Below are 55,835 nucleotides of genomic sequence, written 5' to 3' on the forward strand. Positions count from 1 at the left end.
TCGAAGGCAGGGACACGGCCGCGGGCGCGGTGCGCGGCCCCCGTCTCCGGCGCATGAGGGGGTTCAGGCGCGGGCTTCCAGCAGGATGTCGGTCCACAGCTCGGCCGGATCCGGCTCGGGATCGTGCGTGGCGAACTCGGCGGATTCGTTCACGGTCTCGCGCACCTTGGCGTCGGTGGCCTTGAGCTCGGCCTCGGGCACGCCGTGCATCTCGATCAGGCGCTTGCGCACCATCTCGATCGGGTCGTGCTCCTCGCGCATCTTCGAGACCTCGTCCTTGGTCCGGTACTTGGCCGGGTCGGACATCGAGTGGCCGCGGTAGCGGTAGGTCTGCATCTCGAGGATGTAGGGGCCCTCGCCCGAGCGGGCATGGGCGATCGCCCGGGTCGCGGCCTCGCGCACGGTGCGGACGTCCATGCCGTCCACCTGCTCGCCGGGAATGCCGAAGGAGATGCCGCGCTTGGAGAAGTCGGTCTGGGCCGAGGCCCGGGCCACCGAGGTGCCCATGGCGTAGCGGTTGTTCTCGATCACGTAGACCACGGGCAGCTTCCACAGCTGCGCCATGTTGAAGCTCTCGTAGACCTGGCCCTGGTTGGCCGCGCCGTCGCCCATGTAGGTCAGGCTGACGTTCCCGTTCTTCCGGTAGGCGTCGGCGAAGGCGAGGCCGGTGCCCAGCGACACCTGCGCGCCGACGATGCCGTGGCCGCCGAAGAATTGCTTCTCGCGGGAGAACATGTGCATCGAGCCGCCCTTGCCGCGGCTGTAGCCGCCGCGCCGTCCGGTGAGCTCGGCCATCACGCCCTTGGGGTCCATGCCGCAGGCCAGCATGTGGCCGTGATCGCGGTACCCAGTGATGACCTGGTCGCCGTCGACCGAGGCCATCTGCATGCCGATGACGACGGCCTCCTGGCCGATGTAGAGGTGGCAGAAGCCGCCGATCAGGCCCATGCCGTAGAGCTGGCCGGCCTTCTCCTCGAAGCGCCGGATCAGCAGCATCTCGTGGTAGGCGTGGAGGTCTTCCTCGCGGGTGAACTGAGGGGCGTTCGGGGCCGGCGCGTGGATTTCGGTCGCGCCCGCGGACTTCCCGCCGCCGGATCGCTTCGCCCCTGCCCGGCTAGTGTCGGAAGCGGCTTGGCCTGCATCCTTCGCGGCATCCATCGGCAACTCCCCGGGAACATCTGTTCACCCGGGGTTCTAGGACACGCCTCGGGGGAAAGCGAGGCCGCCGGCCCGACAGAACGGGCAAGTTGTCAGCTACGAAGCGCTTGTACGAAGCGCTTGCGCCGACGAAGGGTTTTCGCCTTCGGGCCGCCTCAGGGATCGATGATCACCACGTCGTTGGCGTGGACGCGGCCGAGCATCACGCGGGCACGTTCCTCGAGGAGGTCCCGGTCGATCTGGTCGCTGCGCAGCAGGGCGACCCGATGCTCCCAGATCGCGCGGTCGGCCTTGGCGGCGGCGAGGTCTTGGTTGAGCGCCCGCGCCTGGACCTTGAGGGCGCGCTTGGCCTCGAGTCCGCGGTTGCCGCTCTCGGCCTGATGCACGAAGAAGCCCACGACGAGACCCGACACGGCGTAGAGGCCGAGGGGCATCAAGACAGCACGGACGCGACGACGGACCACCATGCCGGCACGATGCACGCACAGGGTTAAGGAAGTGCTGACGCCGAGGGTGCCGGCCGCCCTGCGGAGGGAGTCCGGCCGATGATGCGCTTCGACCTCGTCGATCTCTCGCTGTTCCGGCACGTGGTGGAGGCGGGATCGATCACGCACGGCGCCGCGCGCGCCAACCTCGCCCTGGCCGCCGCCTCCGTGCGCATCCGCGCCATGGAGGAGACCCTCGGGGCGGCGCTGCTGACGCGCGGGCGCCAGGGTGTGGTGGCGACGCCGGCCGGGCGGTCGCTCCTGGCCCATGCGCGCGGGCTCCTCGACCGGATCGACCGGATGCAGGAGGATCTCGCCGCCTTCTCGGGCGGCACGGTGGGGCAGATCCGCCTCGTCTCGAACACCAACGCCCTCACCGAGTTCCTGCCCGAGGTGCTGAGCGCCTTCCTCGCCCGCCAGACCGGCGTGAGCGTCGACATCGAGGAGCGGACCTCGGACGAGATCGTCGGGCTGGTGGCCGAGGGCTCGGCCGATCTCGGCATCGTCGCCGGCACGGTCGATACCGGCGCCCTGGAGACCTACCCCTTCCGGCAGGACCGCTTCGTGATGGTGGCGGCGACCGGGCACGCTCTGGCGGCGCGGGGGTCGGTGGCCTTCGCGGAGGTGATCGAGCACCCGCTCGTCGGCCTCGACCGGACCAGCGCCCTGACTCGCTTCCTCGCCGACAAGGCCGCGCGCACGGGCCGCCCGCCGATGCGGCTGCGGGTACAGCTGCGCAGCTTCGATGCGATCTGCCGGCTCGTGGCCTGCGACGTGGGCCTCGGCATCGTGCCCGAGACCACCGCGGCCCGGGCGGCCCGCACCATGCCGCTCGCCATCGTCCCGCTGGAGGATGCCTGGGCGTTGCGCGACCTCATGATCTGCCTGCGATCGCTCGCCGATCTGCCGCGGTTCACGCGGGATTTTGTGGCTCACCTGCGCGGCTGAACCCGCTTTCGCACCCCGGGGGCTCCCATCCGGGGCGCAGCTTCGGTACAAACCGGCTCGGGTCCCTGTTCGGGGCGCCATCGTTCGGGGGAGTTCGCCGGCCACATGCAGGATTCGACATCCTCCGCGCCCGACACCGCCCTGGTCGATCCCGACGTCCATGTGGAGAGCTTCCGGCAGGCCCGCGAGGCGCGCCGGCTCGAACTCGTCGAGGATTACGTCGAGCTCATCGCCGACCTAATCGGCGATGGCGGCGAGGCGCGCCAAGTGGACATCGCGGCCCGTCTCGGGGTGGCCCAGCCCACGGTGGCCAAGATGCTGAAGCGCCTGGCCGAGGACGGGCTGGTGCAGCAGCGGCCCTACCGTGGCGTGTTCCTGACCGAGGCTGGGCAGGCCCTGGCGGTGCAGAGTCGCGAGCGCCACCGCATCGTCGAGCAGTTCCTCTGCGCCCTCGGGGTCAGCCCCGAGATCGCCCGCCGCGACGCCGAGGGCATCGAGCACCACGTCAGCGCCGAGACCCTGGAGGCGTTCCGGCTGTTCACGGCTCGGTCCGCCTGACGCAGCGCCACGGCGAGCGGGCTCCGGTCAGGCGGAGGCCGTCTGGGGTGCCGCGGCGTGTTCCGGCATCGGCTCGCCGTCCGGCACCACGTCGACCTCGACCTTGAGCTTCTGCGGGCCGGAGGCCGAGACCATGCCGTCGATGGGCGAGACGTCTGTGTAGTCGCGCCCGCGCGCCACCACGATATGGTCGTCGCACATGCCGATCCCGTTGGTCGGGTCGAGGCCGATCCAGCTCTCGCCGCACCAGACCGAGACCCAGGCATGGCTCGCATCCGCGCCGCGCAGGCGCGGGCGCCCGGCGGGCGGGATCGTCCGCAGGTAGCCGCTGACATAGGCGGCCGGCACCCCCAGCCCCCGCAGGGCCGCGATCATGATGTGGGTGAAGTCCTGGCACACCCCGGCCCGGAGGGCGAAGGCCTCGGCGAGCGGCGTGTGCACCGTGGTCGCCTTCGAATCGAATCTGAAGTCCGAGCGGATGCGCTGCATCAGGTCGACGGCGCCGCCATAGGCGCTGCGCCCCGGCGGAAAGCTCGCCCGGGCATAGTCCGTCACCTCCGGCGCCAGGGGCACGCGCAGGCTCGGAAACTGGAAATGCACCGGCCGGTCCGGTCCGAGACCGCGTCCGTTCACGGCCTCGTCGCGCACCTGCTCCCAGGGGCGGCCGGATTCCGGTGCCGGCGGCGGATCGCGCTCGACGCGCACGCGCGACAGGGCTTCCACCCGCAATTCGGTATGAGGCGTGTCGATCGTCACCACGGTGGCGTCGAGGCCGAAATAGTCGCGTCGGACGATGCGGGTGCGCGGATCGGGCGAGATCGTGAGGCCACTCTCCAGCACCGTCTGGCCCTCGCCGTCGCGCGGATGCAGGCGCAGGGCGCAGCGGGCGAAGCGCACGGGGCGGGCGTAGCGGTAGGTGGTGAGGTGGCGCAGCGTATAGATCACGCGAGCCCCACGAGCTTTTCCGGGCGCAGGGCGTGCGGCCCGTTGGGGAAGTAGCGGGTGGCGATGGCGTCGGCGAGGCCCTCGACCTCGTTTTCCAGGCGCGTCAGGGCGGCCCCGTCGAACTCCGCCGCCTCGCCGATGGCGAATTCGGCCGAAAGCTTGGCGGCGACGCGCTGGTGCGGCTCGGGCAGTCCGTCGGCGCGCAGCACCGGGAGCTGGCCGAGATGCCGGGTGACCGCCTCCAGCTGGAAGGCCACCGAGCGCGGATTGAACGGATCGAGGAGCACCATGTCGCGCACGGGGTCGAGGGCCACGCCCTGAAGATAGCGCGCCCCGAACGAAACGTGCGAATCGCACAGGGACAGCATCACCCCGAGGTCCGCGGCGCTGGCGCCGTCGCCGGCGAAGCGGGTCGCGAAGGTCAGGGTGTTGATCGCGCGCTCGATCCGCCGGCCGAGATCGACGAAGTGCCAGCCGGCCGTGCGGTTCATGTTCTCCTGGGCAAGGCCCGACAGGGCCGCGATGTGGCTGAGGGCGCGCTCCGCGAGGCTCAGGAGCTGCGCTTCCGGCAATGCCTGTCCGGGATCGATCTCCAGGACCTCCTTGAGGTCGGCGAGCGCCCGCCAGGCCTCGCCCGAGAGGCGTTCGCGCAGGGTCGCGGCATTGATCCGCGCCGACAGGCTGTGGCGCAGGGCCGAGCCGTAGGCGTCGGGCCCGCCGAGGGCCTGCTGGGCCAGGGCGGCGGTGGGCAGGTCGGGGGCCTCGATGGCACCCCACTCGTCGAGGAGCGCGCGGATGCGCAGGGCCGTGGGGGCCTTGGCGTCGCCGGCCATGTCGGCCATCACAGCGGAGCCGACGCTGCCGAGATGCGCGACCACGAGGCGGATCACCGCCTCGGCCCGCTCCACGTATCGCCCGAACCAGAACAGGTTGTCGGCCGCCCGCGAGGGCAGATGCCCGGCGATGCGGCGCACCCGCGCCGGCCCGGTCTGGATCAGCGAGACCGCCTCGACGGGATCGCGCGACAGGATCCAGACATCGGCCGACTTGATGCCCGCGCGCATCTCCAGGGGCTCGACGTCGGGCCGCTCCGATATGCGGCAGAAGCCCCCCGGCATCACCCGCCAGCCGTCGGGCGTCGCCGCCGCGAAGACCCGCAGGACGAAGGGACGCGGCACGAGCCGCAGGGTGCCGCCGGTGCGGTCCCAGGCCGGCATGGTGGCGAGCGGCATCGCTTCCTGGGCGACGTAGTCGAAGGGGCGGTCGCGCAGGGCGGCGCGCAGGCGGTCGCGCTCGGCATCGAGGGCGTGGGGAGCCAGGATGGCGTCGCGCACCGCGCCCTTCGGGGGCGTCGCCACCGGGCGCAGGCTCAGGCCGTCGAGGCTGTCGCGGATCTCCGCCAGGGCCTCCGGATCGCCGCACCACCAGGTTTTCGGGCCGGCGAGCCGGAGGTCGCGCCCGAGGAAGCGCCGGGCGATCCCGGGCAGGTAGGCCGCGAGGGCGCCGGATTCGAGGATTCCCGAGCCCGGCATGTTGCCGACGACGAGGTTGCCGTTGCGCAGGGCCTCCACGAGGCCGGGGACGCCGAGGCGGGAGGCCGGGTTCAGTTCGAGGGGGTCGATGTAGTCGGAATCGATACGGCGCCAGAGCACGTCGGCCCGCTTCAGGCCGGACACCGTGCGGATGTGCAGGGCGCCGTCCTGCATCACGAGATCGTCGCCCTCCACCAGGAGCAGGCCGAGGTAGCGGGCGAGCGCGGCCTGCTCGACATAGGTCGAGCTGAAGACCCCCGACGTCAGCAGGCAGATGCGCGGGTCGCTGCGCTGGGCACCGACCGCGAGGCCATCCCGAAAGGCCTGGAAGAAGGCGGCCAGGCGCTCGACCTGAAGGTCGGCGTGGAGGTCCGGAAAGGCGCGGGTGAGGACGAGGCGGTTCTCGAGGGCGTAGCCCGGACCCGAGGGCGACTGCGTCCGGTCGGCCAGCACCCGCCAGCGCCCGTCGGGACCGCGGGTCACGTCGGCGGCGTAGAGCTTGAGGAAGCGGCCGCCGGGCGGCGTGACGCCCACGAGGGGCCGCATGAATTCCGGGCTGCCCGCCACGACGGCGGCCGGCAGCAGGCCCTCGGCCACGAGGCGGCCCGCGCCGTAGAGGTCGGCGAGGATCGTCTCCATCAATTCGGCGCGCTCGACGATGCCGGCGCTCAGCGTCTCCCAGTCGGCCTGTTCGAGGACGAGGGGCAGAGACCCCAGCGGCCAGGCATGCTCGCGCTTGTCGCCGTAGATCCGGTAGGAGATTCCGGTGTCGCGGATGCGGCGCACCGCCGAGACGAAGCGGGCGCCGATCTCGACCTCGTCCATCCCGCCGAGTTGGTCGAGGAAGCGGGGCCAGGCGCCCTTGGTCCGGCCGTCCGCGTCCATCAGCTCATCGGGCACGCCCCGCTGCGGCCGGTATGCGGAGGTCCAGCGCGCGAGGCGCTCGGCCCGTCCCTGAACGTCCGCTGCGGCCGCTTCGCTCATTGGGGCGTGGAGCCCGGGGGTGCGGGAGTGCGCAGGTCGAGCGTCATCGGGAACTCGCGGTTGGTCTCCTCGGGCGGCATCGCGATCCGGCCCGGGGTGTGGCCGTGGGCCTGGAAGCGGGCGAGGCGCCGTCCCTCCGCCTCGTAGGTATTGACCGGGAAGGTCTCGTAGTTGCGCCCGCCCGGATGGCTGACATGGTAGCGGCAGCCGCCCAGCGACCGGCCACTCCAGGCGTCCAGGATGTCGATGGTCAGCGGCGAGTGGGCCGGAATCGTCGGATGCATCGAGGAGGCGGGCTGCCACGCCTTGAAGCGCAGGCCCGCCACCGCCTCGCCGGAGGTTCCGGTGCCGGTCATGGGCAGGCGGCGCCCGTTGCAGGCGATGATGTGCCGGCCGGGGACGTAGCCCTCGACCTTCACCTGCAGCCGCTCGACCGACGAGTCCACGTACCGCACGGTTCCCCCGATGGCGCCCTCCTCGCCCAGCACGTGCCAGGGTTCGAGGGCCTGGCGGAGCTCCAGCGTCACGCCGCCCTGCTCCACCGTCCCGAAGACCGGGAAGCGGAACTCGCGCTGCGCCACGAAGGCCGCCGGGTCGAAGTCGTAGCCGGCGGCCCGAAGGTCTTCCAGCACGCCCAGGAAGTCGGCCCACAGGAAGTGGGGCAGCATGAACCGATCGTGCAGGCCCGTGCCCCAGCGGACACAGCCGCCCGACTGCGGCTCGCGCCAGAGCCAGGCGACGATGGCGCGCAGGAGGAGCTGCTGCGCGAGGCTCATGCGCGGGTCCGGCGGCATCTCGAACGAGCGGAACTCCAGCAGCCCGAGGCGGCCGGTGGGGCCGTCCGGCGAATAGAGCTTGTCGATGCAGATCTCGGAGCGGTGGGTGTTGCCGGTCACGTCCACGAGGATGTTGCGGAAGATGCGGTCCACGAGCCAGCGCGGGATGTTCGGCTCGTCGGGCTTGGGCACCTGCGCCATCGCGATCTCGAGCTCGTAGAGCCCGTCGTGGCGCGCCTCGTCCATGCGCGGGGCCTGGCTCGTCGGGCCGATATAGAGGCCCGAGAACAGGTAGGACATCGCCGGATGGCGCTGCCAGTACAGCACCAGGCTCTTCAGGAGGTCGGGCCGGCGCAGGAAGGGCGAATCGTTCGGGGTCGCGCCGCCGAGCACCACGTGGTTGCCGCCGCCGGTGCCGGTATGGCGGCCGTCGGTCATGAACTTCTGCGCGCCGAGGCGGATCTGCCGGGCATCCTCGTAGAGGTCGGATGTGATGCGGACCGCGTCGCGCCAGGTCGGGGCGGGATGCACGTTGACCTCGATCACGCCGGGATCGGGCGTGACCTTGATGACGTTGAGGCGCGGGTCGAAGGGCGGCTCGTAGCCCTCGATATGCAGCGTCTGCTTCAGCGCGGCGGCCGCTTCCTCGAGGTAGCCGAGGAGCTCGAGATACTCGTCCACCCGCTGCAGCGGTGGCATGAAGACGTGCAGGATGCCGTCGCGCGGCTCCACCGCGAAGGCGGTGCGCACGGCGACGCCGGTCACGCCGGAGCCGTTGACGGTCTTGGCGCCGGGATGGCCTTCGGGCAGCGCGCCGCGCTCCTCCAGGGTGTCCTGCGGCTGGTAGTAGGGGTAGTGCTCCGGCGGCACGAAGGGCAGCGAAGACAGGGGCAGGCGGTAGCCCACCGGCGAGTCCCCCGGCGTCAGGAAGGCGTGGCCGCGCCGGAACTCCCAGGGCTCCGAGATCCAGAGCCGCTCGGAATCGCCGTCCTTGCCGACCGGCAGGCTCGCCAGCGGCAGGGCATAGCCCGCAGCTTCCCCGAGGCCGCGGGCGAACACCCGCGCCATCCGCGCATTCGCCTCCGGGTTGGGGTAGCGCGGCTCGGACGTCGTGACGTTGACGGGCAGCTCGTCGCGCTTCTCGGTCCAGTAGACCGGATCCTCGAAGGCCGGGAACACGTAGGCCCCGAGGCCGATGCGCTGGGCGACGGCGTCGATCAGGTCCTTGGCCTTCTGGATGGTCGCGTCGCGCGGCCCGTCCTCGGCGGCGATCAGGTCGGCGTCCTTCCAGACCGGCACGCCGTCCCGGCGCCAGTACAGGGCGAAGGCCCAGCGCGGCAGGCTCTCGCCCGGGTACCACTTGCCCTGGCCGTAATGCAGCATGCCCCCGGGGGCGAAGCGGTCCCGCAGGCGCCGGATCAGCTTGTCGGCGAGTCCGCGCTTGGTCGGGCCGACGGCGGCGGCGTTCCACTCGGGCGATTCGAAGTCGTCGATGGAGACGAAGGTCGGCTCGCCGCCCATGGTCAGGCGGACGTCCTGCTCGGCGAGGTCGGCGTCGATGCGGTCGCCGAGGGCGTCCATCTCGGCCCAGACCTCCTCGGAGAACGGCTTGGTGATGCGGGGCGCCTCCGCCACGCGGGTCACCGTCATCTCGAAGCCGAACTCGACGCCGGCCGGTTCGGCGAGGCCCGAGATCGGCGCCGCCGAGGCGTAGTGCGGCGTCGCCGCCAGGGGGATGTGGCCCTCGCCGCAGAGGAGGCCGGAGGTGGCGTCGAGGCCGATCCAGCCCGCGCCGGGCAGGTAGACCTCGGCCCAGGCGTGCAGGTCGGTGAAGTCGGTGCTGGTTCCGGCCGGTCCGTCGACGGCGGTGGTGTCGGGGACGAGTTGGATCAGGTAGCCGGAGACGAAGCGGGCGGCCATGCCGAGCCGGCGCAGGATCTGCACCATGAGCCAGGCCGAGTCGCGGCAGGACCCGCTCTTCAGGGTCAGGGTCTCGGCCGCGCTCTGTACACCGGGTTCCATGCGGACGCCGTAGGTGATCTCGGCCGCTACCTGGGCGTTGAGCGCCACCAGGAACAGAACCGTGTTCTGCTCGGCCGGCAGCCGCTCCAGGAACGCGTCCACCTCCGGGGCCATGGCGTCGTCGAGGACGAGGTAGGGCTTCAGCTCGGCGGTGAGATCGTCCGCGTAGGCGAAGCCGCGCGCCTGGGCATAGTCCTCGACGAAGAAATCGAATGGATTGATCACCGACATGTCGGCGGTGAGGTCGACCTCGATCTTCAGCTCGGTGGTCTTTTCGGGAAAGACCAGCCGGGCGAGCCAGTTGCCGTTCGGATCCTGTTGCCAGTTGATGAAGTGGTTCTCGGGCAGAACCTTCAGCGAGTAGGCCGGCACGGCGGTGCGCGTATGCGGCGCGGGACGCAGGCGGATCACCTGCGGACCGAGCGTGATCGGCCGGTCGTAGGTGTAGTGCGTGACGTGGTGCAGGGCGGCTTTGATCGACACGGGGGCTCCCGCTGTAGCTGGACAGGGCGCCGGGCGTGCGGTCGGGCACGCGCCGGCGGCGGAGGGACGGGGCACCACCCTGCGGTGTCCCGGAGAAAGCTTCACCAGAGACATACGCCAACGGAGAGCCGCAAGCGATGCCCTTGCGCGCGGCGGCCCGGAAGGCCGTCCGCCCGGCGTCGCCCGCCCTTGCGCCGGAAGGCAGCCAGGACGTGTACGACGGGGTCGGGCCTGCAAGTTTCGTGCTCCGGTTCGGATGCCGGGCCTCCGATGCGGGCGATGCGGGCACCCGTCCCGTCTCCGTCGGCGGTTCCACGCCCGGAACTTCGTCGGCGTCCCGTGCTTTGCCACCTTATCGCGCGCGGATAGGCTATGACGGTTTCGTCACGGGCGGCATGCGACGCACGGCGGACAGACAGGAAAGGCGTCCCGCGACGGCTCCATGAAGATCTTCCAGTGCCAGGCCTGCGACCAGCCGATCAGCTTCGAGAGCATCCATTGCGAGAGCTGCGAGCGCCGGCTGGGCTATGTCTGCGACCTTCACGAGATGTCGGCCGTCGAGCCGGTGGGCGGGCTCTGGCATGCCTATGCCAATCCCGGGCGCAAGTACCGCTTCTGCGCCAATGCCGACCACGACGCCTGCAACTGGCTGGTGCCCGAGGATTCGCCGAACCGCTACTGCGTCACCTGTCGGCACAACCACGTGGTGCCCGACCTTTCGATTGCTTGGAACCTGACCCGCTGGCGCCAGATCGAGGCGGCCAAGCACCGGCTGTTCTACTCGCTGCTGCGCCTCGACCTGCCGCTGATGACCCGGGACGAGAACCCCGCCACGGGCCTCGCCTTCGATTTCCTGGTCGATCCGTCGGAGAGCTACCAGATCGGCCCGCCCGTGCTCACGGGCCACCGCAGCGGCCTGATCACCCTGAACATCGCCGAGGCGGACGACGTCGAGCGCGAGCGGCGCCGGATGCTGTTCGGCGAATATTACCGCACACTGCTCGGCCACTTCCGCCACGAGATCGGGCATTATTTCTGGAACGTTCTGGTGCGCTTCGACCAGAGCCTGTGGACCTTCCGGTCCCTGTTCGGCGACGAGCGGCTGAACTACTCGGGCGCCCTGCAGCGTCACTACGCGCAGGGCGCGCCGCCGGACTGGGAGGAGAGCTTCGTAAGCGCCTACGCCACCGCCCATCCCTGGGAGGATTTCGCGGAGACCTGGGCGCAGTATCTCCACATCGTCGACACGCTGGAGACCGCCAGCACCTTCGAGATGCATGTCCGCCCACGCCTGCGCCACGGCCCGGCGGAGCCCGTGGTGATCGATTTCGACCCCTACCGGATGACCGATTTCAGCCGGATCGTGGAGGCGTGGCTGCCGCTCACCTACGCGGTGAACTCGCTCAGCCGCAGCATGGGTCAGCCGGCCCTGTTCCCGTTCAAGCTGACCCCGGCGGTCATCGCCAAGCTATCCTTCGTGCATGAGCGGATCGAATCCGTCCGCTGCATGGCCAGCCCGGACGCCGATGCCGACATCCTCAAGGCGGTCATCACCGGCCTGCGCCAGAAGGTGGCGGCCCCAAACGCCTGAACCTCCCGGCCCTGCAGGGCGACGGGACGCTCAGATCGGCGCGATGGCGCGGGGTCGTCCCTCGTCGTCGATCGCCACGAAGGTGAAGGTCGCCTCGGTCACCTGCTCGCGCAACTGGGTGCGGAAGCGCCGGGCCCAGGCCTCGACCTCGATCTTCATCGAACTCCGCCCGACCCTGTCGATCCGGGTGTAGACGCAGAGCACGTCGCCGACGCGCACCGGCCGGATGAAGGTCATCGCATTGACCGCGACGGTGACCGCCCGCCCCTGCGAGCGTTCGACCGCCGCGATTCCCCCCGCCTGGTCCATCTGCGACATCACCCACCCGCCGAAGATGTCGCCGTTGGCATTGGTGTCGGCCGGCATCGCGATGGTGCGTACCGTCAGTTCGCCGCTCGGGCGCCGCGCCTCGTCCGTCTCCGCCATGATCCCGCTCATGTCCCGTACCCCACCGATTCCACTCTAGGACGATATCGGGCGCGTTGCCGAGGTATCGCCAAGCCGTCAGGGCATCAGGCCGACATAGCTGAGGACGCCGGCGAGGATCACCGCGAAGGCGGAGAGGAAGACTTCGAGGGGAATCGATTCCCAGAGCGCGGGCGATGGCGCGTGGCGGGCCGCGAGAGCCTTCATGACGTGTCCTCCGGAGCGGACCGATCTGGCGCCGGCCGTCTCGCTCCTTGCAACTTATCGCATGGCGCCGGAGCTTCCCAGCCACCGGACAGAAATTTAGTGCCAATAACGCGAACGGCCCGGCCCTCGTCGCGACGAGGACCGGGCCGGGAGCGAGGGCGCGTCCGCGGACGGACGCTGCCGCGATCTTAGTAGAAGAACCGGCGCGGGCCGTAATAGCGGCGGCCGTAGAAGGGGCGCGGGCCGTAGAAACGACGCGGGCCATAGTAGCGGCGACCGTAGAAGGGGCGCGGGCCGTAGAAACGACGTGGGCCGTAGTAGCGGCGGCGGTAGCCGTAATACTGGACCGTCTGCACGGCGGCCGGGGCGGCCTCGCTCTGAAGGGCGAGGGCGGGGCCGATGGGGGCGGCCGAAGCGCCCTGTGGCGCGGTGGCGGCGAAGCCTAGGGCCAGCAGCGCGGCCAGCACGAGTTTCCTCAGCACGTTCTCAACTCCCTGAATTCTGTCGAGTCTCGACACACCGGTATCCCTCGTCGCGAGGCCCGGATGCAGCAAACGCACGAGGGCCGAAAGCGTTTCCCCGATCGCGGCCAAGGTTCCGCTCATGGTCAACGAAGCCCTGCCCCGCCCTGTCAGGCGATCTTCAGGGTCATGTCGACGGTCGGCGCCGTGGCGCTGCCCTTCACGAGGCTGATGCCGTGCTCGCAATCCTCGCGGCGGACATAGGCCTCGGCGGAATCGGCGACGACGTTGCCGTTCTGGGACCGGAGGCGCCACCGCCAGCCGCCGGCGGAATCCCGGAAGAGTTCAAACCGCATCGCCCTCGCCTCCGAAGCTGCCGGACCAGCCGTCCGCGCCGCCTTGAGATGGCCCTGCGCGTCGCGTTGGCAATGCCCGGCGACGTCGAGGGAAGGCGGATACGAAAACGCCGCCCCGGAGATCCGGGACGGCGCGACGTTCAGCGGAAGCGAATGGGTTCAGGAGCGCGGGCCGCGATCGAGCCAGCCGATGGCGCGACCCTCGCCGCTGCCCTGCGGACGCGGACCGCGGGAACGCTGCTCGCTGCGGGGCTCGGCGCGGTTCTCGCCCTGGCCGCCGGCGGGACGGCGGTCTCCGCGACCCTCCTGGGGACGGGCGGCACCGTCGGGACGGCTCGGGCGACCGGAGCCGCGATTCTCACCGCCGCGACCCTCGAAGCCACGGCCCTGACCGGGACGGCCGCCGGGGCGGCTGCTCGGACGCTGGCCCTGGCGCTGGCCGGGACGCTGGCCGTTCGGTGCCGGACGGCGCTCCTCGGCCTGGGCGTTGTCCGCCGCCTCCTGGCGCGACGGCGGGCTGAAGCCCTCGGGGAAGCCCGCCACGGGGATTTTCTGGCGCGTGGTGCGCTCGATGTCCCGCAGGTAGGCCTTCTCCTCGTCATTGCAGAACGAGATCGCGAGTCCGTTCGCCCCGGCGCGCGCGGTGCGGCCGATGCGGTGGACATAGCTCTCCGGCACGTTCGGCAGGTCGTAGTTGATGACGTGGCTCACCGCCTCGACGTCGATACCGCGGGCGGCGATGTCGGTGGCGACGAGCACGCGGCAGGAGCCGTCCTTGAAGGCGGCCAGCGCCCGCTCGCGCTGCGGTTGGGACTTGTTGCCGTGGATGGCCGAGGCGTTGATCGAGACCTTCTCCAGGCCGCGGACGACGCGGTCGGCGCCGTGCTTGGTCCGGGTGAAGACGAGGACGCGCTCGATCGCCGGATCGCGCAGGATGTGGTTCAGGAGGGCCTGCTTCGCGCCGGTATGGGCGAAGATGACCTCCTGGGTCACGCGCTCGGCCGTGGTGGCCACGGGGGTCACGGCGACCTGAACGGGATCGCGCAGGTACTGGTCGGCGAGGCTGGCGATGTTCTTCGGCATGGTGGCCGAGAAGAACAGGCTCTGGCGCTCCTTCGGCAGCATCTTCACGATGCGCTTCAGGGCGTGGATGAAGCCGAGGTCGAGCATCTGGTCGGCCTCGTCGAGGACGAGGATCTCGACGGCCTCGAGGGTCAGCGAGCGGCGCTCGATGAGGTCCATCAGGCGGCCGGGGGTCGCGACCAGGATGTCGACGCCGTTGGCCAGCGCCTTCTCCTGGCGGGAGATGGTGACGCCGCCGAACACCACCGTGTTGGTGAAGGAGAGGTACTTTCCGTAATCCGAGAAGTTCTCGGCGATCTGGTTGGCGAGCTCGCGGGTGGGCGAGAGCACCAGAACGCGGCAGCCGCGGCGAATCGGCCGGCGCGGGGTCTCGGCGAGGCGGTGCAGGATCGGCAGCGCGAAGGCGGCCGTCTTGCCGGTGCCCGTCTGGGCGATGCCGCAGAGGTCGCGGCCCTGCATGGCGGGAGCGATGGCCTGGGCCTGGATCGGGGTCGGGCTCTTGTAGCCGGCCTCTTCCAGGGCGCGCAGCACGGGCTGGGCGAGGCCGAAATCGGTGAATTGGGTCAAGGAGTAACTTTCAGGCAGCGGGACCGCGCCGGACGCCCTCGTGGCGAGGGAAATCGTCGAGAAATTGGTCGGTCCGTTGAGCTGGAGCCGCCCGCGTGCCGGGGCAGTCCGGGTGCATGCACGTTGAAGAGAGGGGCTCAGGTCGCGCGGGGCCCGCAGAAGCGATCCGGCAATCCGTCACGCAGCCCTCTCAAGCGGAACCATGACGGCCGCTGACGCTGCACCTGCGATATGAGCTTTCGCGCCTGCGAAGTCAATGGCCGCGGTCGAGGACATGCGTGGAGCGCGGGTCGTCGCCGTCCGGTCACGGCGCGGACCCGGCGAATGGATTGACGCCGCGGCAACACTGGCGTGTTACGTCGTGCCGGGAGCCGGGCCGCCCGGCGCTTCACGGGTCCGGATGATCGCGCGCCACACCCTCACCTATGTCGGCTCGCGGGGCGTCGCCGCCGGCCTGAACATGGGCGCCCTCGCGGTGTTCACCCGGCTCGCGCCCACGGACGTGTTCGGGCTCTACCTGCTCATCCTGTCCTGGGCGCTGGTGCTCTACAGCGCCACCTGCCAGTGGCCGAAATTCTCGTTCTTCGCCCTCTACGCGGAGGACCGGGCGATCCTGCAGGTCGGCACCGTGGTGCGTCTCCTCGGCGCCATGGTGACGCTGGCGGCGGTGATCGCGGCCGGCGCGGCCGGCCTCGGGCTCCTCGATCCGCTCGCGGCGCTCGCCATCTTCATCGCCGTCTTCGGCATGATGGCCTTCGAGGGCGCCGCCGAGATCGCGCGGACGCGGCTCGAGGTCGGCGCGGTCGCCCTGTCGGTGGTGCTGCGTGCCAGCCTGGTCCTGGCTCTCGGAAGCACCGCCCTCCTCCTCGGCGGCGGCGCGATCCCGCTGCTCCTGGCCACCGCGGGCGCCAACATCGTCGCGGCCCTGCCCACGCTCTCCGTCATCCGCGGCCTGCTGCGGGGCGGTGGCAGCTGGGCGGAGGCGCGCGGCCTCCTCGCCTATGGCTGGCCCCTGGTGCTGTCCTTCGGGGCCGCCGCCCTGGCGCAGACCGCCGACCGCCTCGTCATCGGCGCCAGCATCGGCGTCTCGGAACTCGGCGCCTACGGCGCCTTTGCCGACTTCCTGCGCCAGAGCTTCGTCGTCTTCGGCGACAGCGTCGCCCTGGCGCTGATCTCCATCGCCAAGCGGGACGCCCGGGACGGCGGCATCGCGGCGGCCCGCCCGGTGCTGGAGGATGCCATCCGCCTCCTCACGGTGATCGCGGCCTTCGGCGCCGTGTTCTTCCTGGCCTTCGACGGCATCCTCGTCACCCTGCTGCTCGGGCCGGATTACCGCGAGACCGCCCTGCGGGTGGCGCCGCTGCTGGTGGCGGCCAGCATCCTGCAGATGTTCCGGTCGTACTATTTCGGACAGGTCATCTACTTCACCCAGAAGAGCCACCTCGACGCGGTCGCCTCGGTGACGCTCCTCGTGGCGATCGGCGGCCTCTCGGCCGTGCTCGTTCCCCGCTACGGCGTCGAGGGCGCGGCCATCGCCATGGCGACCGGCCAGGGCCTGGCCTGCCTGGTCTTCGTCCTCGGTTCCCGGGAGCGCTTCCGCATGCCGCTCCCCCTGCGCGACCTCGCCGTGATCTGCGGTCTGGCCCTGGCCTGCGCCGCCGTGATCGCCGGGCTCGACCGGCTTCCCCTCGCACCGGGCCTCAGCCTCGGCCTGCGCCTCGCCTGCCTCGCCGCGGTCTCGGCCGGCACGGCCTGGGCGTTCAACATCCTCGGTGTCGCCGACCTCGCGGCCCGCCGCTTCAAGCGAGCCGCCTCGTGACCAGGGCCGCCGCGCGCAGCGTCACGACGCCCGACGGCCTCGTCGTCGCCCTGCGCCCTCTGCAGGCCGATGCGCCCTGGATCGCGGCCTGGCACGACCTCGGCCGCCGGCCCCTCCTCGACAACCTGTTCTACGATCCCGACTACGCCCTGCCGGCCGCCGACGCCTTCGGCCGGGACGTGCAGGTCGCGCTGGTCGGCGACCGGCTCCCGGAGGAGCCGGGCCTGCGCCTGCTCGGCGTCTGGCCCGTCCAGGTCAGGCGTTGGCGCTGGGGCCTGCCCCTCCTCCTGGCGATGGGCTGGATGCACGATTTCGGCATCTTCGGCGCACCGCTCCTCGACGGAGCCGAGCCGGCGCGCGCCCTCGACGCGCTGGTCTTCGGCCTGCGCCGCCTCGTCGGCCCGCGCCTGATGCTGACCCATGTGCCGACCGCCGGCCCCTTCGCGGACCTGCTGTCGGACTGGCTCGACCGCCACGCCCTGCGCCATGCCCGCTTCTGGGCGCATGAGCGCGCCTTCCTCGACCTGACCGGCCGGGACGCGGACGGGCGCGCGACCTATCTCGGGCACCTGTCCTCCCGCAAGCAGCGTAAGCTGCGCCAGGCCTGGGACCGCCTGAGCGCGGACGGCCCGGTCACCTTCGAGACGATCCGCGATCCGGCCGCGCTGCCGGCGGCCATCGACGACTACATCGCCCTGGAAGGCGCCAGCTGGAAGGGCGCGCGCGGCACCGCCATCGCGGACGACGCGATCCAGACCCGGATGATGCGGGCCTTCACGGCCCGCTTCGGCGCGCGCGGCGCCGTCCGCATCGACCGTCTGCGCCGGGACGGCCGCACCCTGGCCGCCGTCGTCAGCTTCACCACGCGCGGGCAGCTCTGGAGCCTGAAGATCTCCTACGATTCCGCCGTCGCCCGGCACTCGCCCGGCGCCCTCGCCTTTCATCGCCTGACCCAGGCCGTCGTCGCCGACCCGGCCCTGACCCGCGCGGATTCCTGCGCGCCGCCGCATTATCCCCTGCCCGAGACCTTCTGGACGGAGCGCCTGGCCCTCGCCCATATCCTCGTGGAGACGCCGGGGGGCGACCGCCTGTTTCCCCTCGCGGCCCGCCTCGAAGGCTGGCGGGCCGAGGCCGGTCTGCGCCTGAAGGCTTGGCGCGACCGCCTGCGAGCCCGCGTCTCGGGCAAGGCCGCCGAGCGGGTCCCCGACCCGGACGCCTGACGGCGCCCGACCCACCTCAGGCCGCCCGCGCCGCCGAACCGTTCCCCTCCTCCGACAGGTCCTGCGCGAGCCGGGCCGCCTCGGTGACGAAGCGGCGGCGGACCGAGCCCGCGAAGGGATTGGATCGCTCGATGGCGTCGAAGACCTCAGGCGCGTCGTGGCGCACCATCTCCACCGCCTGCATCAGGAGGTCGAAGCTCCGGGTGGTCATGCGCGTCGGGAGCGGCTCCATCCGCACCATCACCTTGGCGATGAGGTGGGTCAGGCCCTGGACCGCCGCGGCGTCCCGGTCATGGGCCTCCGGCGTCGTCAGGATGACGTCGAGGCCGAGGCATCGGCGCAGGAAGGCGGCGACGTCGCGGGTCCGGCCGCCGCGGACCTCGCAGAGCGCGATCTTCAGGCCCCCGATCCCGTCGCGGGCGCTCTGCGGCCCGAACAACGGGTGGGTCGCGACGATGGCGACGTGCTCCGGCAGTCCGTCGCGCATCGCCGCCGCGGCGACCGCCTTCACCGAGCCGACATCGAGGACGAGGGCGCCCGGGCGGAGATGCGGGCCGATCTCCGCGACGATGCCGGGAATCGCCGGGACGGGCACCGCCAGGATCACGACCGGGCAACCGGCCGCGGCGCGCAGGGAGCCGGCGACCACGCCGGCCTCCGCTTCGGCCGGCATCGCCGGATCGTAGGCGTGAACGGTGAAGAACGGCGCGAGATGGTGCGCCACGAGGCGGCCGAAGGCGCCGTAGCCGATCAGGCCGAGGCCGGGACGGGACTTCACACAGGGATGGGACAGCACGGACGTGACCTCGGTGGAAGCCGGGCCGTCGACGGTCGAGTCCTGGAGAGAGAGCAACCGCCGACGACGCAGCGGTTGAGACATGACGAGCCCCGCGCCGCTAAGGATGCGGCGCCGGATACGAGGTGGGGCGAAGTACGGTCGTCATGGTGGCGCTTCTCTAGGGGCGCAGCGGCCTCGGCGTCAATGCGGATTGCCCGTCAGGCCGGCGCGTACTGCATCTCGCCGTTGCCGAAGGACCAGTTCTCCTTCACCACCTCGACGAGATTGACGAAGACGTCCTCGCGCCGGATGCCGGCCCTCTCGGCGATGCCGTCGGCGATCTGCCGGTAGAGGGCGCGCTTGACCTCGACCGAGCGTCCGGCGTTCCAGGTGATCTGGATGATCACGAGGTCGTCCGTGTAGGTGACGCCGAGGTAGCCCGCCTCCGGCGCGACGATCTCCCCCGCCTCGTGGCGGGTGACGATCTGAAACTTGTCGTTCTCGGGGACGTTCGCCACGGCACGCATCGCGGCATACACGACGTCGCCCACGATCCGGGCGCGGTCCGGCGGTGCCGAGCGGTTCAGGTCTATGCGGACGAGGGGCATCGCCGTCTCCAGGCTGGCTTGCGTCGGCCCATCCGGCCTCACCAGCCGAAGCGGGCGATCTCGCCGAGACGCGCCTGCACGGCGGCCTCGTCGCGGCCGAGGGCGGCGGCGCGCTGCGATAGTGAGTAGCACGTCGGGCAGAAGCCGAGCTGAATCAGTGGAATGCCGTCGGCGCGCGCCCGGGACACCGAGCCGATCAGGCAGGCGATCACCGAATCGCCCGCCGGGAGGCCGATGCAGTCGGCCCGCGGGCTGCCAAAGACCGGCCGGTTCGGCCAGGCGAGCGACACCGTGGTGCCGCCGCGCCGGTCCGGCGCCGGGGGCACCGTGTAGCTGCGCACGAACAGGAGCGCGAAGAGCAGGACGAGACCGGGGAGGATCAGGGCGCGCATGGCGTGCTCGTTCCGTCAGGCCGGCTCGTCGAACCGGCTCCAGCGGAACACCTCCGTGCCGGCGCCGTCGATGACCCGCACGGCCTCGGCCGGGGCGCCGCTGCGCTGCGGCGCGCGCGCCCGGGCGAAGAGGGTCAGGGCGCGCTCCTTGGCGGCCTCGACGGTGAAGGTGCGCACGGAGATGCGCTGGCTCACCGCGTCCTCGCCGCGCGCGCCGGCCTCGTCCTCGGAGGCGAGCACTTCGATGTGGTATGTCTCGCGCGGCTTCACAACGGCTCCATCACGCTGGCATGGCTCCACCATCCATAGCCGCAGGCGGCGCGCCTTGGCATCACCCTTGGCACCACGTCGAGCGTGGTTGCGACGAAAAAGGCCGGGCATCGCGGCCCGGCCTTCCGACTGCGTGGATCGCGCCTCAGCGTGACGATGCGCCGGAATGCGCCGGACCCGGCGCGGTGGTGCCGGGCGCGATGGCGCGGCCCGCGCTCGGCAGGGGGGCGGCGTTCGGGTTGCGCACGGCGCCGGCACCCGGCGCCGTCCCGGTGGTCGCGGGCGAGCCCGAGGTGCTGCTGCCGTTGCTGCTGCCGGAGCCGTTGATCGTGCTGGTGCCGCCCCCCGTCACGGAGGTCTGGGCGTGGGCCGCGCCGCCCAGGGCGAGGCCGAGGGTGCTGGCGAGGATGAGGGTCGGAATGCGCATGGCACCGGTCTCCTGACGGAAAGGGATTGCGAAGGATCGTCTCCGGGGACCAACGCGGCTCGGGAAGGGCCGGTTCAGATCGTATTCCCGTCCGCGCAGGGTGCAAGCCGCGGCGGGATGTGGTTTGGTGGCCGCACCGCACCGCCCGAACGCGACTCCCGGCCGGACCGTGTCCGGCCCATCGAACAGAGAAATCCATGGCGACGACGCCCTTTGTCACGGCCGAATGGCTCCAGGCCCGCCTCGGCGCGCCCGATATCGTGATCCTCGACGGGTCCTGGTACCTGCCGGCCCAGGGCCGCGATGCCCGGGCCGAGTACCTCGCCGGGCACATCCCCGGCGCAATCCGGTTCGACATCGACACGATGAGCGACGAGACCTCTCCCCTGCCCCACACGCTGCCGCGCCCGGAGGTCTTCGCCTCCCGCATGCGCGCCCTCGGCGTCGGCGACGGGGCCCACATCGTGGTCTATGACGGGATGGGCCTGTTCTCGGCGCCGCGGGTGCGCTGGATGCTCAAGACCTACGGCGTCCGCGACGTCGAGATCCTGGAAGGCGGATTCCCGGCCTGGGTCGCGGCGGGCTATCCCGTCGAGGAGGGCGAGGGACGCCCGCGCGCCCGCCGCCACTTCACCGCGCGCCTCGACCACGGCGCGGTGGCCGATGCCGGCGACATCGCCGGTGCCCTCGAATCGGGCAATGCCCAGGTCGTCGATGCGCGCTCCGGAGCGCGCTTCCGCGGCGAGGAGGCGGAGCCCCGCCCCGGTGTCCGGCCCGGCCACATGCCGGGTGCCCGCAACGTCCACTACGCCGCGCTCCAGAGCCAGGGCCGCCTGAAGGACGAGGCGGCCTTGCGGGCGGTCTTCGCCGAGAACGACGTCGACGTGAGCAGGCCCGTGGTCACCACCTGCGGTTCGGGCGTCACCGCCGCCATCGTCGGGCTGGCGCTGGAGACCCTGGGGCGGCCGCCCCGCGCCCTCTACGACGGCTCCTGGTCGGAATGGGGTTCCGATCCCGAGCGTCCGGTCGCCACCGGCCCGGCCTGACCCGCCGCCTTGCCGAACCCCGACCCTCCGGCGCTCCCCGTCGCCGCGCCGGAGCGCCAGCGCTCCCAGGGGCGGATCCACCTGCGCGTCGCCTGCGCGGACGGGCACGACACCCGCATCCTCGACATCGCCGAGGGTGGCCCGCTGCGCCTGCGCCTGCCGCGCCGTCCGAAGGGTCCCTGTGAGGCGGTCCTGCTCAACACAGCCGGCGGAATCGCCTGCGGCGATGCCTTCCGCGTTACGGCCGATGTCGGCGCGGGTGCCGACCTCACCCTGACCACCACGGCGGCCGAGAAGGTCTATCGCTCGGACGGCCCGGTGAGCCGCGTCGCCACCGCGGTGACCGTGGGGGCCGGGGGCCGCCTCGCGCACCTGCCGCAGGAGACGATCCTGTTCGACCGGGCCGCCCTGGCCCGCCGGTTCGAGGCGGATCTGGCGCCGGGCGCCCATCTCCTCGCCTTCGAGGCGATCACCTTCGGGCGCACTGCCCGCAACGAGCCGATGACGCGGGGCCACCTCAGCGACACCTGGCGCATCCGCCGCGACGGACGGCTCGCCTACGCCGACACCCTGCGCCTCGACGGCGCCCTTTCGGACCAGCTCGCCCGCGCGGCGATCGGCAACGGCGCCCGCGCAATGGCGACGATGCTCGACGTCTCGCCCGAGGCGGAGGGGCGGCTGGAGGAGGTCCGCGCCATCCTCGACGCGACCGGCGCGGAGGGCGTCGCCGCCGCGGCCAGCGCCTGGAACGGCCACCTCGTCCTGCGCCTCCTCGGCCGCGATCCGGACGCCCTGCGGGCCGTCGCGCAGCGCGCCCTGACCGCCTATCGCGGGCGGCCGCTGCCCCGCGTCTGGCAGACCTGAGGTCCCATGGGCGGAGAGCGCAGTGCGCCCGTGTGCGGGCCGCTCGGTGGGGCGGGAGCGGACACGCGCAGAGCGGTGCGAGCGCTCCGACCGCGGGGCGTTCCCTCACGGCACGGAGAATGCGAGTTCGCGGGTCTTCGCGCGCAGAGGTCGGGTCCGACCCGGCCTGACCCTGGGGCGATGGTGTCGCGTCGCGGCGATCGAGGAGACTTGAACCCATGCTGCCCACGATCCTGGACACCGCGAGCCTGCGCGCGGCCTTCGCCTCCGGCCGCCTCGATCCGGTCGGCCTCGCCGAGATCGTTGCCGAGCGGATGGCGGCCTCGCCGGACCCGGCGATCTTCATCACGCCGGTCGCGCGCACCGACTTGGTCGCATCGGCCCGCGCCCTGATGGCGGCCCACCCGGAGCCGAACTCCCTGCCGCTCTGGGGCCTGCCCTTCGCCGTGAAGGACAACATCGACGTGGCGGGCCTGCCCACCACCGCCGCCTGCCCGGCCTTCGCCTACACGCCCGAACGGGACGCCGAAGTGGTGGGGCGGCTGAAGGCGGCTGGCGCCCTGGTGACCGGCAAGACCAACCTCGACCAGTTCGCCACCGGCCTCAACGGCACCCGTTCGCCCTACGGCGCCCCGCGCAGCGTCTTCGACGCCGACTACGTTTCCGGCGGGTCGAGCTCCGGCTCGGCCGTGGCCGTGGCGGCCGGGCTCGCCTGTTTCAGCCTCGGCACCGACACCGCCGGCTCCGGCCGCGTGCCGGCGGCCTTCAACAACATCGTCGGGATCAAGCCGACGCCGGGGGCGCTGAGCACCACCGGGCTCGTGCCGGCCTGCCGCAGCCTCGACTGCATCACCGTCTTCGCCGCCACCGTCGGGGACGGCATCGCCGTGCGCCGGATCGCCGAGGGTTTCGACCCGGCCGATCCCTATTCGCGCCGGGCGGTCCCGCATCCGCTCCCGGCGGCCGGCCTGCGCTTCGGCGTGCTGACGCCGGCCGAGCGCGAGTTCTACGGCGACACCGAGACGGCGGCCCTCTACGACGCCGCCATCGCCCGGCTTGAGCGCCTCGGCGGGGTCGCGGTGCCGTTCGACTACGCGCCGTTCCGCGCGGTCGCCGCACTCCTCTACGACGGCCCCTGGGTCGCCGAGCGGCTGGCCGCCATCGAGGCGTTCCATGCCGACCACGCCGCCGCGATGGATCCGAGCGTGCGCGCGATCACCGAATCGGCGCGCGTCTACAGCGCGGTCGACGCCTTCCGCGGCCGCTACGCCTTCGAGGCGTGCAAGCGCCGCACCGACACGATCCTGGCCGAGATCGACGTCCTGCTGCTGCCGACCTCCCCGACCACCTACTCGGTGGCCGAGATGGAGGCCGAGCCCATCGTCCGGAACAGCCATTTCGGTCGCTACACCAATTTCGCCAACCTGCTCGGGATGGCCGCCATCGCGGTCCCGGCAGGGTTCCGCCGGGACGGCCTTCCGGCGGGGGTGATGCTGGTCGGCCCCGGCTTCAGCGACGAGGCCCTGGCGCCCTGGGCCGATGCCCTGCATCGCGCCCTCGGCGGCGGCATGGGCGTCGACCGGGCCGGCGTGTTGCCGGAGGAGAGCCGGGTCGCCCCGGGCGCCTCCGGGCAGATCCTCCTGGTGGTGGTCGGCGCCCATCTCACGGGCCTCGCCCTCAACCACCAGCTCCGGGAGCTCGGGGCGACCTTCCTGCGCGCGACCCGTACGGCGCCCGATTACCGGCTCTACGCCCTGCCCGGCACCGTGCCGCCGAAGCCCGGCCTCGTGCGGGAGCCCGGCTTCGCGGGTCCCGGCCTGGAAGTCGAGGTCTGGGGTCTCGATCCGGCGGCCTTCGGGCACTTCGCCGCCGCGATCCCCGCGCCCCTCGGTATCGGCAAGATCGCCCTCACCGACGGCGAAGCCGTCTCGGGGTTCCTGTGCGAGGCCCATGCCGTCGCGGGCGCGCCGGAGATCACCCGGCACGGGGGCTGGCGCGCCTATCTCGCCGCGGGCCGCGCCTGAGGCGAACCCGCCTGCCCTTGCGAGGGCCGGCGGGCTTGCCCTAAACCCCGGGCGCTGCGGGTCCGGCGACCGGCCGGCCGGCTCGGCAGGCCCCGAGCCCGCATCGAAGAGGATCCGGGATTGCCGCGCACCCTACGCTGTCGCCTCGACGCCTTCAGCCAGATCGAGGCGGACGGGAGCCCGGACACGTGGCGCGCGACCGGGTCCGACCCGCATTTCCGCCTCTGGCCGCCGGAGGGACGCCGGCGCCATCGCGGCGGCTGGGTCCTCCTGCGCGCCGACCTCACCGCCTTGGACCGCACCAAGCTCGTCCCGATCCTCTACGTCGACGACGGCAAGGGCTTTCGCGAGACGCTGGCCATTCCGCTGGAGGCCGACGCCGCCGGCATCGACAATCTCGTGCACCTGCCCCGCCGGGTCCGGGGCCTTCGCCTCGACCCGATGAGCGGCGCCGGGCGCTTCCACCTCGGCGACGTCTCCCTGACCTATCTCGGTCCGGTCGGCGCCGTGGCCGAGACCGCCCGCCGCCTCGTGAACACGCTGCCCGAGGCCGAGCGCGCCCCGGCCCGGATCCTCGCGCGCATCCGCGCCGCCTGGCGCGAGAAGGGCGCCGGCAAATCGTGGCGGGACTTCCGCGCCAGCGCCCGGCCGCGCCCGGTGCCGGCCTCCTACACGGCCTGGATCGACAAGGTGGAGGCGCCCGGCCGCCTCGGCGTCGCGGCCATGCGCGCCGAGATCGCGGGCTTTCGCCTGCGCCCGCGCATCTCGATCGTCATGCCGGTCTACGACACCCCCCATCGCTGGTTGAAGGCCGCCATCGCCTCGGTGCAGGCCCAGGCCTATCCCGACTGGGAACTCTGCCTCTGCGACGACAACTCGCCGGACCCGCAGATCTGGCCGCTGCTCCAGGCCTTCGCGGCGGGGGACCCGCGCATCAAGCTCCATCGCCGCACCACGAACGGGCGCATCTCGGCCGCCACGAACGACGCCATGGCGCTGGCGACCGGCCGCTACATGACCCTGATGGACCACGACGACGCGATTCCCGACAACGCACTCTACGAGTTCGTCCGCATCCTCAACGGCGACGAGACCGTCGACTTCATCTATTCCGATGAGGACAAGATCTCGATCGACGGGGTGCGCTACGATCCGTTCTTCAAGCCGGACTGGTCGCCCGAAGCCCTCGAAGCCTGCATGTATACGGCGCACCTGGCGCTCTACCGCATGGACATCGTGGCGCGGATCGGCGGCTTTCGCGACGAATGCAACGGCGCGCAGGATTACGACTTCGCCCTGCGCTATACCGAGCACGTCCGCAACGTCGTCCACGTGCCGAAGGTGCTCTATCACTGGCGCGCGATTCCGGGCTCCACCGCCCAGACCATGGACAACAAGGACTACGTCATCGCCGCGGCGATCCGCGGCCTCGAGGACCGGGCCCGGCGCACCGGCGCCCTCGACTTCGCCCGCTCCAGCCACTTCAAGGGCTGCTTCGAGATGCGGCGCAAGCTGACGGAGCGGCCGCGCGTCTCCATCGTGATCCCGACCGCCGGGCGCGACAGCACCGTCGGCGGCCGGACGGTGGATCTCCTCGCCGCCTGCCTCGACAGCGTGGCCGCGACCAGCACCTATCCCGACATCGAGTTCGTGGTGGTGGACAACGGCGATCTGCGCCCCGGCACGGAGGCGGCCCTCGCCCGCCACGGCGCCCGGCGCGTGGCCTGGTCCGAGCCGGTCTTCAACGTGGCCGCCAAGATGAACCTCGGCGCGGCCGAGGCCAGCGGCGCGGTGCTGGTCTTCCTCAACGACGACATCGCCGTCATCACCTCCGACTGGATCGAGGCGATGCTGGCGCAGCTGCAGATCCCCGGCGTCGGCGCCGTCGGCCCCAAGCTCCTGTTCGAGACCGGCGAGATCCAGCATGCCGGCGTCTCGATCGTCGATGCCACCCCGGACCATGTCCGCCGCGGCTATCCCGGCGACGATCCCGGGCACTTCTTCTCCACGGTCGGCAGCCGCAACTACCTCGCGGTGACCGGCGCCTGCGTGATGGTGCGCCGCGCCGATTTCGAGGCCATCGGCGGCTTCGATGCGGGCTTCGCGGTCAATTACAACGACGTCGACCTGTGTCTCCGGCTGCGCGAGCGCGGCCTGCGCAGCGTCTACTGCGCCCAGGCGAGCCTCTACCATTACGAGAGCCGCAACCGGGCCCGCACGGTGGACCCGGCCGAGCACCAGCGCTTTCGCGATCGCTGGGCGGAGAAGCTCCCGCGCGATCCCTATTACGGCGAATGGTTCGAGGCGCTGCCCCCGACCTTCGAGCTCGACGCGGCACGCTTCTGATCCTTCGCGGGACGCGAAGGCTGAATCGGAAAACCCCGAATTGCGAATGGCTCCAAGGTAGGATCATTGTCCCGCCGGACGGGCGGATTGGAATCGGGCGATGCCGGCAGGGGCGTTCATGGGCGGGGAGGCGACGGTCGTGGTGACCGGGCTCCTGCTCGTGCTCTGCATGGGCCTCTGGGCCAGCGGCCTCATCGCCGAGATCGTCACCGCGATGCTGTTCTTCGCCGGGGCGATGCTGTTTCGCCTCGCGCCCCCCGCGACCGTGTTCTCGGGCTTCGCCTCCTCGGCGTTCTGGCTCGTCCTCAGCGGCATGGTGGTGGGCCTCGCCATGACGCGTTCGGGTCTCGGCGACCGCCTCGCGCGAAGCCTGTCGGGCCATCTCTCGGCCTCCTATCCGGCCTTCATCGCCGGCATCGTCGCCCTGTCCTTCGGCGTCGCCTTCGTGATGCCGTCCAATCTCGGGCGGATCGCCCTGCTGGTCCCCGTGGTGCTGGCCCTCTGCGACGCCTTCGGCCTCGAAGCCGGGCGCCCGGGCCGGCACGGCGCCGTCCTGGCGGTGGGCCTCGCCACCCCGATCCTCTCGGCCGCGATCCTGCCCGCCAACGTGCCGAATCTCGTGATGGCCGGCACCGCCGAGACCCAGTACGGCCTTCACATCGCCTACCTGCCCTATCTCCTGCTGCACGCGCCGGTGCTGGCCCTGGTGAAGGGCGCCCTCCTCGTCCTGGCGATCATCCGGCTGTTTCCCGACCGGCTCGACCACGGGGAGAACGGCGCCGCCCTCGCGAAGGAGCCCCTGCGCCCGGAGGCGCGGCGGCTCGCCGTGATCCTGGCCGCCACCCTCGCCTTCTGGGTCACCGACAGCCTGCATCACATCGCCCCGGCCTGGGTCGGGCTCATCGCCGCGATCCTCTGCCTGATGCCCCGCATCGGCGTGCTGCCGGCGGAGGCCTTCGGCGCGGTGAACCTGCGCACCTGCTTCTACGTCGCCGCCCTCCTCGGCCTCGTGGCCACCGTGAACGAGACCGGCCTCGGCGCCAGCCTGGGCCATGCCCTCCTCCACGTCGCGCCGCTGACGCCGGACGCGCCGGGCTACAATTTCGGGATTTTGACAGGGCTGGCGGCGATCCTCACGGTCGCGGTCACCGCCAACGGTGCCCCGGCGCTCTACACGGCGCTGGCCGGCGAGATGGCGCGGGCGAGCGGACTCGACCTGATGGCCGTGGTGATGATCCAGGTCGTCGGCTACTCGACCCTGTTCCTGCCCTACCAGGCCCCGCCGATCGTCCTCGCCGTCGATCTCGGGAAGGTGCCGCTCCGCGCGGCGACCAGGCTGACCCTGGTGACCGGCTTCCTCTCCCTCCTCGTCGTCGCACCCCTGGATTACCTCTGGTGGCGCGCCCTCGGGTGGCTGCCGTGAGGCGGCACGGACCGAATGACGATTTGGCGCCTGTGTCGCATGTGCGCTGCGGCGAAGCGGGGTTGCGCATTGGCGCCTGCCCGCTAGCACTTTAGAGACGATCCAAATTTTTCTTGGTGCCCTGTCAAAAACCGGTGCACCGCCCAGTCGAGGACCTTCAGCACGATGGCTCCAACCGTCCGTCCCACGGTCGCCCAGCCGCTCTCGCCCCATCTCCAGATATACCGCTGGACCTGGACCATGGCGATGTCGGTGTTCCACCGCATCACCGGCACGGCCCTCTACGGCGGCTCGGCCCTGGTGGCGATCTGGCTCGTGGCCCTCGCGTCGGGTCCGGCCGCCTACGGCACCGTCTCGTGGTTCTTCGGCTCGATCGTCGGCCGCCTGGTGCTGTTCGTCTACACCTGGATCCTGATGCACCACATGCTGGGCGGCCTGCGCCACTTCATCTGGGACCTCGGCTACGGCTTCGACCGCGCCCAGCGCATGGGCCTCGCCCGCGCGACCCTGATCGGCTCCGTGATCCTGACCGTCCTGATCTGGGCGCTCGCCCTGACCCTGCGCTGAGGAGACCGAGCGATGGTCGACAACCGCCAGAACACCAACGTCACCATGCGCACGCCCCGCGCCCGGGTGAAGGGCCTCGGGGCCTCGGGCCACGGCGCGGGCCATTTCTGGACCCAGCGCCTGACCGCCGCCGCCAACGCGCCGCTGATGCTGGCCTTCGTGGTCATCGTCGCGCTGATGGCGAACCGGCCCTACCCGGAGGCCATCGCGCTGATGTCGCACCCGGTGGTGGCCCTGGTCCTGATCCTCGCCGTGATCTCGGTCACGGCCCATATGAGGATCGGGATGCAGGTCATCATCGAGGACTACGTCCACGACAGGACGCTCAAGCTCCTGAGCCTGCTCGCCAATAATTTCTACGCGGTCATCGTCGCCGTGGCCTGCCTGTACGCGATCCTGCGCGTCAGCCTCGGCAAGCTCGTCTGACCCGCACCCCGAACCCGAAGGATCAGCCCATGGCCACCAACGGAACCAACGGCAACGGCGCTCCCGCCTACACGATCAACGACCACACCTTCGACGTGGTGGTGGTGGGCGCCGGCGGCGCGGGCCTCCGCGCCACCGTGGGCTGCTCCCAGGCCGGCCTGCGCACCGCCTGCATCTCGAAGGTGTTTCCCACCCGGTCCCACACCGTGGCGGCGCAGGGCGGCATCTCGGCCTCGCTCGGCAACATGGGTCCGGACGACTGGCGCTGGCACATGTACGACACCGTGAAGGGGTCGGACTGGCTCGGCGACCAAGACGCCATCGAGTACCTCGTGCGCAACGCGCCGGCCGCGGTCTACGAGCTCGAGCACTGGGGCGTGCCCTTCTCCCGCACGGAAGAGGGCAAGATCTACCAGCGTCCGTTCGGCGGCATGACCACCGATTACGGCAAGGGCACCGCCCAGCGCACCTGCGCGGCGGCCGACCGCACCGGCCACGCCATGCTGCACACGCTCTACGGCCAGGCGGTGAAGAACCACACCAACTTCTTCATCGAGTACTTCGCCCTCGACCTCATCATGGACGAGGAGGGCCGCTGCCTCGGCGTCATCGCCATCGACCAGGCGTCGGGCGAGATCCATCGCTTCCGCGCCCAGATGACGATCCTGGCCACCGGCGGCTACGGCCGCTCGTACTTCTCGGCCACCTCCGCCCACACCTGCACCGGCGACGGCAACGCCATGGTGCTGCGCGCCGGCCTGCCCCTGCAGGACATGGAGTTCGTGCAGTTCCACCCCACCGGCATCTACGGCGCCGGCTGCCTCATCACCGAGGGCGCCCGTGGCGAGGGCGGCTACCTGACCAATTCCGAGGGCGAGCGCTTCATGGAGCGCTACGCCCCGTCGGCGAAGGACCTCGCCTCGCGCGACGTGGTCTCCCGCTCGATGACCATGGAGATCCGGGCCGGTCGCGGCGTCGGCAAGTCCAACGACCACATCTACCTGCACCTCGACCACCTCGATCCGGCGATCCTGCACCAGCGCCTGCCGGGCATCTCCGAATCGGCCAAGATCTTCGCCGGCGTCGACGTCACCAAGGAGCCGATCCCGGTGCTGCCGACGGTCCATTACAACATGGGCGGCATCCCGACGAACTATCACGGCGAGGTGCTGACCCTGAAGAACGGTAACCCCGACACGGTGGTGCCGGGCCTGATGGCGCTCGGCGAGGCCGCCTGCGTCTCGGTGCACGGGGCCAATCGCCTCGGTTCGAACTCGCTGATCGACCTCGTGGTGTTCGGCCGGGCCGCGGGCCTGCGCTGCGCCGAGATCGTCGAGGCCGGCGCCCGCCAGATGGAGCTGCCGAAGGACTCCGCCGACAAGGCCCTCGGCCGCCTCGACCGCTTCCGCTATGCCAGCGGCGGCACGCCCACCGCGGAATTGCGGGCCGAGATGCAGAAGACGATGCAGAACAACTGCGCCGTGTTCCGCACCGGCGAGGTGCTGGAGGAGGGCAAGACCCTCATCCACAAGGTCGCCGCCGGCATTCCCGACATCCACGTCAACGACCGCTCGCTGATCTGGAACACCGACCTCCTCGAGACCCTGGAATTCGACAACCTGATCGGCCAGGCCGTCGTCACCATGGAATCGGCCGCCAACCGCAAGGAGAGCCGCGGCGCCCATGCCCGCGAGGACTTCCCGGACCGCGACGACAAGGAGTGGATGAAGCACACGCTGGCCTGGATGGACGACAAGTCCAAGCAGGTCAGCATCGATTACCGTCCGGTCCACACCTACACGATGTCGAACGAGATCCAGTACATCGAGCCGAAGGCCCGCGTGTACTGAGGCAACGACCCACGTCGTTCCCCGGAATGGTTCTCACGAGACGGATTTAGGCACGCCAAACCATGGCTCAGTTCAATCTTCCCAAGAACTCCCAGATCACCGAGGGCAAGACCTGGCCTCGGCCGACCGGCGCGAACAACCTGCAGGAATTCCGGATCTATCGCTGGAATCCCGATGACGGGAAGAATCCGCGCGTCGACGTCTACCAGGTCGACCGGGACGATTGCGGCCCGATGGTCCTCGACGCCCTGCTCTGGATCAAGAGCAAGGTCGACTCGACCCTGGTGTTCCGCCGCTCCTGCCGCGAGGGCATCTGCGGCTCCTGCGCCATGAACATCGAGGGCCAGAACGCGCTCGCCTGCACCATGGGCATCGACGAGTGCCAGGAGCACGCCAAGGGCAAGAAGACCGGCGCGGTGCGGATCTACCCGCTGCCGCACATGCCGGTGCTGAAGGATCTCGTCCCCGACCTGACGAACTTCTTCGCCCAGCACGCCTCGATCGAGCCCTGGCTCCAGACCGAGACGCCGGCACCCGAGGGCGAGTGGAAGCAGACGCCGGAGGATCGGGCGCAGCTCGACGGCCTCTACGAGTGCATCCTCTGCGCCTGCTGCACCACCTCCTGCCCGAGCTACTGGTGGAACGGCGACCGCTTCCTCGGCCCGGCGGCCCTGCTCCAGGCCTATCGCTGGCTGATCGACAGCCGCGACGAGAACACCGGCGAGCGCCTCGACGCCCTGCACGATCCCTTCCGGCTGTATCGCTGCCACACGATCATGAACTGCGCCAACACCTGCCCGAAGAGCCTGAACCCGGCGAAAGCCATCGCCGAGATCAAGAAGATGATGATCGCCCGCGAGGTCTGATCCGCGGCGCCGGCCGAATCCGGACGAGACGAGGGGCGCGCGGTCGATCGGACCGCGCGCCCCTTTTTCGTGAACCGGGTCCCGATGGGTCGCGTCTACCAGCGCGGGCGCCCACCGGCGGTGAGCGCCCGCGCCCGCCGGCTTACTCGGCCGGCGCGTGGTGCGGCACGTGCACCGCGCCGGGCTCCGCCTCGGGCTTGATGCCCTCGGTGGCGTCCTTGCGGCGGAAGATCCGCATCACGACCACGAAGAACACCGGCACGAACAGCACCGCCAGGATGGTGGCCGAGATCATGCCGCCGAGCACGCCGGTGCCGATCGCCTGCTGGCTCTTCGACGCGGCGCCCGTGGCGATGGCCAGCGGCACCACGCCGAAGATGAAGGCGAGCGAGGTCATCACGATCGGGCGGAAGCGCAGGGCCGAGGCCTCGATGGTGGCGTCGACCAGGGACTTGCCGGGCTTCCACAGGTCCTTGGCGAATTCCACGATCAGGATCGCGTTCTTGGCCGAGAGACCGATGATCGTGATGATGCCGATCTTGAAGTAGACGTCGTTGGGCAGGCCGCGCAGGTACACTGCCGCCACCGACCCGATGATGCCGAGCGGGATCACCAGAAGCACCGAGAACGGGATCGACCAGCTCTCGTAGAGGGCGGCGAGACACAGGAACACGATCAGGATCGAGAGGCCGAGGAGCAGCGAGGCCTGGGAGCCCGCCTGCTTCTCCTGCAGCGACTGACCGGTCCAGGCGTAGCCGAAGCCCTTCGGCAGCTGCTGCATCAGGCGTTCCATCTCCTCGATCGCGTCGCCCGAGGTGTAGCCGGCGGCCGGCTCGCCGGTGAAGCGGACCGACTGGTAGCCGTTGAAGCCGACGATCTGCGACGGACCGACGCCCCATTTCAGCTCGGCGAAGGACGACATCGGCACCATGGTGCCCGTGGCATTCTTCACCCCGTAATTCAGCAGGTCGGGCGCCTGCATGCGCTGCAGCTGCTCGGCCTGGACGTAGACGCGCTGCATCTTGCCCTGGTTGGGGAAGTCGTTGGTGTAGACCGAGCCGAGATTGACCTGGATCGTGCTGTTGATGTCCTCGAACTTGACTCCGAGGGCGGCGGCCTTCTCGCGGTCGATGATCAGCTCCGCCTGCGGGGTCGGGGACAGGCCCTCGATCTTCATCTTCTGCAGGATGGGGCTCTTCTTCGCGAGCGTGAGCAGCTGCGATTCGGCCGCCGTCAGGGCCGAGTAGCCGCGCAGCGCCCGGTCTTGGAGACGGAACGAGAAGCCCGCGGCGTTGCCGAGGTTGTCCACCGGCGGCGGCTCCTGCGCGTCGACGATGGCGTCGCGGTAGCCGGCCAGGGCCGCGTTGGTGTCGGCCACGAGGGCGCTGGCGGAATTGGCCGCGTCGCGCTCGCTCCATGGCTTCAGGGTGACGAAGGCCTGGCTCAGGTTCGGACCCTGGCCCGAGAACGAGAAGCCGTTCAGCATCGTCACGGTGGCCACGCCGGGCCGGGCCAGGAGATACTGCTCCACCTCGCGCACCGCCGTCTGGGTGCGGTTGAACGAGGCCCCGGGCGGCGTCTGGATGTCGACGGTGAAGAAGCCCTGGTCCTCCACGGGCAGGAAGCCCTCGGGCAGGCGCAGGAAGGCGAAGCCGACGCCGACCAGGAGGGCGAGGTAGACCATCATCACCTTGCCGGAGCGCTTGATCAGCCCGGCGACGCCGCGGCCGTAGCGGGCGGTCTCGCGGTCGACGATCCGGTTGAACCAGCCGAAGAAGCCGCCCTTGGCGTGGCCGTGGCCCTTCTCGATCGGCTTGAGCAGGGTGGCGCAGAGCGCCGGGGTCAGCGACAGGGCGAGCAGCGCCGAGAAGCCGATCGAGGTCACCATCGCGATGGAGAATTGCCGGTAGATGATGCCCACCGAACCGGGGAAGAAGGCCATCGGGATGAACACCGCGACGAGCACCAGGGTGATGCCGATGATCGCGCCGGTGATCTGGCCCATCGCCTTGCGGGTGGCCTCCTTCGGCGCGAGGCCCTCCTCGTTCATGATGCGCTCGACGTTCTCGACCACCACGATGGCGTCGTCGACGAGAATGCCGATGGCGAGCACCATGCCGAACATGGTCAGCACGTTGATCGAGAACCCCGCCAGCAGCATCACCGTGACCGTGCCGAGCAGCGCGATCGGGACGACGATGGTGGGGATCAGGGTGTAGCGGATGTTCTGCAGGAACAGGAACATGACCACGAACACCAGCACCACCGCCTCGACCAGGGTCATCAGGACCTTCTTGATCGAGGCCTTCACCGCCGGGGTGATGTCGTAGGGAATGTCCCACTTCAGGCCGGGCGGGAAGAACTGCGACAGTTCCTCCATCTTGGCGCGGATGGCCTGGGCGGTCTCGAGGGCGTTGCCGTCGGGCGCCAGGGTGACGGAGATGCCCGCCGCCTCGCCGCCGTTGAGGCGGGTCGAGAACTGGTAGGCGTCGCCGCCCAGTTCGATCCGGGAGACGTCGCGGAGGCGCACGTTGGAGCCGTCGGAATTCGCCCGCAGCACGATCGCGCCGAAATCCTCGACGGTGTTGAGCTGGCCCTTCACGACGATCGGGGCGAAGACCGGGTGGTTGCTCGGGCTCGGCTGGGCGCCGACCGCGCCCGACGCGATCTGGATGTTCTGGTTGCGGATCGCGTCGGTGACGTCCTCGGGCGTCAGGGACAGGCCGCGCAGCTTGTCGGGGTCGACCCAGACGCGCAGGGAGCGCTCCGTCGAGTACAGCGTCGCGCGGCCGACGCCGGGCACGCGCCGGATCTCGTTGATCACGTTGCGGATGAGGAAGTCGCCCAGCCCGATCTCGTCCATCTTCCCGTCGGTCGAGACCAGGGTGATGATGTTGAGCGTCGCGGCCGAGGCCTCCTCGACCAGGATGCCCTGCTGTCGGACCTCGGCGGGAAGCCGCGCCTCGACGCGCTTGAGGCGGTTCTGCACCTCGACCGAGGCGAGGGCCGGGTCGGTGCCGGGCAGGAAGGTCGCGGTGATGTTGATCGAGCCGAACGAATCGGTGGTCGACTCGAAGCTCATGATGTTGGCCGCACCGTTCAGCTCATCCTCGATGAGCCGGGTCGTGCCCGTATAGAGGCTCTCCACCGAGGCGCCCGGGAAGGCGGTGGAGAGGGCGATCGAGGGCGGCGCGATCACGGGGTACTGCGCCACCGGCAGCAGGGGCAGCGAGAGCACGCCGCCGAGAATGATGAAGAGGGCGACGACCCAGGCGAAGACCGGCCGGTCGATGAAAAAGCGGGCCATGGTTCAGCGCACCTGCGAGACGGGCTTGGCCGCGCCGGCCTTGCTCGGATCGGTCTTGGTCGGATCGGCCTTCGCTTCGCCCGGCTTGGCGCCGGCTTCGGCATCGGCCGTGTCGGTGTCGCGCGGCTTCGGCTCGTGGTCCTCGGCGGCCGATTTCAGCTCGACGGTCTTCACCTCCTGGCCGGCGACGATCTTCTGAACGCCCTCGACCACGACCCGGTCGCCGGCCTTCAGGCCCGAGCGGATGATCCACTGGTTGCCGACCACGGAGCCGACCTCCACGGGCTGGAGCATCACCTTGCTGTCCTCCCGCACGACCCAGACCTCGGCCTTGCCGTCGCTGGTGCGCTGGATCGATTGCTGCGGCACCGCCAGGGCGTCGGTGTCGATGCCCTGCTTGATGCGGGCGCGGACATACATGCCGGGGAACAATTCGTCGTGCGGGTTCGGGAACAGCACGCGCAGGGTCACCTGGCCGGTGCTGGGGTCGGCGGTGACGTCCGAGAACAGCAGCTTGCCGGCCGAACCGTAGAGCGATCCGTCATCCATGATCAGGTGCACGTTCGCGGTGTCGGCCGAGAGGCGCGAAAGCTCGCCGCTGGCGAGGTCCCGGCGCAGCTTGTTCAATTCGCCCACCGACTGGGTGATGTCGACGTAGATCGGGTCGAGCTGCTGGATGGTGGCGAGGTTGGCCGCGCCCCCCTGCTCCACCAGGGTACCCTCGGTGAGGAGCGCCCGGCCGATGCGGCCCGAGATCGGCGCGCGGACGTCGGTCCAGCTCAGGTTGAGCTTGGCCCGGTCCCGGGTCGCCTTGGCGCCGGCGACCTCGGCCTCGGCCTGCTTCAGGCTCGCATAGGCGCTGTCGTACTGGGCCTGGCTCGCGGTCTGGCGCGAGAGCAGCTGTTCGAGGCGGTCGGCCTGCTGGCTCGCGAGGACCTGGGCGGCCTCCGTGCGGGCGAGTGCCGCCTCGGCGCTCTGGAGTTCGACCGCGAAGGGCGCCGGGTCGATCTTGTAGAGGAGGTCGCCCTCCTTCACGAGGCTGCCCTGCTCGAAGGTGCGCTTCACCACCAGGCCGGAGACGCGCGAGCGCACCTCGGCGATCCGCAGGGGGGCGACGCGGCCCGGCAGGTCGCGGAGATAGGGGATCGGCTGCTCGCGGACGGTGACGATGCCGACCTCCGGGACCGGCCCGGGGACCGGCGCGGACGCCTGCTGCTTCTGATTGCAGGCCGAGAGGGCGACCAGCACGAAGCCTGCCGCCAGCGCGGTCGGCCGGGTGCGGAACAGGCGGTGGTTCAAGGACGTCACGATCGTTTCGCTCCTGCGAAATTTCGGCAAAAGGCGCTCGGCCCGGGGCCGGCATCGCCGCGTTCAGGGTCCAGGGCCCTCGTGCACCGCGAGCGGGCCGGGCCGTGGCAAGCGTCGGGCCATGTGGGGATGGCCGTGACGGGATCGGGGTCTGCTGCAACTTCGGCGAGCGCGGGAGCGGCCGGATCGGGCCGAGGCTGGATCATGCCGAATCGCTCCGGAGCCGGATCATCCGGGCCGACCCTCGCCTAGCCTACAATCTGGGCGATCCGACGACACGCGCACCACCGGCACGCGAAGTACGGTCCGGACGCACGCGAACGTGAGCGCGGCGGCTTCCGCTCAGATCAGGAGGTCACGCCGCGGTGGACGCTCCAGGGGAGAGATCGCGCGGGTCTCGCAGTCCAACGCGGCGCGCGGCAGGCCGAGGCGCTTCGGCGCGTGCCGGCCGACCGGGACGAGCCGCTGCTGGGAGACGCTGCCGGCCGCCTCGTCGAGGTCGACCATCCCGACGGAGATCCGCGCCAGCAGGTCGGGGGCGTTCGGAACCGTCGTCGCCGTCATCGCGGCGTGACGCTCGAACCCGCGCGGAGCGTCGCCCGAGCCCTGCAGGAGGGGCAGCATCGCGCAGACGAGGAACAGCAGGGCGAGGAGACCCGACAGCGCCGTGCCGAGCGCACGGCCGAGGGCATGCCGACCGGCCGGCGCCGGATCGGCACAGGCGGACGGACCCGCATCGGCGGCACTGGCCATATGGCTTGTTGGGCTGCTCACGGTCACGAGTCTGGGGCTGGGCAGCCTTGGCCGCAAGTTCCTGCGGCATTGTGTCAGGTGCCCCGGACCGTCCTACGGCCACGCGGATTCGGAGCGTTGCCGGGATCACACAGGGGGCGCCCGTTCGGCCCAGGCTCGGTTGACCACCCCGCTCCATCCCGCCAAGGCTCTCGCCCCCGACCACATGCCTCCGGGAAAGCCGGGCCTCCGCGCCCGCCCTTTGCCGGTTCACGGCAGGAGGACAGACCATGCAGACGCGCCGCGTTCTCGCCGCATCCGCCCTGGCGGCGGCCCTGACCGTATCGACCGGACCGGCCTTCGCCGGAAACCCGTTCGACAGCGGGCCCATCGCCGACTTCATGAACATCTTCAAGGAGCAGGCGATCCCCCGCGAGACCGTCGCCTGGAAGGGCACGGAAAAGCCCGGCACGATCGTGGTCTCGACCAGCCAGCGCCGGCTCTACTACGTGCTCGGTGCCGGCCAGGCCGTGCGCTACGGCGTCGGCGTCGGTCGCCAGGGCTTCTCGTGGTCCGGCGAGAAGCGCGTCACCATGAAGAAGGAATGGCCGGATTGGCGCCCGCCGTCGCAGATGCTGGCGCGCCGCCCCGACCTGCCGCGCTTCATGGCCGGCGGCCAGGACAACCCCCTCGGCGCGCGCGCGCTCTACCTCGGCTCCTCGCTCTACCGTATCCACGGTTCGAACGAGCCCGAGACCATGGGCGCCGCCGTCTCCTCGGGCTGCATCCGCATGACCAACAAGGACATCGTCGACCTCTACGATCGCGCCAAGGTCGGCACGAAGGTCGTCGTCCGCAACTGAGCCGCGCCTCCGGCGCTCCGGTCCTCCATCCCGCCTCCAGTCGGTCTTCACTGGACCATGACGTGAGGACGGGATGATCTTCGGGGTGGATATCGGCCTGATCGCGGGTCTGTTCGCGGTCGCGGTGGCGGCTGGCTGCGTCGATGCGATCGCGGGCGGCGGCGGCCTGCTCACCGTCCCGGCCCTGCTGCTCGCGGGGCTCGATCCCGTCTCGGCGATCGCGACGAACAAGCTCCAGGGCAGCGCCGGCGCGGTCTCCTCGACCCTCGCCTTCGCGCGCCGCCGCCTGATCCACTGGCCCGATGCCTGGAAGATCGCGGTGAGCGCCGGCTGCGCCTCCGTCGCGGGTGCGCTCTGCGTCAGCCTGCTGCCGCGCGCCGTGCTCGACGCCGCCGTGCCGATCCTGCTCGTGGCCATCGCGATCTACTTCGCGACCGCCAAGCGCATGAGCAACGAGGACGCGACCGCGCGGATCACGCCGAACTGGTTCGCCCTGACCTGGGCACCGGCCGTCGGATTCTACGACGGCGTGTTCGGCCCCGGCGCGGGGGCCTTCTACATGATCGGCTTCGTGACCCTGCTGGGCCTCGGCGTGGTCAGGGGCACGGCCCATACCAAGCTCGCCAACGCCGCGAGCAATCTCGGCAGCCTCGCCCTGTTCGCGCTGGGCGGCCACGTGGTCTGGGCGATCGGCCTGACGATGGCGGTGGGCGCCTTCCTCGGCGCGCAGATCGGCTCGCGCCTGGCGATCCGCATGGGCGCGCGGCTGATCCGCCCCCTCCTCGTCACCATCGCCTGCGTGATGGCGCTGCGCCTCCTCTCCGACCCGGCCAACCCGCTGCGGCGCGCCGTGCTCGGATGGTTCGATAGCTGATCGTCGCCCACCGGTCCGCCCGTGACGACCCGCCGTCCGGTTCCCGGCTGCTAGGGGACCGCCGTTCGGAGGCGCGGCGTTCGGCTTCGGACGAAGCCGAACATCCGAACATCGTCGAGGATCCCTTCGCGACCGGGCCGGTGCGGCGGATCCGGGCGCGCGTCGCGCGAACCACGGAGGCTCTGTTCAGGCTGGGCTTCGGCGCGATCGGCACCCGCATCCTGACCGATGGTCTGCGCGAGATCGTCCGGCGCTGACGTAGGGGTCGCGCGCGCCGAGCCGGCGGCCGGTCGCGGCCGCCGGTCCCGGGGTGAGGCCCCTCAGCGCGGCATGAAGGCCCAGTAATCCAGGTCGAGGATCACGGCCGGGTCGTAGGCGTCGCCGACCTTGTCGGGGTGGTTGCCGCAGGGCTGGTTCTTGGTGGCGACCGTGCGCAGGCGCAGCGCCCCGATATCGCTGCGGCCCGGCAGCTCGGCGGTCTCCAGCACCTCGCTCCAGGCATAGACGGTGTCGCCGGCGAAGAGCGGGGCGACGTGGCGCCCGGCATTGATGCCCGCCAGCGCGAAGGCGTTGCCGAGGCCGTTGAAGCTCAGCGCCCGGGCCAGCGAGATCACGACGCCGCCGTAGATCAGCCGGCGGCCGAAGCGCGTGTCCTTGGCCGCGTAGCCGTCGAAATGCACCTTGGCGGTGTTCTGGTAGAGGCGCGTGGCGATCTGGTGCTCGGCCTCCTCGACGGTCATGCCGTCGACGTGGTCGATCCGCTCGCCGACGACGTAGTCGCCGAAGCGGTGGGGCGAGCCGGCGAGCGCGCAGTCGTAGGCGCCGGCGTTCAGGGGCGGCAGGGCGCCGGCGAGGTCGGCCGGGTCCACCACCTTGGCGAAGGTCGGCACGTGCTCCTGGGCGATCGTCGCCTCCGGATCGCGCTTCTTCACCAGCACCCAGCGGCAGTAGCTCAGAACGGTCTCGCCGTTGGCGTCCGAGCCGGTGGAGCGGACATAGACCACGCCGGTCTGGCGGTTCGAGCTCTCCTTGAGGCCGATCACCTCGGAGACGGTCGAGAGGGTCTCGCCCGGATAGACCGGCCGGCGGAAGCCGCCCTCGGCGTAGCCGAGATTGGCCAGGGCGTTGAGGGAGATGTCCGGCACGGTCTTGCCGAAGACCACGTGGAAGGTGAGCAGGTCGTCGAGGGGGCTCTGCGGATAGCCGATGGCGCGGGCGAAGGCGTCCGAGGACTGCACAGCGAAGCGCGGGCCGTAGAGCGCGGTGTAGAGTGCGACGTCGCCCTGGGTGACCGTGCGGGGCGTGGCATGGCGGATGGTCTCCCCGAGGCGGTAATCCTCGAAGAAGCGGCCGGGATTGGTCTTCATGACGGTCTCGTTCCCAGGGCGGCGCGGTTGCGCGTCGGTTTCTTGTGTCGGGCGGGTCGTCGTTGCGTCCCGCCCCTCGGGAGCCCCTCGGCTCAGCGCGTGTAGACGTAGGTCTGCGTCGGCACGAATTCGTGGAGCAGGCGGCTGGCGAACAGCAGCAGCAGGACGAGCACGATCGGCGACAGGTCGACGCCGCCGAGATTGGGCAGGATGTTGCGGATCGGGCGCAGCACCGGCTCGGTGAGGCGGTAGAGCACCTCGCCGATCTGGGACACGATCGGGTTGCGGACATTCACCACGTTGAATGCCACGAGCCAGCTCAGGACGGCGCTGGCGATGAGGACGTAGATGTAGAGCTGCACGACGGTGTCGAAGAGCCAGATGAAGGCGTTCATGCGCGGAAACGATGTCCTCGTGACCCGCGCCCGCGAGGCGCATCACGCGCACGCAAAGCTGCGGGATTTCTGGAATTGACAGGTCGGCGTGCGCGAGCCTAAAAGGCCGCCACCCCGGAACGGGGCTGTAGCTCAGATGGGAGAGCGCCGCAATCGCACTGCGGAGGTCAGCGGTTCGATCCCGCTCAGCTCCACCAGGTTTCCCCAGCATGCGGGAACGCCGGTGGTTTCATCCGGACGACCGACAGGGTGCGGAGCCAGCGCGGGCTCCCCTCACGCGTCCTTCAGCGGATCGTGGCCCCAGTTCATCAGCGACAGGCGCCAGGGCGAATCCTTCACCTTGTCGGCCTGCTTGGGTCCGCCCTGCTTCAGGTGACGATGGACGTAGCCGACGACCTTCGCCATGTGGGCGTAGTCGTCGTCGCTGAGATCGGTCTTCCCGGTTCGCAGGAGTTCGACGATGCGCCGACCCTCGCGGTGGCCCGTCGCTTCGCCGCCCTTCGTCTTCTGGCCGACCGACCGGCTCTCGTCGGTCTCCAGGAAGGCTTCCAGCTTGGCCGCCGTCATGTTCACGGCATCGTGGAACGCCTCGTAGGTCTCGGCGTGGTCGTCGGCCTTGGCTGCCATGCGGTTCTCTCCCGAAATCTCGGGCGGAAAACCGGGTCGTCGGCCGCGCGGTTCCGGCCCCGCGACGGCGCGTCCGCTCAGGCGATCAACCAGGCCACGCCCATCACGCCGGCCAGGAATATCCCGTAGGTCACCAGGACGGCGACGATCTCACGGTGCTGGATGACGATGTTTTCTGAAGCGGTCAGCATGGCGGTATGGCCGGGAGTGGAACGAGATCCTTCATCTCATGCCCGGCCTAAGAATTCGATGATCAGAACTACGGCCCGGATGAGGAAATTGCCGATGTCTCCCGGCGGCCACAGGCCGCCCCGTGACGGGGCGCCCGGTCAGGCCGGGCGGTCGGCGGGCTGGTCGAACAGGAAGTCGTCGACGGAGGGGATGGTCACCGCCAGGCCCGCGCCCGCGCCGTAGCTCGCCTTCGAGAGGCGCCAGGGCGAGTCGGTCCGGGCGCGGATGGCCTCCGAGGGGCGCAGGCGCCGGGGCGTGCCGTCGGCGCTGATCTCCTCGATCAGCACGAAGCCGTAGACCTGGAGGCGGGCCGCGATCAGCTTGGTCTCGCGGTCGCCCGCGGCCACCGAGAGGCTGCCCGTTGCGTAGACCGAATCCATCAGCGCGCGCTGCTCGCTGCGCCGGGCCGCCAGGCCGCCGCGCGGGACCGACGGAGCCGCGGCCGACGGCTGGGGGCGGAGGGTGCGTCGGAAGGGGACCACATTGTCCATCGTCGCCGGAACGCTGCCCATACGCCACTGTCCTCACGCTGCACTCGAACGGCCGGGCGAACGCCCCGGCACGTCCCCTGATTTCGACGGTTCCGCTTAACGGGCAGCTAACGTTACCGGCCGGCGCCGTCCCGTTTCCGGGCCGTCCGGCCCGGGCGCGCAAATGCTTGTGACTCGCGGCTCGGGATGGTCTACCCGGCCGGCAGACCCGACCCGGGAGGAACGCGCGGCATGGCATCCATCTTCGAGGCCCACAGCTTCGCGATGATCGCGCATGCGGGGCAGATCGATAAGGGCGGGCAACCCTATATCCGCCACCTGGAGCGAGTCGCCAACGCGGCGGTCGGCCGGGCCGGCCACGCCAAATCGGTGGATCGCCTCGCCATCGAGCCGATGGAGGTGATGCAGGCCGCGATCCTGCACGACGTCCTCGAGGACACCCCGACCACGCCGATCGCCCTGCGGGCCGAGGGCTTCTCCGAGGCGGTGATCGCCATGGTGGTGATGCTGACGAAGCCGGCGGAGCGCCTGCCCTACGATGCGCGGATCTCGGCCCTGATCGCCAAGGATCACCTCGGCGCGCTGCTGATCAAGATGTCCGATACCGAGGACAATCTGAGCCCGGACCGGACGCTGCCCGGCGGCGAGGCCCTGCGCGAGCGCTACGCCCCGGCCTTCGGCCGCCTGAGGGAGGCCGCCGGCCGCCTCGGCTATACCGGGGCGTAGGCAGCGCATGAAGAAGCCCCGCAGCATCGGCTGCGGGGCTCGGATCTCGGGAGTGGTCTCCCGCCCCATCGGCTGACTGGCCGGAGGCGGTGACTTCGGGAGGCTCAGTCCCGGGGACTCAGTTGGTTCCTGGGAATCACTTGGTTCCTGGGAATCACTTGGTCCCGAGGAATCACTTGCCGCTGGGGGCCGCACCGCTGCCGGTCACGCCGTTGCCGCCGGTGCTACCGCCGGGCGCGCCGACCGTGGCCGTGCTCGGGCCGCCTGAGGTGCCGGCCGGCGCCATGGTCGACCCCGTGGAGGCGGGGCCGCCCATACGGTCCATCGATTTCTCGCCGTTGCTCTTCACGCTGCCCGGATTGTTCATGTTGCGCTCGGTCGCGCCGGTGCCTGTGCCGGTCTGCGCGAAGGCGGAACCCGTGAGGGCCAGGGCGATGGAGCCGGCGAAAACCAGGATCTTGATAGACATGCTGCGTTGTCTCCCAGTCATTGATATCTGGTCGACCAACGCAGAGTCCCGATCGATTGTTCAAATTCTTCGGGGAATACGAGCCGGCCGGTCGTGTCCCGCCGGTTCACGCGGGGCGTGACTGGCGATCGACGTCGGACGCATCCGTGCAGGGCCGGCCTCGCGTCCGGCCCCGGTCGGCGCTCAGCCGTCGCTCTCGGCGCGGTCGGTGTTCTGCTCTTCCTCGTCGTAGGTGTAGCCCTCGAGCCAGTCCGCGCTGTTCTGCGAACCGGCCGGATAGGGATTGGCGGAATCCGGCTGGCCGGCCTGCTTGGCCGCGCGGCCCTCCTCCATCACCTGCTTGGATACCGCTGCCATGTCGTTCGCTCCCGTGAGGACCCATGCCTTACGGTAGGGCGCCGCCGGCCGGCGGGGACCCTCGGGGCAGCAAAAACCCGCCGCGGCCGGAGCCGGGCGGGTCTCGGTTTCACCGAGCGGGGGCGCCGGAGGGCCGCCGCCCGGCGGCGATCCTCAGGCGAGCTGCGTGGTGAAGCGGGCCGTCGTCTTGGCGCGGACCTCGTCCTCGGTGACGCCGTCGGCGAGCTCGACCAGGGTCATGCCGCCCTCGCCCTTCTTGTCGATGGTGAAGACGCCGAGGTCGGTGATGACCATGTCGACCACGTGGGTGCCGGTGAGCGGCAGGTCGCAGGCGGCCAGCAGCTTAGGGCTCTCCGAGCCGTCCTTGCCCTTGGCGGTGTGCTCCATCACCACCACCACCTTCTTGACGCCGGCCACGAGGTCCATGGCGCCGCCCATGCCCTTCACCATCTTGCCCGGGATCATCCAGTTGGCGAGGTCGCCGTTCTCGGCCACCTGCATGGCGCCGAGGATCGACAGGTTGATGTGCCCGCCGCGGATCATCCCGAAGGATTCGGCCGAGGAGAAGTAGCTGGTGGTCGGCAGCGCGGTGATCGTCTGCTTGCCGGCATTGATCAGGTCGGCATCCTCCTCGCCCTCGTACGGGAAGGGTCCCATGCCGAGCATGCCGTTCTCGGATTGCAGCTGCACCGACATCCCGTCCGGGATGTAGTTCGAGACGAGGGTCGGAATGCCGATGCCGAGGTTCACGTAGAAGCCGTCCTGCAGCTCCCTCGCGGCGCGCTCGGCCATCTGTTCGCGGGTCCAGGCCATGATGGTTCTCCTTAGCTCGGCTCTCAGACGGCGGCGGCGGGCACGGCGGGCTCGCCGCGCTTGCGGGTGGTGCGCTGCTCGATGCGCTTCTCGCGCTCCGGCACGTGGACGATGCGCTTCACGAAGATGCCGGGGGTGATGATGGTGTCGGGATCGATCTCGCCGGGCTGCAGGAGGTGCTCGACCTGCGCCACGGTGATCGAGGCGGCGGTGGCCATCATCGGATTGAAGTTCCGCGCCGTCTTCCGGTAGATCAGGTTGCCCTCGGTGTCGCCCTTCCAGGCATGGACGATGGCGAGGTCCGCGAAGAGGCCGCGCTCCATCACGTAGTCCTCGCCGTCGAACGCGCGCACGTCCTTGCCTTCGGCGATCAGGGTGCCGACGCCGGTCTTGGTGTAGAAGGCCGGGATGCCGGCGCCGCCGGCGCGGATGCGCTCGGCCAGGGTGCCCTGCGGGTTGAACTCGATGGCCAGTTCGCCGCCGAGGTACTGCCGGGCGAATTCCTTGTTCTCGCCCACATAGGACGAGATCATCTTGGCGACCTGGCGGGTCTCGAGGAGCTTGCCGAGGCCGACGCCGTCGATGCCGGCATTGTTCGACACCACGGTGAGGCCCTTCACGCCCGACGCGCGGATCGCCTCGATCAGGGCATCGGGGATCCCGCAGAGGCCGAAGCCGCCGCACATGATCATCATGTCGTCCTTCAGCACGCCGGCCAGCGCCGCCGTGGCGTCGGGATAAACCTTCTTCATGGAAGCCCTCCTGTATGGTTCTCTTCTTGGTCGGCGCGACCGTCACGCGAAAGCGGCGCCCTGCCAAGCCCTTGTCGCGATGCGGCCGTTACATTTTGCACCGCGCGGCACAGCCCCCGGCCGGCCTGGGCGGGCCGGACACTCCAGGGTCCGCGTGAGCGATCCACCGCGCTGGGCCGTGGATGGCTCGGGGTGCACCCGAGGGGCCGGGGAGACAAGCCGGGCGCCGAGGCTTATCAGGGATGGGTCGCCGGTTCTTCCGCGCGTCGCGGCCGCCGGGGCCCGACGCGCCCATCCCATCGTCGATCGCGCGCTCCGCCGCGCGTCCCTCCCGCCGGATGGAGTGGAATGCCGCTGCGCCGCCTCCTCTCGCTCCTGAGCCTCGGGGCCTTCGTCGCCGCCCTCTGGGCCGCCTGCCTGCCCTGGTCGGTGGCGACGCCGCGCCTGCAGAACGCCGTCGCGCGCGAACTCGCCCGCACCTACGGGCTGGCCATGACCGCCGAGGGACCGACCGAGATCACCCTGCTGCCGCTGCCCCGCCTCGGCTTCCGCGCGGTCAGGCTGACCGCCGGACACCGGGACGGGCCGATCCTGGCGGAGGGCGGCGCGCTCTCGCTCCAGCTCAGCCTGATCGCCCTGCTGACCGGGCGCATCGACGTGAACGCCCTCGGCCTCGACGGCGCGACCCTGCACCTGGCTTCCGGTGAGGACGACACGCGCTGGGCCGAGCCGATCCGGCTCCTCAACGCGCGGCTCGGCGCCGACGGCAGCTCGCATCCGCGCCGCATCACCCTGTCGCGGGCCACCGCCACGGGCCTCGACCCCCGCGACGGCTCGCCCCAGACCGCGCGCGACCTCGACCTGACCCTGTCCTGGCCCCTCTGGAGCGCCCAGGCCGAGATCTTCGGCAGCTTCCAGTGGAGTGCCATGCCGACGCGGTTCGCGATCTCGGGCCTGCGGGTGGCCGATCTCCTCGACGGCGGCACGACGCCGTTCTCCCTCAGCGCGAGCTGGACCGGCGGGACCCTGACCGCCGAGGGCAGCGGCCTGGTCCGGGCCGAGGGGCTGACGCTCACCGGGCTCGGCCAGTTCGACACCCGCTCCCTGCCCGAGACCCTGGCCTGGGCCGGGGGAAGCGTCGCCCTGTCGCCCTTCGTCGGTCCGTTCGGGATGACCGGCAATTTCGAGATGAACGGGCGCCAGCTCCTGCTGCCCAACGTCCGGGTGGCCTTCGGCGACAACCGCCTCGAGGGGGCGGGCGCCGTCTCGTTCGGGCGCGACCGCCCGGCCGTCCAGGCGACCCTGGCCGCCGAGACGCTCAACCTCGCCCCCATGCTGGCGGACGTGCTGAGGACCTTCGGGGTCACCCCCACGCGGCCCGGCGCCCCGGACTGGCGCACCCGCGACATCGCCCTCGCCCCCTATACCGGCGGCGACCTCGACCTGCGGATCTCGGCGGGCGCGGTCCGGTTCGGCCCGATCCTGGCCGAGGATCTCGCCGCCAGCGTCCTCGTCCGGGACGGCAACATCGAGGCGTCCCTGAGCCGTGCCTCCCTGGGCGGCGGCACCCTGAAGGGCCGCCTCGCCCTGGCCTCGTCGGCGCGGGACGCGTCGGTGACCGAGGCCAAGGTCCAGGGTGCCTTCGACCGGCTCGACCTCGCGGTGCTGCCCCCCGAACTGCGGCCGGAGACCTGGGTCCTCGGCGGCGCGCAGGGACAGTTCCAGGCCGAGGGGACCGGGGCCGACCTGCACGGGTTCCTCCGGCACCTCGACGGACACGCGGCGATGACGGTCGACGGCGGCACCCTCCTGGGAATCGACCTCGCCGAGGCCGCCCTGCGCAGCCGCATGCCGGCCCCGCGGGTCGGACGCACCGCCTTCGATCGCGCGACCCTGAGCCTGCGCTTCCGCGACGGCGTCGGCGAGATCACCGAGGGCGCGTTGGAGGGCACCATCCTCGCCGCCTCCCTGCGCGGGACCCTGTCGCTGCCGGACCGTCGCTGCGACACCCTCGCGGAGGTCGTCGCCCGGGGCTCGGCCTCGGACCGGCGCTTCCCGATGCGCTTCCTGATCGCAGGGCCGTTCGGCAGCCTCGACGTGCGCAGCCTCGCCCCCGACGCCGCGCCGGACCTGCGCGGCGGCAGGGTCACGCCGGCCAATCCCCTGCGCCTGCCGGCTGCCGGGCTGGCGCTTCCCGCCGGGGTCCGCGCCTACGCGCCGTGACCCGGATGGTTCAGGCCACGCCCCTGCGCCCGGTCAGCCAGGAGGCCGTGAGCACGAGGGCGGTGACGGTGCCGACCAGGAGCGTCGAGGCGGCGTTGATCTCCGGGTTCACCCCGAGCCGGACCTGGCTGTAGAGCCGCATCGGCAGGGTGGTGGCGCCCGGGCCGGAGACGAAGCTCGCGATGACGAGGTCGTCGAGGGACAGGGTGAAGGCCAGGAGGAAGGCCGCCGCCAGGGACGGGGCGATCAGCGGCAGGGTGACGGTGGCGAAGACCCGGCCCGGATGGGCGCCGAGATCGGCCGCCGCCTCCTCCAGCGACCGGTCGAGCCCGCGCAGGCGCGCGCCGACGATCACGGCGACGAAGCCGAGCCCGAGGGTCGCGTGCGCGACGACGAGGGTGAGGAGGCCGCGATCGAGGCCCCAGCCGACGAAGAGCAGCAGCAGCGACAGCCCGGTGATCACCTCCGGCATCACCAGCGGCGCGTAGATCAGCCCGGTGAAGAGCCGGCGGCCGGCAAAGCGCCCGCCCCGGTCGAGGGCCAGGGCCGCGAGCGTCCCGAAGACCGTCGCGAGCGCGGCCGAGGCGAGCGCCACCACGAGGGAGACCCCGGCCGCCTCGCGCAAGGGAATGTCGGCGACGAGCACCCCGTACCAGCGGGTCGAGAAGCCACCCCAGACCGTGACCAGGGCGGAGGCGTTGAAGGAGTAGACCACCAGGATCAGGATCGGCGCGTAGAGGAAGCCGAGCCCGAGGATCAGGGCGAGGCGGTCGAGCGCCCTCACCGGCCCGCCTCCCGTGCGGCCGCCTCGTCCTCGCGAAACAGGATCAGCGGGCCGACCACCAAGACGAGGACCAGGATCGCCACGGCCGAGGCGAGCGGCCAGTCGCGGTTGGAGAAGAACTCGCTCCACAGCACGCGCCCGAGCATCAGGGTGTCCGAGCCGCCGAGCAGGTCCGGGATGATGAACTCGCCGACCATCGGCACGAAGCAGAGGAGCGCCCCCGCACTCAGCCCCGGCCGCGCCAGCGGCAGGGTCACGCTCCAGAACACCCGCACCGGCCCGGCGCCGAGATCGGCCGCGGCCTCGGGCAGGCGCGGGTCGAGCTTGGCGAGGACCGCGTAGAGCGGCAGCACCATGAAGGGCAGGTAGGCGTAGGTCAGCCCGATCACCACCGCCCCCTGGGTGTTCAGGATCTCCAGGGGCTGCGAAATCAGCCCGAGCCTGATCAGCCCGGCGCTGAGCAGGCCCTCGGGCTTCAGGATGGCGATCCAGGCGTAGATCCGGATGAGGAAGCTCGTCCAGAACGGCACGATGAGGAGCGCCACGAGGAGCGGCTGCCAGCGCTCCGGGGCGCGGGCCATCGCCAGGGCGATCGGGGTGCCGATCAGGGCCAGGATCGCGGTGGCGATGGCCGCGAGCGTCAGCGACGACAGGGCGGCGTCGCGGTAGAGGGCGTCGCCCGCCAGGGTCTCGAAATTGGTGAAGTCGAGGGCTTCGAGGAAGCTGCCCCAGCCCTCGATCCCGGCGCTCCAGTCGAGCACGGGCAGGTAGGGCGGTTGCGCGGTCGCCGGCGTCGACAGGCTGATCTTCAGGGTCAGGATCACCGGCAGCAGCACGAAGGCGGCGAGCCAGAGAGCGGGCAGGACCGGGAGCAGGCGCCGCATGCTCACGCCTCCGCCGGCATCAGCCAGGCCCGCTCCGGCGGATAGGACAGGTGGACCGTCTCTCCGACGGCGGGCGCGTCCGCGTCGGTGGGCGCGCTGACCCGCCAGACCGTCCCGTCGGCGAGGCGGACCTGGATCCGGATCCGGTCGCCGAGGAAGGTCGTCTCGACCACCTGCCCGGCGAGGTCGGGGCCGTCGCCGGACGGGGCGCGGGCCAGCGCGATGCGCTCGGGCCGCAGGGCGATGACCCCCTCCCCCTCGCCAGCGCCGCCGGCGCGCAGGGGGCCGAGGGCGGTGTCGAGGCTGGCGAGGCCGCCCGGGTCGCCCGCCGAGACCCGGCCCGGGATCAGGTTCACGTCGCCGAGGAGCCCGGCGACGAAGCGGTTGGCCGGGCGCTCGTACAGGCTCGCCCCATCGCCGATCTGCACGAGGCGGCCGCGGTCCATCACGCCGATGCGGTCGGCCAGCGCCAGGGCCTCGGCCGGGTCGTGGGTGACGACGACGAAGCCCGTGCCGAGGCGCCGCTGCAGGGCGCGCAGCTCCCCTTGCGTCTCCTCGCGCAGGGCGCGGTCGAGGGCGCCGAGCGGCTCGTCGAGGAGGAGCACCCGTGGGGAGCGCGCGAGGGCCCGGGCAAGGGCCACCCGCTGCCGCTGCCCACCCGACAGGGTGTCGGGCCGGCGCGGGCCGAATCCGTCGAGCCGCACCAGGCGCAGGAGTTCGTCCACCCGCGCCTGGCGCGCCGCCCGCCCGAGCCCGGAGAGGCCGTAGGCGATGTTGGCGGCCACGCTCATGTGCGGGAACAGGGCGTAGGACTGGAACATCATGTTGACCGGCCGGCGATGCGGCGGGTCGGCGGTGATGTCGGCCCCGCCGAGGTGGATCGTGCCGGCGCTCGGGGTCTCGAACCCGGCGATCAGGCGCAGCAGCGTGCTCTTGCCGCAGCCCGACGGCCCGAGCAGGCAGACGAACTCGCCGGGCTGCAGGGTGAGGTCGAGGTCGGCCAGAGCCGCGTGCGCGCCGAAGCGCTTGCCGAGGCCGGCGCAGGTGAGGAGGCCGGCCGGGTCGGGGCCACGCGTCGACGCCATCGCGGGTGCCGGGATCTCAGCTGTCCTCGCGCAACGCTTCCGCGACGCGGGCCTCGAGCAGGTCGGGCCGGCGGATCACCAGGGCGCCGCGGGTCCGGTCGATCAGGCCGTCGGCGGCCATCACGGTGAATTCCCGCGTCACCTGCTCGCGGCGGCAGCCGATGCGGGCGGCGAGCACGTGGTGGTAGGGCGGCGGGGTCACCACACGCTCGCCGTCGCCGCCGGCGCGCGGCACCGACAGGCGCAGGAGTTCGGCATAGAGGCGGTGGCGCAGGTCGAGGAGCGCGTGCTCCATCAGGCGGGTGTTCAGTTCGCGCACGCGCTTGGCGAGCAGGCGGAACAGCCGGTCGGCGATGGCCTCGGAGGCGAAGATGATCTGCCGGAACACGGGCGCGGGCACGACGCAGACCTCGCCGCGGGTCAGCGCCGTGACGTTGGCCGAGCGGCCGATGCCGTCGAGCGCGGCGAGTTCGCCGAAGAAGGCGCCGCCGCGCATCTCGCCCAGGATCACTTCCTTGCCCGATTGCGAGCGGTTGAGGATGCGCACCTCGCCGGAGGCCAGGAAGTAGACGTCGGTGGAGACGTCGTCGTAATCGACCAGCACCTCGTTCTCGTCGAAGCGACGCCAGTGGCAGCGCGTCTCGTAGACGGACAGCTCGATTCCCGGCTCCTTGAAGAACGGGATGGTCGTCAGCCGTCCTGTGGTCACGCGTCCTGCCCCCGTCGCGAATCGAAGCTGATCGATACGCCGTGCAATTCCTGGGTCAAGCGTTCACGATCGCTCGCCCACCGATAGGCGCGGATGCGAGGTTCGCGCCAACATCCTGCCCCGGTGGCGAGCCCGCGCCCGGGGCCGCTTGCCAGTGAGGCGCCGACCCCGCAAAAGCGCGCCATGCTCCGCGTCAACGATCTCACCTACCGCATCGGCGAGCGCCTGATCCTCGACGGCGCCACCTTCGTCATCCCGGACCGCGCCCGCGTCGGCCTCGTCGGGCGCAACGGCGCCGGCAAGACCACCCTGTTCAAGGCGATCCTCGGCGAGTTGCCCACCGAGGGCGGCACGGTGTCGATGCCCAAGGGCATGCGCATCGGCGCCGTGGCCCAGGAGGCGCCGGCCGGACCCGAGACCCTGCACGCGGTGGTGCTGGCCGCCGACACCGAGCGCGCCCGGCTGATGGCCGAGGCCGAGCACGCGGACGGCATCCGGCGGGCCGAGATCGAGACCCGGCTCGTGGACATCGAGGCGCACTCGGCGCCGGCCCGCGCGGCGGCCATCCTGCACGGCCTCGGCTTCGACGCCGAGGCGCAAGGGCGCCCCTGCTCGGACTTCTCCGGCGGCTGGCGCATGCGCGTGGCGCTCGCCGCGGTGCTGTTCTCCGAGCCCGACCTGCTGCTCCTCGACGAGCCGACCAACTACCTCGACATCGAGGGCACGATCTGGCTCTACGACTACCTGGAGCGCTATCCCCGCACGGCCGTGATCATCAGCCACGACCGCGACCTCCTCGACGAGTGCGTCGACCACATCCTGCACCTCGATCGGGGCAAGCTCAGCATCTACAAGGGCGGCTACACCAGCTTCGCCCGGCAGGTGGCGGAGAAGCGCGTGCTCCAGGCCAAGGCCAAGGCCAAGCAGGATGCCGAGCGGGCGCATCTCCAGAGCTTCGTCGACCGCTTCAAGGCCAAGGCGACCAAGGCGCGCCAGGCCCAGTCCCGCGTCAAGCGCCTCGCCAAGATGGAGATCATCGCCTCGGTGATCGAGGACGACGTGCCGGCCTTCCGCCTGCCGAGCCCGGAGCGGCCGCTCTCGCCGCCCATCGTCGCGATGGAACGGGTGCAGGCGGGCTACCCGGACCGGATCGTGCTGTCGGGCCTCAACCTCAGTCTGGCCCCCGACGACCGGGTGGCGCTGCTGGGCGCCAACGGCAACGGCAAGTCGACCTTCTGCAAGCTCATCGGCGGGCGCCTGCCGCCCTTGAGCGGCGAGTTGCGGCGCTCCTCCAAGATGGAGGTCGCCTACTTCGCCCAGCACCAGCTCGACGAGCTGCGCCCGGCCGAGAGCGCCTACGCCCATGTCCGCGACCTGATGCCGGACGTCCCCGAATCGAAGGCCCGCGCCGCCGCCGCCCGCCTCGGCTTCTCGGGCACGAAGTCGGAGACGCCGGTCTCCCAGCTCTCCGGCGGCGAGAAGGCGCGCCTGCTGATGGGGCTCGCGGCCTTCCGCGGCCCGCACCTGCTCATCCTCGACGAGCCGACGAACCACCTCGACATCGAGAGCCGCCAGGCTCTGGTGGAGGCGATCAACGACTACGAGGGCGCCGTCATCCTGGTGAGCCACGACCGCTTCCTGGTGGAGGCCTGCGCCGACCGGCTCTGGCTCGTCTCGAACGGCAGCGTGAAGGCCTTCGACGGCGACATGGACGATTACCGCCGCTACGTCCTGGCCGGGCCGGAGCGCGAGGCCGAGAAGGCCGCCCCCGAATCGACCGGCGGTGCCAAGGCGGTGGAGCGCCGCTCCAACGCCGACCGCCGCGTCGCCCTCGCGCCCCTGCGCAAGAAGCTCGAGGGCGTCGAGGGGCGGATGAAGAAGCTCACCGACGCCATGGCCAAGATCGACGCGGCGCTCGCCGACGGCACCGCCTTCCAGGCGAACCCGGCCAAGGCCGGCGAACTCGCCAAGATGCGGTCCGACGCCGCCGCGGCCCTGGAGGCGGCCGAGGAGGAGTGGCTGGAACTCAGCGGCGAGATCGAGGGCGCGACGGCCTGAGGCCGGAAGCGATCGTCGCCTGCGCGGAGAGGCACGACGCGGCCCTCCTCCCCGCGAAGGGGAGAGGGCGCGGCGTGATCGCGACGGGGCAGGCGCTGAGCGAGAGGCTATCGGCTGACGACCTCCGCGCCGACCCGGTCCCGCGCAGACCGCAGCCCGGAAACATCCGTACCGCCGGGGCGTTTCCGACCGCGCGCCACCTGAGGGACCCCAACGATGCCCGATGCCCACCGCCGCCGGCTCGGGCCCCTGCTGGCGCTGCTGCCGCTCGGCGCCGCCGGGGCCTGGATCGCCTACAGCCGCCTCGGCATCGACCACCATCGCCGGATGCCGCCCGCCCTCCCCGGCCGGCAGGCCTGCTTGGGAAGCGAGGCGGGCGGGCTGTCCTACTACGCGAGCGGACCGGAGGCGGGCCTGCCGCTCCTGCTGATCCACTCCGTCAACGCGGCGGCCAACGCCTACGAGGTCCGGCCGCTCTATCGCCATTACGCGAAGACGCGCCCGGTCTACGCCCTCGACCTGCCGGGCTTCGGCTTCTCCGAGCGCAGCGACCGGGTCTACACGCCCGAGCTGATGACGGCGGCGATCCACGCCATGACGGCGGAGATCCGGCAGCGGCACGGGGGCGCCGCCATCGACGCGGTGGCACTCTCCCTGTCGTCCGAATTCCTGGCCCGGGCCGCCCTGGCGCGGCCGGGCGACTATCGCAGCCTCGGGCTGATCAGCCCGACCGGATTCGACAAGCGCTTCGAGCGCCGCAACCCGTCCGGCAGCGACACGGCCCGGGCGGTGGCGGCCTATCCCCTCTGGGGCCGGGCGCTGTTCGACCTCCTCGTCAGCCGCCCGAGCATGCGCTTCTTCCTGGAGAAGACCTGGGGCTCGCGCACCATCGACGAGGGCCTTCTCGAATACGACCAGATCGCGGCCCACCAGCCCGGTGCGGAGTTCGCCCCGTTCTCGTTCCTGGCCGGACACCTGTTCGCCACCGAGACGGGCCGGGTCTATCCCCGCCTCGACCGGCCGGTCTGGATGATCCACGGCACCCGGGGCGACTTCGTGGACTACCGCCACGCCGACCGCTTCCGGGGCGACCCGGGCTGGACCATCGACGTGCTGGAGACCGGCGCCTTCCCGCATTTCGAGCGCCTGCCCGAGGTCGCCGCCCGCTACGACGCCTTCCTGGCGCGGCTGGCGCGCTGAGCCCCTGGTCGCCCGCACCGCGCCGGGTTAGTCGAGGGGCACGCCCGCTCGATAAAAACCCGGAGCCCCGATGTCCGACCTCACCCTCGCCGCCGCTCAGATCATCGTCGCCACCGCCCTGGAGACCGCCCGCGCCCACAAGCTGAAACCCCTGGCGGTGGTGGTCTACGACGCGCGCGGCGCCCTCAAGGCCCTGGGCGCCGAGGACGGGACGTCGCTCCGCCGGGCGGAGGTCGCGATGGGCAAGGCCAATGGCTGCCTCGCCCTCGGCCTCGGCGGCCGGGCGATCCACAAGCGCGCCGAGGAGCAGGCCTACTTCGTCGCCGCCGTCAGCCATCTCGTCGGCCCCGCCGCCCTGGTGCCGGTGCCGGGCGGGGTGCTCATCCGCCAGGGCGAGGCCGTGATCGGCGCGGTCGGCATCTCGGGCGACACCTCGGACAACGACGAGCTCTGCGCGGTGGCGGGCATCGAGGCGGCGAGACTCACCGCGCAGACCGGCGCCTGAGGCGATGCTGCGCCCGCATCGGCGGCACTGGCTCGTCGGCGGTGCGGCGCTCCTGGCCGCCGGCGGCGGCGGGGCCGCGGCGGCGCCGGGCGATCTCTACCGGCGCGGCAACGATGCGGACCCCGAGACCCTCGACCCGCACAAATCCTCGACGGTGGCCGAGGCGCATATCCTGCGCGACCTCTACGAGGGTCTGCTCACCTACGACAATCACGGCGCGATCATCCCGGGGGCGGCCATCGCCTGGACCCTGTCCGAGGACGGCCTGACCTACAATTTCACCCTCCGCGCGGACGGGCGCTGGTCGAACGGCGACCCGGTCCGCGCCGAGGACTTCGTCTTCGCCCTCCGGCGCATCCTCGCCCCCGTCACGGCGGCGAAGTACGCCGAGGTGCTGTTCCCCCTGAGGAACGCCCGCGCGGTCAACCAGGGCAGGCTGCCGCCCGAGGCCCTCGGCGTCATGGCCCCGGACGAGCGGCGCCTGGTGCTGAGCCTGGAGCAGCCGACGCCGTACCTGCTCGAACTCCTGACGCACCAGACCTCCCTGCCCGTGCATCCGCCCTCCCTGGCCCGCCACGGCGACGCCTTCGCCAGGGCCGGCAACAGCGTGACCAACGGCCCCTACCGCTTGGCGGAGGTGGTGCCGAACGACCGCATCACCCTGGAGCGCAACCCGCATTTCCACGCGGCCGCGACGGTGGCGATCCCGCAGGTCGCCTTCCTGCCGACGCCGGACCTGTCGAGCGCGGTCCGGCGCTACGCGGCCGGCGAGATCGACTCGCTCGCCGACCTGCCCGGCGACCAGATCGCCTCGCTCAAGGCGCGCTTCGGGAGCCAGGTCGTGCTCGGCCCCTCGCTCGGCCTCTACGCCCTGGCGGTGAACACCCGCAAGGCGCCCTTCGACGACGTCCGGGTGCGGCGCGCGCTCTCCCTCGTCATCGACCGCGAGTTCCTGGCCCAGAAACTCTGGGGCGAGACCATGGAGCCGGCCTACTCCCTCTGCCCGCCCGGCCTCGACCATTACCGAACGCCGCCCGAGACCGCCGGGCGCGAGGCGCTGCCGATCGACCGCGAGGACGAGGCCCGGACGCTGCTGGCCGCGGCCGGCTTCGGCGAGGGGCGGCCCCTGCGGCTCGAATATCGCTTCAACACCAGCGACAACAACCGCAACACCGCGCTCGCCATCGCCGACATGTGGCGCGGGATCGGGATCGAGACCCGCTTCGTCTACACCGATGCCAAGACCCACTTCGCCTACCTGCGCGACGGCGGCGACTTCGACGTGGCGCGCATGTCCTGGATCGCCGACTATTCGGACCCGCAGAACTTCCTGTTCCTGCTGGAGACCGGCAATGACGGGCTGAACCCCGGTCACTACGCCAATCCGGCCTACGACGGCCTGATGCGCCGGGCGGCGGCGGAGCGCGACATCGCCCGGCGGGCCGACCTCCTCCACGAGGCCGAGACCATCGTGGTCACCGAGCTGCCCTGGATTCCGGTGATGCACACCCGCTCGAAGGCCCTGATCGCGCCGCGCCTCTCCGGCTACCACCCGAACCTGCGCAAC

52 protein-coding genes and 1 tRNA gene (1 of these 53 running past the window's edge) are annotated in these 55,835 nt (G+C 71.1%); 23 read left to right on the plus strand and 30 right to left on the minus strand.

Annotation, left to right across the window (positions count from 1 at the left end):
• Positions 1-63: 63 nt before the first annotated feature.
• Both pdhA and AC0IWM_RS07015 read right to left on the minus strand, forming a co-directional pair.
• Positions 64-1,158 carry a pyruvate dehydrogenase (acetyl-transferring) E1 component subunit alpha gene (gene pdhA, locus AC0IWM_RS07010; protein ID WP_056474786.1) on the minus strand — a complete coding sequence of 365 codons (1,095 nt, stop codon included), beginning with the start codon at positions 1,156-1,158 and terminating at the stop codon, positions 64-66.
• 155 nt (positions 1,159-1,313) lie between these two features.
• Positions 1,314-1,625 (minus strand): FtsB family cell division protein, encoded by a 312-nt coding sequence (locus AC0IWM_RS07015; protein WP_056474790.1) that lies wholly within the window; start codon positions 1,623-1,625, stop codon positions 1,314-1,316.
• A gap of 78 nt (positions 1,626-1,703) precedes the next feature.
• Here AC0IWM_RS07015 and AC0IWM_RS07020 point away from each other — a divergent pair, with 78 nt between their 5' ends.
• Positions 1,704-2,591: a LysR substrate-binding domain-containing protein gene (locus AC0IWM_RS07020; protein WP_471753758.1), complete on the plus strand. Its 888-nt coding sequence runs from the start codon at positions 1,704-1,706 to the stop codon at positions 2,589-2,591.
• Positions 2,592-2,696: 105 nt separating this feature from the next.
• Positions 2,697-3,149 (plus strand): manganese-binding transcriptional regulator MntR, encoded by a 453-nt coding sequence (gene mntR, locus AC0IWM_RS07025; protein WP_056474791.1) that lies wholly within the window; start codon positions 2,697-2,699, stop codon positions 3,147-3,149.
• Positions 3,150-3,176: 27 nt separating this feature from the next.
• Here mntR and AC0IWM_RS07030 read toward each other — a convergent pair whose 3' ends face one another.
• The 3 genes from AC0IWM_RS07030 to AC0IWM_RS07040 are packed head-to-tail and all read right to left on the minus strand — an operon-like array spanning position 3,177 to position 9,891.
• On the minus strand, positions 3,177-4,094 hold the full coding sequence (locus tag AC0IWM_RS07030) for a transglutaminase family protein (protein WP_471753760.1): 918 nt from the start codon (positions 4,092-4,094) through the stop codon (positions 3,177-3,179).
• Positions 4,091-6,610 carry a circularly permuted type 2 ATP-grasp protein gene (locus AC0IWM_RS07035; RefSeq protein ID WP_471753762.1) on the minus strand — a complete coding sequence of 840 codons (2,520 nt, stop codon included), beginning with the start codon at positions 6,608-6,610 and terminating at the stop codon, positions 4,091-4,093. Before AC0IWM_RS07035 ends, AC0IWM_RS07030 begins: the two co-directional genes overlap by 4 nt.
• On the minus strand, positions 6,607-9,891 hold the full coding sequence (locus tag AC0IWM_RS07040; protein ID WP_471753764.1) for a transglutaminase family protein: 3,285 nt from the start codon (positions 9,889-9,891) through the stop codon (positions 6,607-6,609). Before AC0IWM_RS07040 ends, AC0IWM_RS07035 begins: the two co-directional genes overlap by 4 nt.
• Positions 9,892-10,333: 442 nt before the next feature.
• On the opposite strand from AC0IWM_RS07040, the gene AC0IWM_RS07045 reads away from it, so the two are divergent.
• A complete protein-coding gene (locus AC0IWM_RS07045; protein ID WP_471753766.1) occupies positions 10,334-11,482 on the plus strand; it encodes a zinc-binding metallopeptidase family protein in 1,149 nt (382 codons plus the stop codon).
• 30 nt (positions 11,483-11,512) lie between these two features.
• Here the strand turns inward: AC0IWM_RS07045 and AC0IWM_RS07050 are convergent, their stop codons facing one another.
• From AC0IWM_RS07050 to AC0IWM_RS07070, 5 genes are all read right to left on the minus strand, one after another.
• The gene (locus tag AC0IWM_RS07050; RefSeq protein ID WP_471753768.1) at positions 11,513-11,908 is read right to left on the minus strand and encodes an acyl-CoA thioesterase; all 396 of its coding nucleotides are present in this window, start codon (positions 11,906-11,908) and stop codon (positions 11,513-11,515) included.
• Positions 11,909-11,986: 78 nt separating this feature from the next.
• Positions 11,987-12,115, minus strand: coding sequence for a hypothetical protein (locus AC0IWM_RS07055; RefSeq protein WP_471753770.1), 129 nt, complete (start codon positions 12,113-12,115; stop codon positions 11,987-11,989).
• A gap of 188 nt (positions 12,116-12,303) precedes the next feature.
• Complete coding sequence (locus tag AC0IWM_RS07060; protein WP_471753772.1) at positions 12,304-12,597, minus strand: hypothetical protein; 294 nt, start codon at positions 12,595-12,597, stop codon at positions 12,304-12,306.
• 149 nt (positions 12,598-12,746) lie between these two features.
• The gene (locus AC0IWM_RS07065) at positions 12,747-12,932 is read right to left on the minus strand and encodes a YegP family protein (RefSeq protein WP_056474807.1); all 186 of its coding nucleotides are present in this window, start codon (positions 12,930-12,932) and stop codon (positions 12,747-12,749) included.
• 159 nt (positions 12,933-13,091) lie between these two features.
• Positions 13,092-14,582, minus strand: a complete 1,491-nt coding sequence (locus AC0IWM_RS07070) for a DEAD/DEAH box helicase (protein WP_471753774.1) — start codon at positions 14,580-14,582, stop codon at positions 13,092-13,094.
• Between the two features lie 400 nt (positions 14,583-14,982).
• On the opposite strand from AC0IWM_RS07070, the gene AC0IWM_RS07075 reads away from it, so the two are divergent.
• On the plus strand, positions 14,983-16,401 hold the full coding sequence (locus tag AC0IWM_RS07075) for a lipopolysaccharide biosynthesis protein (protein ID WP_471753776.1): 1,419 nt from the start codon (positions 14,983-14,985) through the stop codon (positions 16,399-16,401).
• Entirely contained in the window at positions 16,398-17,621 is a 1,224-nt protein-coding gene (locus AC0IWM_RS07080; RefSeq protein ID WP_471753778.1) for a GNAT family N-acetyltransferase, read from the plus strand. Before AC0IWM_RS07075 ends, AC0IWM_RS07080 begins: the two co-directional genes overlap by 4 nt.
• Positions 17,622-17,637: 16 nt before the next feature.
• On the opposite strand, the gene AC0IWM_RS07085 is transcribed toward AC0IWM_RS07080, so the two are convergent.
• From AC0IWM_RS07085 to AC0IWM_RS07105, 5 genes are all read right to left on the minus strand, one after another.
• Complete coding sequence (locus tag AC0IWM_RS07085; protein ID WP_471754122.1) at positions 17,638-18,414, minus strand: prephenate dehydrogenase/arogenate dehydrogenase family protein; 777 nt, start codon at positions 18,412-18,414, stop codon at positions 17,638-17,640.
• Positions 18,415-18,617: 203 nt separating this feature from the next.
• Positions 18,618-19,007, minus strand: coding sequence for a tautomerase family protein (locus tag AC0IWM_RS07090; RefSeq protein ID WP_056474820.1), 390 nt, complete (start codon positions 19,005-19,007; stop codon positions 18,618-18,620).
• Positions 19,008-19,045: 38 nt separating this feature from the next.
• Complete coding sequence (locus AC0IWM_RS07095; RefSeq protein ID WP_471753780.1) at positions 19,046-19,399, minus strand: hypothetical protein; 354 nt, start codon at positions 19,397-19,399, stop codon at positions 19,046-19,048.
• A gap of 15 nt (positions 19,400-19,414) precedes the next feature.
• Positions 19,415-19,669: a hypothetical protein gene (locus tag AC0IWM_RS07100; RefSeq protein WP_471753782.1), complete on the minus strand. Its 255-nt coding sequence runs from the start codon at positions 19,667-19,669 to the stop codon at positions 19,415-19,417.
• 145 nt (positions 19,670-19,814) lie between these two features.
• The gene (locus AC0IWM_RS07105) at positions 19,815-20,096 is read right to left on the minus strand and encodes a hypothetical protein (protein WP_471753784.1); all 282 of its coding nucleotides are present in this window, start codon (positions 20,094-20,096) and stop codon (positions 19,815-19,817) included.
• Positions 20,097-20,293: 197 nt separating this feature from the next.
• Between AC0IWM_RS07105 and sseA the strand changes: the two genes are divergently transcribed.
• The 9 genes from sseA to AC0IWM_RS07150 all read left to right on the plus strand — a co-directional run bounded on the left by sseA (position 20,294) and on the right by AC0IWM_RS07150 (position 31,508).
• Positions 20,294-21,142 (plus strand): 3-mercaptopyruvate sulfurtransferase, encoded by an 849-nt coding sequence (gene sseA / locus AC0IWM_RS07110; RefSeq protein ID WP_471753786.1) that lies wholly within the window; start codon positions 20,294-20,296, stop codon positions 21,140-21,142.
• Positions 21,143-21,151: 9 nt separating this feature from the next.
• A complete protein-coding gene (locus AC0IWM_RS07115; protein WP_471753788.1) occupies positions 21,152-22,006 on the plus strand; it encodes an urease accessory protein UreD in 855 nt (284 codons plus the stop codon).
• A gap of 218 nt (positions 22,007-22,224) precedes the next feature.
• On the plus strand, positions 22,225-24,030 hold the full coding sequence (atzF, locus tag AC0IWM_RS07120; RefSeq protein WP_471753790.1) for an allophanate hydrolase: 1,806 nt from the start codon (positions 22,225-22,227) through the stop codon (positions 24,028-24,030).
• A gap of 120 nt (positions 24,031-24,150) precedes the next feature.
• On the plus strand, positions 24,151-26,376 hold the full coding sequence (locus AC0IWM_RS07125) for a glycosyltransferase family 2 protein (RefSeq protein ID WP_471753792.1): 2,226 nt from the start codon (positions 24,151-24,153) through the stop codon (positions 26,374-26,376).
• 100 nt (positions 26,377-26,476) lie between these two features.
• Positions 26,477-27,799, plus strand: coding sequence for an SLC13 family permease (locus tag AC0IWM_RS07130; protein ID WP_471753794.1), 1,323 nt, complete (start codon positions 26,477-26,479; stop codon positions 27,797-27,799).
• 165 nt (positions 27,800-27,964) lie between these two features.
• Positions 27,965-28,366 (plus strand): succinate dehydrogenase, cytochrome b556 subunit, encoded by a 402-nt coding sequence (gene sdhC, locus AC0IWM_RS07135; protein ID WP_056474844.1) that lies wholly within the window; start codon positions 27,965-27,967, stop codon positions 28,364-28,366.
• Positions 28,367-28,378: 12 nt separating this feature from the next.
• Positions 28,379-28,792, plus strand: coding sequence for a succinate dehydrogenase, hydrophobic membrane anchor protein (sdhD, locus tag AC0IWM_RS07140; RefSeq protein WP_471753796.1), 414 nt, complete (start codon positions 28,379-28,381; stop codon positions 28,790-28,792).
• Between the two features lie 29 nt (positions 28,793-28,821).
• The gene (sdhA, locus tag AC0IWM_RS07145; protein WP_471753798.1) at positions 28,822-30,642 is read left to right on the plus strand and encodes a succinate dehydrogenase flavoprotein subunit; all 1,821 of its coding nucleotides are present in this window, start codon (positions 28,822-28,824) and stop codon (positions 30,640-30,642) included.
• A gap of 62 nt (positions 30,643-30,704) precedes the next feature.
• Positions 30,705-31,508: a succinate dehydrogenase iron-sulfur subunit gene (locus tag AC0IWM_RS07150; protein ID WP_056474864.1), complete on the plus strand. Its 804-nt coding sequence runs from the start codon at positions 30,705-30,707 to the stop codon at positions 31,506-31,508.
• 142 nt (positions 31,509-31,650) lie between these two features.
• Here AC0IWM_RS07150 and AC0IWM_RS07155 read toward each other — a convergent pair whose 3' ends face one another.
• From AC0IWM_RS07155 to AC0IWM_RS07165, 3 genes are all read right to left on the minus strand, one after another.
• On the minus strand, positions 31,651-34,815 hold the full coding sequence (locus AC0IWM_RS07155) for a multidrug efflux RND transporter permease subunit (protein WP_471753800.1): 3,165 nt from the start codon (positions 34,813-34,815) through the stop codon (positions 31,651-31,653).
• Positions 34,816-34,818: 3 nt separating this feature from the next.
• Positions 34,819-36,102 carry an efflux RND transporter periplasmic adaptor subunit gene (locus AC0IWM_RS07160; RefSeq protein ID WP_471754125.1) on the minus strand — a complete coding sequence of 428 codons (1,284 nt, stop codon included), beginning with the start codon at positions 36,100-36,102 and terminating at the stop codon, positions 34,819-34,821.
• 363 nt (positions 36,103-36,465) lie between these two features.
• A complete protein-coding gene (locus tag AC0IWM_RS07165) occupies positions 36,466-36,876 on the minus strand; it encodes a hypothetical protein (protein ID WP_471753802.1) in 411 nt (136 codons plus the stop codon).
• 269 nt (positions 36,877-37,145) lie between these two features.
• Between AC0IWM_RS07165 and AC0IWM_RS07170 the strand changes: the two genes are divergently transcribed.
• A complete protein-coding gene (locus AC0IWM_RS07170; protein ID WP_471753804.1) occupies positions 37,146-37,718 on the plus strand; it encodes a L,D-transpeptidase in 573 nt (190 codons plus the stop codon).
• Between the two features lie 73 nt (positions 37,719-37,791).
• Positions 37,792-38,592, plus strand: a complete 801-nt coding sequence (locus tag AC0IWM_RS07175) for a TSUP family transporter (RefSeq protein ID WP_471753806.1) — start codon at positions 37,792-37,794, stop codon at positions 38,590-38,592.
• Between the two features lie 320 nt (positions 38,593-38,912).
• Here the strand turns inward: AC0IWM_RS07175 and AC0IWM_RS07180 are convergent, their stop codons facing one another.
• Both AC0IWM_RS07180 and AC0IWM_RS07185 read right to left on the minus strand, forming a co-directional pair.
• Positions 38,913-39,959 (minus strand): MaoC family dehydratase, encoded by a 1,047-nt coding sequence (locus AC0IWM_RS07180; protein WP_471753808.1) that lies wholly within the window; start codon positions 39,957-39,959, stop codon positions 38,913-38,915.
• A gap of 92 nt (positions 39,960-40,051) precedes the next feature.
• Entirely contained in the window at positions 40,052-40,354 is a 303-nt protein-coding gene (locus AC0IWM_RS07185) for a YggT family protein (RefSeq protein ID WP_056474884.1), read from the minus strand.
• 121 nt (positions 40,355-40,475) lie between these two features.
• On the opposite strand from AC0IWM_RS07185, the gene AC0IWM_RS07190 reads away from it, so the two are divergent.
• Positions 40,476-40,551: transfer RNA gene (locus AC0IWM_RS07190), tRNA-Ala, on the plus strand.
• 76 nt (positions 40,552-40,627) lie between these two features.
• Here AC0IWM_RS07190 and AC0IWM_RS07195 read toward each other — a convergent pair.
• Positions 40,628-40,981 carry a DUF3140 domain-containing protein gene (locus tag AC0IWM_RS07195; protein ID WP_471753810.1) on the minus strand — a complete coding sequence of 118 codons (354 nt, stop codon included), beginning with the start codon at positions 40,979-40,981 and terminating at the stop codon, positions 40,628-40,630.
• A 329-nt stretch (positions 40,982-41,310) separates the two neighbouring features.
• Positions 41,311-41,724 carry a hypothetical protein gene (locus AC0IWM_RS07200; protein ID WP_471753812.1) on the minus strand — a complete coding sequence of 138 codons (414 nt, stop codon included), beginning with the start codon at positions 41,722-41,724 and terminating at the stop codon, positions 41,311-41,313.
• Between the two features lie 210 nt (positions 41,725-41,934).
• Between AC0IWM_RS07200 and AC0IWM_RS07205 the strand changes: the two genes are divergently transcribed.
• A complete protein-coding gene (locus AC0IWM_RS07205; protein ID WP_471753814.1) occupies positions 41,935-42,429 on the plus strand; it encodes an HD domain-containing protein in 495 nt (164 codons plus the stop codon).
• 172 nt (positions 42,430-42,601) lie between these two features.
• On the opposite strand, the gene AC0IWM_RS07210 is transcribed toward AC0IWM_RS07205, so the two are convergent.
• The 4 genes from AC0IWM_RS07210 to AC0IWM_RS07225 all read right to left on the minus strand — a co-directional run bounded on the left by AC0IWM_RS07210 (position 42,602) and on the right by AC0IWM_RS07225 (position 44,820).
• Positions 42,602-42,898: a hypothetical protein gene (locus AC0IWM_RS07210; RefSeq protein WP_471753816.1), complete on the minus strand. Its 297-nt coding sequence runs from the start codon at positions 42,896-42,898 to the stop codon at positions 42,602-42,604.
• Between the two features lie 183 nt (positions 42,899-43,081).
• A complete protein-coding gene (locus AC0IWM_RS07215) occupies positions 43,082-43,255 on the minus strand; it encodes a hypothetical protein (protein WP_471753818.1) in 174 nt (57 codons plus the stop codon).
• Between the two features lie 153 nt (positions 43,256-43,408).
• On the minus strand, positions 43,409-44,068 hold the full coding sequence (locus tag AC0IWM_RS07220; RefSeq protein ID WP_471753820.1) for a 3-oxoacid CoA-transferase subunit B: 660 nt from the start codon (positions 44,066-44,068) through the stop codon (positions 43,409-43,411).
• 23 nt (positions 44,069-44,091) lie between these two features.
• Entirely contained in the window at positions 44,092-44,820 is a 729-nt protein-coding gene (locus AC0IWM_RS07225; protein ID WP_471753822.1) for a CoA transferase subunit A, read from the minus strand.
• A 348-nt stretch (positions 44,821-45,168) separates the two neighbouring features.
• Here AC0IWM_RS07225 and AC0IWM_RS07230 point away from each other — a divergent pair, with 348 nt between their 5' ends.
• The gene (locus AC0IWM_RS07230) at positions 45,169-47,043 is read left to right on the plus strand and encodes an AsmA family protein (protein ID WP_471753824.1); all 1,875 of its coding nucleotides are present in this window, start codon (positions 45,169-45,171) and stop codon (positions 47,041-47,043) included.
• Between the two features lie 10 nt (positions 47,044-47,053).
• On the opposite strand, the gene AC0IWM_RS07235 is transcribed toward AC0IWM_RS07230, so the two are convergent.
• The 4 genes from AC0IWM_RS07235 to AC0IWM_RS07250 are packed head-to-tail and all read right to left on the minus strand — an operon-like array spanning position 47,054 to position 50,505.
• Positions 47,054-47,827: an ABC transporter permease subunit gene (locus tag AC0IWM_RS07235; RefSeq protein WP_471753826.1), complete on the minus strand. Its 774-nt coding sequence runs from the start codon at positions 47,825-47,827 to the stop codon at positions 47,054-47,056.
• Positions 47,824-48,711, minus strand: coding sequence for an ABC transporter permease (locus AC0IWM_RS07240; protein WP_471753828.1), 888 nt, complete (start codon positions 48,709-48,711; stop codon positions 47,824-47,826). Before AC0IWM_RS07240 ends, AC0IWM_RS07235 begins: the two co-directional genes overlap by 4 nt.
• 2 nt (positions 48,712-48,713) lie before the next feature.
• Positions 48,714-49,796: an ABC transporter ATP-binding protein gene (locus AC0IWM_RS07245; RefSeq protein ID WP_471753830.1), complete on the minus strand. Its 1,083-nt coding sequence runs from the start codon at positions 49,794-49,796 to the stop codon at positions 48,714-48,716.
• 16 nt (positions 49,797-49,812) lie between these two features.
• Entirely contained in the window at positions 49,813-50,505 is a 693-nt protein-coding gene (locus tag AC0IWM_RS07250; RefSeq protein ID WP_055952878.1) for a Crp/Fnr family transcriptional regulator, read from the minus strand.
• A gap of 183 nt (positions 50,506-50,688) precedes the next feature.
• On the opposite strand from AC0IWM_RS07250, the gene AC0IWM_RS07255 reads away from it, so the two are divergent.
• The 4 genes from AC0IWM_RS07255 to AC0IWM_RS07270 form a co-directional block, all read left to right on the plus strand.
• Complete coding sequence (locus AC0IWM_RS07255) at positions 50,689-52,563, plus strand: ABC-F family ATP-binding cassette domain-containing protein (RefSeq protein WP_471753832.1); 1,875 nt, start codon at positions 50,689-50,691, stop codon at positions 52,561-52,563.
• A gap of 216 nt (positions 52,564-52,779) precedes the next feature.
• Complete coding sequence (locus AC0IWM_RS07260) at positions 52,780-53,763, plus strand: alpha/beta fold hydrolase (RefSeq protein ID WP_471753834.1); 984 nt, start codon at positions 52,780-52,782, stop codon at positions 53,761-53,763.
• A gap of 70 nt (positions 53,764-53,833) precedes the next feature.
• Entirely contained in the window at positions 53,834-54,268 is a 435-nt protein-coding gene (locus AC0IWM_RS07265; RefSeq protein ID WP_471753836.1) for a GlcG/HbpS family heme-binding protein, read from the plus strand.
• Positions 54,269-54,272: 4 nt separating this feature from the next.
• Positions 54,273-55,835, plus strand: the 5' portion of a protein-coding gene (locus tag AC0IWM_RS07270; RefSeq protein ID WP_471753838.1) for a peptide ABC transporter substrate-binding protein. The gene runs 36 nt beyond the window's last position; only the first 1,563 of its 1,599 coding nucleotides appear in the window; its start codon is at positions 54,273-54,275; its stop codon lies beyond the right edge, outside the window.

This window comes from Methylobacterium sp. AC433 (assembly GCF_979253015.1).

Coding starts and splice junctions, on each gene's coding strand:
- AC0IWM_RS07020 (WP_471753758.1), top strand. CDS start 1,704: ATGATGCGCTTCGACCTCGTCGATCTCTCGCTGTTCCGGCACGTGGTG.
- AC0IWM_RS07045 (WP_471753766.1), top strand. CDS start 10,334: ATGAAGATCTTCCAGTGCCAGGCCTGCGACCAGCCGATCAGCTTCGAG.
- AC0IWM_RS07195 (WP_471753810.1), bottom strand. CDS start 40,981: ATGGCAGCCAAGGCCGACGACCACGCCGAGACCTACGAGGCGTTCCAC.
- AC0IWM_RS07205 (WP_471753814.1), top strand. CDS start 41,935: ATGGCATCCATCTTCGAGGCCCACAGCTTCGCGATGATCGCGCATGCG.
- AC0IWM_RS07150 (WP_056474864.1), top strand. CDS start 30,705: ATGGCTCAGTTCAATCTTCCCAAGAACTCCCAGATCACCGAGGGCAAG.
- AC0IWM_RS07230 (WP_471753824.1), top strand. CDS start 45,169: ATGCCGCTGCGCCGCCTCCTCTCGCTCCTGAGCCTCGGGGCCTTCGTC.
- sdhD (WP_471753796.1), top strand. CDS start 28,379: ATGGTCGACAACCGCCAGAACACCAACGTCACCATGCGCACGCCCCGC.
- AC0IWM_RS07105 (WP_471753784.1), bottom strand. CDS start 20,096: ATGCGCATTCCGACCCTCATCCTCGCCAGCACCCTCGGCCTCGCCCTG.
- AC0IWM_RS07185 (WP_056474884.1), bottom strand. CDS start 40,354: ATGAACGCCTTCATCTGGCTCTTCGACACCGTCGTGCAGCTCTACATC.
- AC0IWM_RS07090 (WP_056474820.1), bottom strand. CDS start 19,007: ATGCCCCTCGTCCGCATAGACCTGAACCGCTCGGCACCGCCGGACCGC.
- AC0IWM_RS07165 (WP_471753802.1), bottom strand. CDS start 36,876: ATGGCCAGTGCCGCCGATGCGGGTCCGTCCGCCTGTGCCGATCCGGCG.
- sdhC (WP_056474844.1), top strand. CDS start 27,965: ATGGCTCCAACCGTCCGTCCCACGGTCGCCCAGCCGCTCTCGCCCCAT.
- AC0IWM_RS07055 (WP_471753770.1), bottom strand. CDS start 12,115: ATGAAGGCTCTCGCGGCCCGCCACGCGCCATCGCCCGCGCTCTGGGAA.
- AC0IWM_RS07220 (WP_471753820.1), bottom strand. CDS start 44,068: ATGGCCTGGACCCGCGAACAGATGGCCGAGCGCGCCGCGAGGGAGCTG.
- AC0IWM_RS07225 (WP_471753822.1), bottom strand. CDS start 44,820: ATGAAGAAGGTTTATCCCGACGCCACGGCGGCGCTGGCCGGCGTGCTG.
- AC0IWM_RS07170 (WP_471753804.1), top strand. CDS start 37,146: ATGCAGACGCGCCGCGTTCTCGCCGCATCCGCCCTGGCGGCGGCCCTG.
- AC0IWM_RS07180 (WP_471753808.1), bottom strand. CDS start 39,959: ATGAAGACCAATCCCGGCCGCTTCTTCGAGGATTACCGCCTCGGGGAG.
- AC0IWM_RS07075 (WP_471753776.1), top strand. CDS start 14,983: ATGATCGCGCGCCACACCCTCACCTATGTCGGCTCGCGGGGCGTCGCC.
- AC0IWM_RS07245 (WP_471753830.1), bottom strand. CDS start 49,796: ATGGCGTCGACGCGTGGCCCCGACCCGGCCGGCCTCCTCACCTGCGCC.
- atzF (WP_471753790.1), top strand. CDS start 22,225: ATGCTGCCCACGATCCTGGACACCGCGAGCCTGCGCGCGGCCTTCGCC.
- AC0IWM_RS07265 (WP_471753836.1), top strand. CDS start 53,834: ATGTCCGACCTCACCCTCGCCGCCGCTCAGATCATCGTCGCCACCGCC.
- AC0IWM_RS07155 (WP_471753800.1), bottom strand. CDS start 34,815: ATGGCCCGCTTTTTCATCGACCGGCCGGTCTTCGCCTGGGTCGTCGCC.
- pdhA (WP_056474786.1), bottom strand. CDS start 1,158: ATGGATGCCGCGAAGGATGCAGGCCAAGCCGCTTCCGACACTAGCCGG.
- AC0IWM_RS07255 (WP_471753832.1), top strand. CDS start 50,689: ATGCTCCGCGTCAACGATCTCACCTACCGCATCGGCGAGCGCCTGATC.
- AC0IWM_RS07015 (WP_056474790.1), bottom strand. CDS start 1,625: ATGGTGGTCCGTCGTCGCGTCCGTGCTGTCTTGATGCCCCTCGGCCTC.
- AC0IWM_RS07175 (WP_471753806.1), top strand. CDS start 37,792: ATGATCTTCGGGGTGGATATCGGCCTGATCGCGGGTCTGTTCGCGGTC.
- AC0IWM_RS07050 (WP_471753768.1), bottom strand. CDS start 11,908: ATGGCGGAGACGGACGAGGCGCGGCGCCCGAGCGGCGAACTGACGGTA.
- AC0IWM_RS07130 (WP_471753794.1), top strand. CDS start 26,477: ATGCCGGCAGGGGCGTTCATGGGCGGGGAGGCGACGGTCGTGGTGACC.
- AC0IWM_RS07035 (WP_471753762.1), bottom strand. CDS start 6,610: ATGAGCGAAGCGGCCGCAGCGGACGTTCAGGGACGGGCCGAGCGCCTC.
- AC0IWM_RS07095 (WP_471753780.1), bottom strand. CDS start 19,399: ATGCGCGCCCTGATCCTCCCCGGTCTCGTCCTGCTCTTCGCGCTCCTG.
- AC0IWM_RS07065 (WP_056474807.1), bottom strand. CDS start 12,932: ATGCGGTTTGAACTCTTCCGGGATTCCGCCGGCGGCTGGCGGTGGCGC.
- sdhA (WP_471753798.1), top strand. CDS start 28,822: ATGGCCACCAACGGAACCAACGGCAACGGCGCTCCCGCCTACACGATC.
- mntR (WP_056474791.1), top strand. CDS start 2,697: ATGCAGGATTCGACATCCTCCGCGCCCGACACCGCCCTGGTCGATCCC.
- AC0IWM_RS07200 (WP_471753812.1), bottom strand. CDS start 41,724: ATGGGCAGCGTTCCGGCGACGATGGACAATGTGGTCCCCTTCCGACGC.
- AC0IWM_RS07240 (WP_471753828.1), bottom strand. CDS start 48,711: ATGCGGCGCCTGCTCCCGGTCCTGCCCGCTCTCTGGCTCGCCGCCTTC.
- sseA (WP_471753786.1), top strand. CDS start 20,294: ATGGCGACGACGCCCTTTGTCACGGCCGAATGGCTCCAGGCCCGCCTC.
- AC0IWM_RS07215 (WP_471753818.1), bottom strand. CDS start 43,255: ATGGCAGCGGTATCCAAGCAGGTGATGGAGGAGGGCCGCGCGGCCAAG.
- AC0IWM_RS07260 (WP_471753834.1), top strand. CDS start 52,780: ATGCCCGATGCCCACCGCCGCCGGCTCGGGCCCCTGCTGGCGCTGCTG.
- AC0IWM_RS07210 (WP_471753816.1), bottom strand. CDS start 42,898: ATGTCTATCAAGATCCTGGTTTTCGCCGGCTCCATCGCCCTGGCCCTC.